This is a genomic window from Microcella alkalica (assembly GCF_014137945.1).
Lineage (GTDB): Bacteria > Actinomycetota > Actinomycetes > Actinomycetales > Microbacteriaceae > Microcella > Microcella alkalica.
On sequence record NZ_JACGWX010000003.1, the window covers coordinates 112,286 to 169,956 of the forward strand.

Annotated in this window: 49 protein-coding genes, 2 tRNA genes and 1 pseudogene (2 of these 52 running past the window's edge); 13 read left to right on the forward strand and 39 right to left on the reverse strand. The window is 71.4% G+C overall.

Going from position 1 to position 57,671, the window contains the following annotated elements; genetic code table 11:
* Positions 1–247 carry the beginning of a M48 family metalloprotease gene (locus FHX53_RS07360; RefSeq protein WP_182490713.1) on the reverse strand. Its footprint begins 638 nt before the window's first position, so the window shows 247 of its 885 coding nt (coding positions 1–247); its start codon is at positions 245–247; the stop codon falls past the left edge of the window.
* Between the two features lie 47 nt (positions 248–294).
* Positions 295–861, reverse strand: a complete 567-nt coding sequence (locus FHX53_RS07365) for a LemA family protein (protein ID WP_182490714.1) — start codon at positions 859–861, stop codon at positions 295–297.
* 174 nt (positions 862–1,035) lie between these two features.
* Between FHX53_RS07365 and FHX53_RS07370 the strand changes: the two genes are divergently transcribed.
* On the forward strand, positions 1,036–3,153 hold the full coding sequence (locus tag FHX53_RS07370) for a hypothetical protein (protein WP_182490715.1): 2,118 nt from the start codon (positions 1,036–1,038) through the stop codon (positions 3,151–3,153).
* A 35-nt stretch (positions 3,154–3,188) separates the two neighbouring features.
* On the opposite strand, the gene FHX53_RS07375 is transcribed toward FHX53_RS07370, so the two are convergent.
* The 11 genes from FHX53_RS07375 to FHX53_RS07425 all read right to left on the reverse strand — a co-directional run bounded on the left by FHX53_RS07375 (position 3,189) and on the right by FHX53_RS07425 (position 14,046).
* Positions 3,189–3,262: transfer RNA gene (locus FHX53_RS07375), tRNA-Leu, on the reverse strand.
* 51 nt (positions 3,263–3,313) lie between these two features.
* Positions 3,314–4,636, reverse strand: a complete 1,323-nt coding sequence (locus FHX53_RS07380) for an FAD-dependent oxidoreductase (protein ID WP_182490716.1) — start codon at positions 4,634–4,636, stop codon at positions 3,314–3,316.
* Positions 4,637–4,674: 38 nt separating this feature from the next.
* The gene (locus FHX53_RS07385; RefSeq protein ID WP_182490717.1) at positions 4,675–5,955 is read right to left on the reverse strand and encodes a S8 family serine peptidase; all 1,281 of its coding nucleotides are present in this window, start codon (positions 5,953–5,955) and stop codon (positions 4,675–4,677) included.
* Positions 5,928–6,446 (reverse strand): DUF501 domain-containing protein, encoded by a 519-nt coding sequence (locus FHX53_RS07390; protein ID WP_182490718.1) that lies wholly within the window; start codon positions 6,444–6,446, stop codon positions 5,928–5,930. Before FHX53_RS07390 ends, FHX53_RS07385 begins: the two co-directional genes overlap by 28 nt.
* Positions 6,443–6,958 (reverse strand): FtsB family cell division protein, encoded by a 516-nt coding sequence (locus FHX53_RS07395; protein ID WP_182490719.1) that lies wholly within the window; start codon positions 6,956–6,958, stop codon positions 6,443–6,445. The genes FHX53_RS07390 and FHX53_RS07395 overlap by 4 nt, the downstream gene beginning before the upstream one ends.
* A 78-nt stretch (positions 6,959–7,036) precedes the next feature.
* On the reverse strand, positions 7,037–8,317 hold the full coding sequence (eno, locus tag FHX53_RS07400) for a phosphopyruvate hydratase (protein ID WP_182490720.1): 1,281 nt from the start codon (positions 8,315–8,317) through the stop codon (positions 7,037–7,039).
* A 95-nt stretch (positions 8,318–8,412) separates the two neighbouring features.
* The gene (gene hisS, locus FHX53_RS07405) at positions 8,413–9,744 is read right to left on the reverse strand and encodes a histidine--tRNA ligase (protein WP_182490721.1); all 1,332 of its coding nucleotides are present in this window, start codon (positions 9,742–9,744) and stop codon (positions 8,413–8,415) included.
* Positions 9,745–9,808: 64 nt separating this feature from the next.
* Positions 9,809–10,894 (reverse strand): ABC transporter permease, encoded by a 1,086-nt coding sequence (locus tag FHX53_RS07410; RefSeq protein ID WP_343050896.1) that lies wholly within the window; start codon positions 10,892–10,894, stop codon positions 9,809–9,811.
* Positions 10,891–11,814 carry an ABC transporter ATP-binding protein gene (locus tag FHX53_RS07415; protein ID WP_182490722.1) on the reverse strand — a complete coding sequence of 308 codons (924 nt, stop codon included), beginning with the start codon at positions 11,812–11,814 and terminating at the stop codon, positions 10,891–10,893. The genes FHX53_RS07410 and FHX53_RS07415 overlap by 4 nt, the downstream gene beginning before the upstream one ends.
* Positions 11,815–11,861: 47 nt before the next feature.
* Positions 11,862–12,602, reverse strand: a complete 741-nt coding sequence (locus FHX53_RS07420; RefSeq protein ID WP_182490723.1) for a nucleoside triphosphate pyrophosphohydrolase — start codon at positions 12,600–12,602, stop codon at positions 11,862–11,864.
* Positions 12,603–12,633: 31 nt separating this feature from the next.
* On the reverse strand, positions 12,634–14,046 hold the full coding sequence (locus FHX53_RS07425) for an MDR family MFS transporter (RefSeq protein ID WP_246335583.1): 1,413 nt from the start codon (positions 14,044–14,046) through the stop codon (positions 12,634–12,636).
* Positions 14,047–14,260: 214 nt separating this feature from the next.
* On the opposite strand from FHX53_RS07425, the gene FHX53_RS14040 reads away from it, so the two are divergent.
* Positions 14,261–15,166: a CPBP family glutamic-type intramembrane protease gene (locus FHX53_RS14040; protein WP_182490724.1), complete on the forward strand. Its 906-nt coding sequence runs from the start codon at positions 14,261–14,263 to the stop codon at positions 15,164–15,166.
* Here the strand turns inward: FHX53_RS14040 and mfd are convergent.
* From mfd to FHX53_RS07450, 4 genes are all read right to left on the reverse strand, one after another.
* Positions 15,127–18,666 (reverse strand): transcription-repair coupling factor, encoded by a 3,540-nt coding sequence (mfd, locus tag FHX53_RS07435; RefSeq protein WP_182490725.1) that lies wholly within the window; start codon positions 18,664–18,666, stop codon positions 15,127–15,129. The two genes, FHX53_RS14040 and mfd, sit on opposite strands and share 40 nt — an antisense overlap.
* 224 nt (positions 18,667–18,890) lie before the next feature.
* The gene (gene pth, locus FHX53_RS07440; RefSeq protein ID WP_182490726.1) at positions 18,891–19,478 is read right to left on the reverse strand and encodes an aminoacyl-tRNA hydrolase; all 588 of its coding nucleotides are present in this window, start codon (positions 19,476–19,478) and stop codon (positions 18,891–18,893) included.
* Positions 19,479–19,519: 41 nt separating this feature from the next.
* Positions 19,520–20,158 (reverse strand): 50S ribosomal protein L25/general stress protein Ctc, encoded by a 639-nt coding sequence (locus tag FHX53_RS07445; protein WP_182490727.1) that lies wholly within the window; start codon positions 20,156–20,158, stop codon positions 19,520–19,522.
* Between the two features lie 150 nt (positions 20,159–20,308).
* Positions 20,309–20,824 (reverse strand): gluconokinase, encoded by a 516-nt coding sequence (locus FHX53_RS07450; protein WP_182490728.1) that lies wholly within the window; start codon positions 20,822–20,824, stop codon positions 20,309–20,311.
* 125 nt (positions 20,825–20,949) lie between these two features.
* Between FHX53_RS07450 and gndA the strand changes: the two genes are divergently transcribed.
* Positions 20,950–22,398 (forward strand): NADP-dependent phosphogluconate dehydrogenase, encoded by a 1,449-nt coding sequence (gene gndA, locus FHX53_RS07455; protein WP_182490729.1) that lies wholly within the window; start codon positions 20,950–20,952, stop codon positions 22,396–22,398.
* A 521-nt stretch (positions 22,399–22,919) separates the two neighbouring features.
* On the opposite strand, the gene FHX53_RS07460 is transcribed toward gndA, so the two are convergent.
* The 11 genes from FHX53_RS07460 to FHX53_RS07510 form a co-directional block, all read right to left on the reverse strand.
* Complete coding sequence (locus tag FHX53_RS07460) at positions 22,920–23,507, reverse strand: gluconokinase (protein WP_343050897.1); 588 nt, start codon at positions 23,505–23,507, stop codon at positions 22,920–22,922.
* Positions 23,504–24,736 (reverse strand): D-mannonate dehydratase ManD, encoded by a 1,233-nt coding sequence (gene manD, locus FHX53_RS07465; protein WP_182490730.1) that lies wholly within the window; start codon positions 24,734–24,736, stop codon positions 23,504–23,506. Before manD ends, FHX53_RS07460 begins: the two co-directional genes overlap by 4 nt.
* Positions 24,737–24,875: 139 nt before the next feature.
* On the reverse strand, positions 24,876–26,270 hold the full coding sequence (locus tag FHX53_RS14045; protein ID WP_182490731.1) for a mannitol dehydrogenase family protein: 1,395 nt from the start codon (positions 26,268–26,270) through the stop codon (positions 24,876–24,878).
* Positions 26,267–27,706, reverse strand: coding sequence for a glucuronate isomerase (gene uxaC, locus FHX53_RS07475; protein WP_182490732.1), 1,440 nt, complete (start codon positions 27,704–27,706; stop codon positions 26,267–26,269). The genes FHX53_RS14045 and uxaC overlap by 4 nt, the downstream gene beginning before the upstream one ends.
* 8 nt (positions 27,707–27,714) lie before the next feature.
* Positions 27,715–28,761 (reverse strand): substrate-binding domain-containing protein, encoded by a 1,047-nt coding sequence (locus tag FHX53_RS07480; protein ID WP_182490733.1) that lies wholly within the window; start codon positions 28,759–28,761, stop codon positions 27,715–27,717.
* A gap of 23 nt (positions 28,762–28,784) precedes the next feature.
* Positions 28,785–29,714, reverse strand: coding sequence for an ATP-binding cassette domain-containing protein (locus FHX53_RS07485; RefSeq protein ID WP_182490734.1), 930 nt, complete (start codon positions 29,712–29,714; stop codon positions 28,785–28,787).
* Positions 29,711–31,507 carry a dipeptide/oligopeptide/nickel ABC transporter permease/ATP-binding protein gene (locus FHX53_RS07490; protein ID WP_182490735.1) on the reverse strand — a complete coding sequence of 599 codons (1,797 nt, stop codon included), beginning with the start codon at positions 31,505–31,507 and terminating at the stop codon, positions 29,711–29,713. The genes FHX53_RS07485 and FHX53_RS07490 overlap by 4 nt, the downstream gene beginning before the upstream one ends.
* Positions 31,504–32,445, reverse strand: coding sequence for an ABC transporter permease subunit (locus FHX53_RS07495; protein ID WP_182490736.1), 942 nt, complete (start codon positions 32,443–32,445; stop codon positions 31,504–31,506). Before FHX53_RS07495 ends, FHX53_RS07490 begins: the two co-directional genes overlap by 4 nt.
* Positions 32,446–32,538: 93 nt before the next feature.
* Positions 32,539–34,098, reverse strand: a complete 1,560-nt coding sequence (locus FHX53_RS07500) for an ABC transporter substrate-binding protein (RefSeq protein ID WP_182490737.1) — start codon at positions 34,096–34,098, stop codon at positions 32,539–32,541.
* A 251-nt stretch (positions 34,099–34,349) separates the two neighbouring features.
* Positions 34,350–36,413, reverse strand: a complete 2,064-nt coding sequence (locus tag FHX53_RS07505; RefSeq protein ID WP_182490738.1) for a CoA transferase — start codon at positions 36,411–36,413, stop codon at positions 34,350–34,352.
* A gap of 54 nt (positions 36,414–36,467) precedes the next feature.
* Positions 36,468–37,892, reverse strand: a complete 1,425-nt coding sequence (locus tag FHX53_RS07510; RefSeq protein ID WP_343050899.1) for an APC family permease — start codon at positions 37,890–37,892, stop codon at positions 36,468–36,470.
* 261 nt (positions 37,893–38,153) lie between these two features.
* On the opposite strand from FHX53_RS07510, the gene FHX53_RS07515 reads away from it, so the two are divergent.
* Together FHX53_RS07515 and FHX53_RS07520 are read left to right on the forward strand one after the other, a co-directional pair.
* On the forward strand, positions 38,154–38,528 hold the full coding sequence (locus tag FHX53_RS07515) for a hypothetical protein (RefSeq protein ID WP_182490739.1): 375 nt from the start codon (positions 38,154–38,156) through the stop codon (positions 38,526–38,528).
* Between the two features lie 278 nt (positions 38,529–38,806).
* Entirely contained in the window at positions 38,807–40,168 is a 1,362-nt protein-coding gene (locus FHX53_RS07520) for a transaminase (RefSeq protein WP_182490740.1), read from the forward strand.
* A gap of 153 nt (positions 40,169–40,321) precedes the next feature.
* Here FHX53_RS07520 and FHX53_RS07525 read toward each other — a convergent pair whose 3' ends face one another.
* The 6 genes from FHX53_RS07525 to FHX53_RS07550 all read right to left on the reverse strand — a co-directional run bounded on the left by FHX53_RS07525 (position 40,322) and on the right by FHX53_RS07550 (position 47,531).
* Positions 40,322–41,299, reverse strand: coding sequence for a ribose-phosphate diphosphokinase (locus FHX53_RS07525; protein ID WP_182490741.1), 978 nt, complete (start codon positions 41,297–41,299; stop codon positions 40,322–40,324).
* A 73-nt stretch (positions 41,300–41,372) separates the two neighbouring features.
* Positions 41,373–42,800, reverse strand: coding sequence for a bifunctional UDP-N-acetylglucosamine diphosphorylase/glucosamine-1-phosphate N-acetyltransferase GlmU (glmU, locus tag FHX53_RS07530; protein ID WP_182490742.1), 1,428 nt, complete (start codon positions 42,798–42,800; stop codon positions 41,373–41,375).
* A complete protein-coding gene (locus FHX53_RS07535) occupies positions 42,797–43,198 on the reverse strand; it encodes an SRPBCC family protein (RefSeq protein ID WP_182490743.1) in 402 nt (133 codons plus the stop codon). The genes glmU and FHX53_RS07535 overlap by 4 nt, the downstream gene beginning before the upstream one ends.
* Before the next feature lie 36 nt (positions 43,199–43,234).
* A complete protein-coding gene (locus FHX53_RS07540; RefSeq protein ID WP_343050900.1) occupies positions 43,235–44,656 on the reverse strand; it encodes an L-serine ammonia-lyase in 1,422 nt (473 codons plus the stop codon).
* A 204-nt stretch (positions 44,657–44,860) separates the two neighbouring features.
* Entirely contained in the window at positions 44,861–45,724 is an 864-nt protein-coding gene (locus FHX53_RS07545) for a sugar phosphate isomerase/epimerase family protein (RefSeq protein WP_246335562.1), read from the reverse strand.
* Between the two features lie 70 nt (positions 45,725–45,794).
* Entirely contained in the window at positions 45,795–47,531 is a 1,737-nt protein-coding gene (locus FHX53_RS07550) for a glycoside hydrolase family 3 protein (RefSeq protein ID WP_182490744.1), read from the reverse strand.
* A gap of 122 nt (positions 47,532–47,653) precedes the next feature.
* Between FHX53_RS07550 and FHX53_RS07555 the strand changes: the two genes are divergently transcribed.
* The 4 genes and pseudogenes from FHX53_RS07555 to FHX53_RS14165 all read left to right on the forward strand — a co-directional run.
* Positions 47,654–48,502 carry a sugar phosphate isomerase/epimerase family protein gene (locus tag FHX53_RS07555; RefSeq protein ID WP_343050902.1) on the forward strand — a complete coding sequence of 283 codons (849 nt, stop codon included), beginning with the start codon at positions 47,654–47,656 and terminating at the stop codon, positions 48,500–48,502.
* Between the two features lie 5 nt (positions 48,503–48,507).
* Positions 48,508–49,569, forward strand: coding sequence for a Gfo/Idh/MocA family protein (locus tag FHX53_RS07560; RefSeq protein WP_246335563.1), 1,062 nt, complete (start codon positions 48,508–48,510; stop codon positions 49,567–49,569).
* A gap of 45 nt (positions 49,570–49,614) precedes the next feature.
* Positions 49,615–50,781, forward strand: coding sequence for a Gfo/Idh/MocA family protein (locus tag FHX53_RS07565; protein ID WP_182490747.1), 1,167 nt, complete (start codon positions 49,615–49,617; stop codon positions 50,779–50,781).
* Between the two features lie 210 nt (positions 50,782–50,991).
* A pseudogene (locus FHX53_RS14165) lies at positions 50,992–51,300 on the forward strand (transposase); the annotation flags it as partial.
* Here FHX53_RS14165 and FHX53_RS07575 read toward each other — a convergent pair.
* A tRNA-Gln gene (locus FHX53_RS07575) sits at positions 51,270–51,341 on the reverse strand. The pseudogene FHX53_RS14165 and the gene FHX53_RS07575 overlap by 31 nt on opposite strands.
* Positions 51,342–51,487: 146 nt before the next feature.
* Between FHX53_RS07575 and FHX53_RS07580 the strand changes: the two genes are divergently transcribed.
* Positions 51,488–51,991: a MarR family winged helix-turn-helix transcriptional regulator gene (locus tag FHX53_RS07580; protein WP_182490748.1), complete on the forward strand. Its 504-nt coding sequence runs from the start codon at positions 51,488–51,490 to the stop codon at positions 51,989–51,991.
* A 26-nt stretch (positions 51,992–52,017) separates the two neighbouring features.
* On the opposite strand, the gene FHX53_RS07585 is transcribed toward FHX53_RS07580, so the two are convergent.
* Positions 52,018–52,419 carry a hypothetical protein gene (locus tag FHX53_RS07585; RefSeq protein ID WP_182490749.1) on the reverse strand — a complete coding sequence of 134 codons (402 nt, stop codon included), beginning with the start codon at positions 52,417–52,419 and terminating at the stop codon, positions 52,018–52,020.
* Positions 52,420–52,490: 71 nt separating this feature from the next.
* Positions 52,491–53,276, reverse strand: coding sequence for an SDR family NAD(P)-dependent oxidoreductase (locus FHX53_RS07590; RefSeq protein WP_182490750.1), 786 nt, complete (start codon positions 53,274–53,276; stop codon positions 52,491–52,493).
* Positions 53,277–53,396: 120 nt separating this feature from the next.
* Between FHX53_RS07590 and fgd the strand changes: the two genes are divergently transcribed.
* Together fgd and FHX53_RS07600 are read left to right on the forward strand one after the other, a co-directional pair.
* The gene (gene fgd / locus FHX53_RS07595; protein WP_182490751.1) at positions 53,397–54,428 is read left to right on the forward strand and encodes a glucose-6-phosphate dehydrogenase (coenzyme-F420); all 1,032 of its coding nucleotides are present in this window, start codon (positions 53,397–53,399) and stop codon (positions 54,426–54,428) included.
* Between the two features lie 5 nt (positions 54,429–54,433).
* Positions 54,434–54,865 carry a hypothetical protein gene (locus FHX53_RS07600; RefSeq protein WP_182490752.1) on the forward strand — a complete coding sequence of 144 codons (432 nt, stop codon included), beginning with the start codon at positions 54,434–54,436 and terminating at the stop codon, positions 54,863–54,865.
* A gap of 143 nt (positions 54,866–55,008) precedes the next feature.
* Here FHX53_RS07600 and ykgO read toward each other — a convergent pair whose 3' ends face one another.
* On the reverse strand, positions 55,009–55,131 hold the full coding sequence (ykgO, locus tag FHX53_RS07605; RefSeq protein ID WP_056226526.1) for a type B 50S ribosomal protein L36: 123 nt from the start codon (positions 55,129–55,131) through the stop codon (positions 55,009–55,011).
* A 68-nt stretch (positions 55,132–55,199) separates the two neighbouring features.
* Here ykgO and FHX53_RS07610 point away from each other — a divergent pair, with 68 nt between their 5' ends.
* Positions 55,200–56,288, forward strand: a complete 1,089-nt coding sequence (locus tag FHX53_RS07610) for a GTP-binding protein (protein ID WP_182490753.1) — start codon at positions 55,200–55,202, stop codon at positions 56,286–56,288.
* 136 nt (positions 56,289–56,424) lie between these two features.
* On the opposite strand, the gene FHX53_RS07615 is transcribed toward FHX53_RS07610, so the two are convergent.
* Positions 56,425–57,671, reverse strand: the 3' portion of a protein-coding gene (locus FHX53_RS07615; protein ID WP_182490754.1) for an ATP-binding cassette domain-containing protein. 619 nt of this gene lie beyond the right edge of the window; 1,247 of the gene's 1,866 nt are visible here — the last part of the coding sequence; its start codon lies beyond the right edge, outside the window — the gene reads right to left on this strand; it ends in the stop codon at positions 56,425–56,427.

The window sequence follows — 57,671 nt, forward strand, 5'->3', positions numbered from 1 at the left end:
TGCGGTACAGCCGCGGGTTGTCGGCCTTCTCGATGGGGCGGGCGCCGGCCATCGCGAGCGCCTGCTTGCCTGCGGCGAAGTACTGGAAGAGCGTGTACGCCGCAGCGCCGATGAGGGTGCCGAAGAAGATCGTGTACCCGCCGCCGTACAGGTAGTCGGCGACGAACCCGAGCAGGCCGATGAGCACGATGAACACCATGATGATGACGATGGTGTTGCGCTTGTTCGCGGCGATCGCGCGATACACGTCAGCCCTCCTCGGGCGGGGTCGGGGTCAGGATGCTCGGCAGGGGGTCAGAACTGAACGCGCGGCGGCTCGGCGATCGCCGCGGCGTCGGAGACCTCGAAGAAGTCGCGCTCGCTGAAGCCCAGCTGGCGTGCGAACAGGGTGTTCGGGAACTGCTTGATCTTGACGTTGAGCTCGCGCACGCCACCGTTGTAGAAGCGGCGGGCCGCCTGGACCTTGTCCTCCGTGTCGACGAGCTCGCCCTGGAGCTGCAGGAAGTTCTGGCTCGCCTGCAGCTGGGGGTACGCCTCGGCGACGGCGAAGATGCTCTTGAGCGCCTGCTGCATGTGGTTCTCGGCGACGGCCGCATCGGCTGGGCCCTGCGCGCTGAGCGTCTCGGCGCGGGCGCGGGTCACGCTCTCGAACACCTGCTTCTCGTGCGCGGCGTAGCCCTTGACCGCCTCGATGAGGTTCGGCAGGAGGTCGGCTCGGCGCTTGAGCTGCACCGTGATGTCGCTCCAGGCCTCGTCCACGCGGACGTTGAGGGTGACGAGCGAGTTGTACGTGGCCCACAGGTAGATGCCGACGATGACGGCGAGCAGGACGACGACGCCGACGAGGATGAGGATTTCCATGGGGCACAGCTTAGAGCCGCCGCTGGTGCGCCGACAGGTCGCGCGCCGCGCCCAGCCTATGGATTCGCCCCGATGGCGACGATCGCTCAGTACGCACCTGAGAGAATGATCGAAAGGCGGAGGGCAGTACCTCCCCCCCACGACGACCGAGCACCATCGGCCCGAGGAGGCGGCATGCGCGCGCACGCACCCCGCCCCGCGCGGCGCGGCGGGGCGGGGCGCGCTCTCGTCGTCGCCCTCGCCGCGATCGCGGTGGCCGCCTCGATCGCCGTGCCCGCACCGCCCGCCGCCGCCGCGGCATCCTTCACCTCGCCGTCGAGCGGATTCGTCGGAGACGACCGCGTCACCGTCTCCGGCACGAAGGATGCCCGCAGCAGCGTGCGCGTCGCGGTCGTCGACGGTCCTGTGGTCTGCGTCGTCGCCGACCGCTCTGCGACGTGGAGCTGCGAGGGCGTCGATCTGCCCGACGGCGTCATCGAGCTCTCGGGAGTAGAGACGCTCGAGGACGGCTCGACCCGACGCTTCGGACCGCTTTCGCTGCGCGTGCTCGGCCCGCCGCGCATCGACGGCGCAGGCGGAGAGCTGCTCACGGCCGGGCGGTTCACGGGGATCGCCGCCCCCGGTGCGGCGATCGAGGTGCGCACGATCGGACCGCGGGGATCCGTCACCCACGGGTGCCCCTCCGCGCTCTCCGACGGATACTGGTCGTGCATCATCACGGTGCCGAGCGGCGAGTACCGCACGAGTGCGCGCCAGTCGCTCGCCGAGATCGGCCCGGAGCGCTCGGACTGGTCGGCCCCCACGCTCGCGACCGTCGACCGCGACGTGCCGTCGGCGCCCACGATCGACTTCCCTCGGACCGGCACGCGCACGGCCAGCGCCATCATCCGAGCGGAGGGGACGGGAGAGCCGGGAGCCACGCTGCAGCTATACGTCGACGGCGAGCTCGTCTGCCGTACGACCGTCGATCGCGGCGAGCAGTGGGCCTGCGAGGCGCGGCTGACGGCTCCCGGAACCCGGGAGCTGCGGGCCCTGCAGCGCGATCCGGCGGGGAACTTCAGCTCGGCGAGTGCGGGTGTCCGCGTCGAGTGGGCCGTGCCGGGCGGAACGACGCCGCCCGTGGAGGAGCCCGAGCCCGACGCGAACGCGGCGCCCGGGGCGCCTGCTGAGCCGGGTGACCCGTCGGCCGCTCCCGCGCCGGGCGGCCCCGACGAGCCGGGCGGTGTGGCCGACGGTGATCGCGGCGCTCCCCCCGAAGAGCCGGAAGGGGGCGCGGACGCCGACGGCGGTGCGGCGGCGACGCCCCCCGCCGCACCGCGCGCCCCGGGCTCGTCGAGCGACGAGCCCTCATCCCACTGGGGAACGCCGACCGGTTTCGGCGGAACGCTCCCGACCGCCGCGCAGGTCATCGAGCGGGGCGGGCTCGCGATCGCGCCGCTCATCGCTCTCGGGTACCTCCTGCTCGTCGCTCTGCCGCTGCGCTGGTTCGCCACGCGAGCGGCGCCGCGCATCCGGCTCGCGATGCCTCGGCTCACGGGCCGCAATCGCGGGGTCGTGCTGAGCGAGGACGAACCGGTGGTCTCCCCCGCCGTGACCGCCGTGGCGGTGTTCGCCGGAGCCGCCGTCGTCGCCGCGGTGGGCGGCGGGCTGGACCTCGAGGTGCGCTACCTGCGGCTCACCGCCGCGATCGGGCTCGGGCTGCTCGTGCTCGCCGCGATCGGGGTGATGCTGCCGGCGGGGATCGTCCGGCGCGCGGCGCGAGCGCCCGTGGTGACGCAGCTGCTGCCGGGGATACTCCTCGCGGCGATCGCGGCGGCGCTCCTCTCGCGCATCGCCGAGCTGCGGCCGGCCATCCTCATCGGCGTGCTCGTCACGGCAAGCGTCGTGGGCGTCGCCCGGTTCAGGGTGCGCGTCGGGCTCGCCGTCGGGCAGCTGGTCGCCGTCGCCGCGCTCGCCCTCGCCGGGTGGACGGTGCACGACCTCCTCACTCCGAGCGTCGGATTCTGGGTGACCTTCGCCGCCGAGACCGCCGCGACCGTGGCTCTCGGCGGTCTGGGGTCGCTGCTGCTCATGCTGCTGCCCGTGGGCTCGTTCCCCGGCCGCGCGGTCTTCCAGATCTCGCGCACGACGTGGGCCCTCGCATCGCTCGCCGTCGCGACGGTTGCGGGCGCGATCCTCGCCTCGGGAGCGACCTTCCCGATCATCGGGCTCGGACTCGCTGCCGTGGGCATCGGCGCGGTGCTCGTGGGCACCACCCTCTGGGTGCGGTGGGTCGAGCCCGCGATCGCGTGACGCTCGCCTGCGGGCGGCCGACGACGACCGACGCGTGCCCCGGCTGGGGTTCGAACCCAGACTGTGCCGATTTTAAGTCGGCTGCCTCTGCCGGTTGGGCTACCGGGGCGCACCGATCAGCCTAGGCCGAGCATCCGCCCCCGCCGCGTCAGCGCCCCGCCTACGCCTTGGGGCGAGACGCGAACGCCTGGAAGTACTCCTGCGGCTCCTCGCGCGCGGCGAGCGTGACGTTGTCGCGACCGAGCAGGAGGTTCCAGAGCCAGCCGCTGAACACGCGGATCTTGCGCTCGAACATCGGGATCGCGAGGCCGTGGTAGCCGCGGTGGGCGATCCAGGCCGGGAAGCCCTTGATCGCGATCCTGCCCGACTGGAAGACGCCATGGCCGAGCCCGAGACCTGCAACCGCGCCGAGGTTCTTGTGCACGTAGTCCTGCGGCTCCTCGCCGCGCATGACCGCGACGATGTTCTTCGCGAGGCGCTTGCCCTGACGCACGGCGTGCTGGGCGTTGGGCACGCAGAAGCCGCCGACGCCGCCGCCGGTGAGATCGGGCACGGCCGCGACGTCGCCGGCCGTCCATGCGCCCTCGACGACGGCGCCGCTCTCGTCGATGACGCGGAGATCGGCCTGCGCGCGGATGCGGCCGCGCTCCTCGACGGGGAGGTCGGTCGAGCGCACGACGGGGTTCGCCATGACGCCGGCCGTCCAGATGATGAGGTCGCTCTGGAAGCTCTCGCCGGTCGAGAGCTCGATGACGCCGTCGACCGCGCTCGTGAGCTGCGTGTCGAGGTGCACGATCGCGTCGCGCTCGGCGAGGTTCTTGAGCACCCACTGGCTCGTCTCGAGCGACACCTCGGGCATGATTCGGCCCATCGCCTCGATGAGGTGGAAGTGCGTGTCGTCGATCGCGAGCTGCGGGTGCTCCTTCAGCAGCGCGCTCGCGAGGCTTCGCAGCTCAGCGAAGGTCTCGATGCCAGCGAAACCGCCGCCGACGACGACGACGGTGAGCAGGCGGTCGCGCTCAGGACCGGCGGGCAGGAGCGCGGCGCGGGCGAAGTTGTCGATGAGGCGGTCGCGCACGGCGACGGCCTCCTCGATCGCCTTCATGCCGATCGCCTCGTCGGCGACGCCGGGGATCGGGAAGGTGCGCGAGACGGAGCCGGCGGTGACGACGATGTGGTCGTATTCCAGCTGCCAGGCATCCCCGACCTCGGGCGTGATCGTCGCGGTGCGGGCGGCGTGGTCGATACCCGTGACCTTCGCCGTGATGATGCGCGTCCTGTTCAGGTGGCGGCGCAGCGAGACCACCGCGTGGCGCGGCTCGATCTGGCCCGCGGCGACCTCGGGGAGGAACGGCTGGTACGTCATGTACGGGAGCGGGTCGATGACCACGACCTCCGCCTCGCCCGGGCGCAACCACTTCTGAAGCTTCAGAGCGGTGTAGAAGCCGGCGTAACCGCCACCTACGATCAGGATTCTGGGCACGGGGGAACGATCTCCTTGTGGTGAGGGACCCGGACAATCTACCCCGCGCGCGAGCGCCTGCCGAATCGCGCGGCACCGATCGAGACGGCCGCGATCACGAGGAGCGAGCCGCCGAGCACGGCCGCCCCGACTGTTGCGAGGGGGGCGATGGCCGCCACGACGGGGCGCACTGCCTCACCGATCCTAGCGAGTCCGGGATGCCCGGCGCGCCCGACCGCCTCGCGCGCGTTCTCGACGCGCACGCTCCGCACCTCGGCATCGGCTCGCCGGTTGAGGGCGATCCACTCCGCGAGGCTGCCGAGCGGGTTCTCGGCGACGGGAGGAAGGTCGGCACGAACGGCGGCGGCCGCATCCACGAGCCCGTAACCGTACAGCGGGTCGGGCACGGTCGCGGTGACGGGCCGCGCGGTGCCGATGAGGCGTGCGACGACGTCGACGGCGGTCGCCTCGGGGTGGGCGGAGCGGATGAGGGCGGCGATGCCGGCGACGATGGGCGCCGCGCCGCTGGTGCCCTGCCAGATCACGTGCCCTCCGCCGGGGACGGCGCCGACGAGCTGCTCGCTCGGCGCCATGACGGCGATCGAGATGCCCTGCGCGCTCGCAGTGTCGCTCGCGAGGCCGCGCCGGTCGACTCCCCCGACGGCGAGCACGCCGGGAATCGTGGCGGGAGCGCCGACCTGCTCGGTGCCGCTGACGCGGTTGCCCGCCGCCGCGACGACGACGACGTCGTTGGCCTCGGCGTACCCGAAGGAGTCGTCCCAGCTCTCGGGCCACGAGAGGGTGTTGCGCGTGAGCGAGAGCGAGATGACATCGGCCCCGGAGTCGACGGCCCACCGTACGGCCTCGGCGACCTGCGCGTCGCCGTCGCGCTGCTCGGGTCCGAACGCGAGCGAGGCGCTGATGAGGCTCGCCTCGGGGGCTGCGCCGATGACTCCGTCGCCGGGGCCGCTCCCCCGCCCGGCCGCGAGCGAGGCGACCATCGTGCCGTGGTCGGGGGCGTCCGAGCCGACGGGCCGCGTGCCGTCGGGAGAGCCGACGCCGGAGAGGTCGATGCCGTCGACGACGGCTCCGCGCAGATCGGGATGCGTCGCATCCACCCCCGAGTCGATGATCGCGATCGTGACGCCCGCCCCCCGGGTCACCTCCCACGCCGCGCGGATCCCGTACTCGTCCAGCCAGTACTGCCGGTCGCGGACGGAGTCAGTGGCGCGGATGCCCGGCGCCGCGACGGCGGGGGACGCGGGCACCGCGAGCGCCGCGCCGACGATCGCGGCGAGGATGAGACCGCCGGCTACGAGCCGCGCTGGTCGGGGGCGCACGCGCACACCTCGGGACTCCAGTCGCACTCGGCGAGAGCCCGGTCGCCGATCGGGTTGATGCCGGGGCCGACCGAGAGGCTGTGTCCGATGAGGGCGTGAAGGCACTTCACGCGCGTGGGCATGCCGCCCGCGCTGATGCCGGCGATCTCGTCGACGTCGCCGAAGTGCGCACGATCGGCGAGATAGGTCTCGTGGGCGTGCGCGTACGCCGCGGCGAGCTCGGGGTCGTCGCCGAGCTCGGCCTGATAGTCGGCCATGACGCCGCTCGCCTCGAGGCGCGAGGCGGAGGCGGTCGCCGCGGGGTGCGTCAGGTAGTACAGGGTCGGGAAGGGGGTGCCGCTCTCGAGCCGCGGAGCGGTCGCGACGACCGTCGGAGCACCGCACACGCAGCGGGCGGGGATGCCGATGACGTCACGCGCGGCCCGGCCCAGCTGCGCGGAGACGATGCGGACATCCCGCTCGCTCGCGGGGTCGAAGGGCGGGCGGCTCACGGCGCGGGCTCCGTCGCGGGCGCCGGCGCCTCGGGGCCGACGAGCTCGACGGCCGGGAGGTCCGTCAGGGCCGCGGTGAGCGCCGAGGCGAGGACGGCGCGGGACCAGTCGATGCGGGTGCGCTGGATCTCGTCGCTCACCGGCTGCTCGGCGTCGACCTCGATCGTCGCGCCGTCGTCGATGACGAGGAAGCTGATGTCGCCGGGCTTCACGTAGAGGAGGCGGTCGCGGGCCTGCGACTCAATGTATGCGGGGTCGGACCAGCGGTCGATCTCGGAGGAGAGGCCCTCGACGGCGCGCTCCTGCTCGGCGACGCGCGCCTCGAGCTCGGCGATCTCCTGCTGCTGCTCGACGAGGATGCGCAGCGACGGGGCGAGGACGACGAGGGCGCCGACGATGAGGAGGAGCACCGTGACGGTGAAGCCCGAGACCTGCAGATCGCGGAACCACGGGGTCGACGCGGGGGCGCTCGCGGGCAGCTCGACGGGGAGGTGTCGTGAGCGGCCGGCCATGGTTCCAGCCTACGCGAGGGGCCCGCCGCCTCCGGGAGGGAGGGCGGCGGGCCCCGGGGCGTTCACACTGTGAACGGACTAGCCGCGGAACCGCGGGAAGGCGGAGCGGCCGGCGTAGACAGCCGCGTCGCCGAGCTCCTCCTCGATGCGCAGCAGCTGGTTGTACTTCGCGACGCGCTCGCTGCGGGCGGGGGCGCCCGTCTTGATCTGGCCGCAGTTGGTGGCGACGGCGAGGTCGGCGATCGTGGTGTCCTCCGTCTCGCCCGAGCGGTGCGAGAGCACCGCCGTGTAGCCGCTGCGCTGCGCGAGCGAGACCGCGTCGAGCGTCTCGGTGAGCGAGCCGATCTGGTTGACCTTCACGAGCAGCGAGTTCGCCGTTCCGCGCGCGATGCCATCGGCGAGGCGCGTGGGGTTCGTCACGAACAGGTCGTCGCCGACGATCTGCACAGCGCTGCCGACCTCGGTCGTGAGCGCGGCCCAGCCGTCCCAGTCGTCCTCCGACATCGGGTCCTCGATGGTGACGAGCGGGTAGTTCTTCACGAGGTCGGCCCAGAACGCGGCGAGCTCGGTCGCGGAGCGCTGCGAGCCCTCGAAGTGGTACGCGCCGTCGCGGTGGAACTCGGTCGCGGCGACGTCGAGGCCGAGCGCGATGTCGGTGCCGGGCGTGAAGCCGGCCTTCTCGATCGCGGCGAGCAGGAAGTCGAGCGCGGCGGTCGTGCCGGCGAGGTCGGGAGCGAAACCGCCCTCGTCGCCGAGGCCCGTGGCGAAGCCGCCGGCCTTGAGCTCGCCCTTGAGGGCGTGATAGGTCTCGGCGCCCCAGCGGAGGGCCTCGGTGAAGCTCTCGGCGCCGATCGGCAGGATCATGAACTCCTGCACGTCGACCCCGGTGTCGGCGTGCGCGCCGCCGTTGATGACGTTCATCATCGGCACGGGCAGCACGTGAGCGTTCGGTCCGCCGAGGTAGCGGAAGAGGGGCAGGTCGGCCGAGTCGGCTGCGGCCTTCGCGACGGCGAGCGAGACGCCGAGGATGGCGTTCGCGCCGAGCTTCGACTTGTTCTCGGTGCCGTCGACGGCGCGGAGCTCGCCGTCGATGAGGCGCTGGTCGCTCGCCTCGAGGCCCTCGATGGCCGGGCCGAGCACGTCGATGACGGCGTCGACGGCCTTGCGCACGCCCTTGCCCAGGTAGCGGGCCTTGTCGCCGTCGCGCAGCTCGTAGGCCTCGAACGCTCCGGTCGACGCGCCCGAGGGCACGGCCGCGCGCGAGACGGTGCCGTCGTCGAGCAGGACCTCGACCTCGACGGTCGGGTTGCCTCGCGAGTCGAGGATTTCACGGGCTCCAACGGCCTCGATAGCTGCCACGAATGGGTCTCCTAACCAGTGGGGGGTGCGGACGCGACGGTGGTGGTCGTCCGCAGGGAATCCTACTCGCCGCCGGGAACGCGGCTCGGGCGGCGTCAGGCGCTGGGCTCGAGGGTGCGCCAGTCGAGAGCCGAGGCATCCGGCCCCGTGCTCGCGCTCACCGTCGCGAAGCGGGCGAAGCCGTCGGAGGCGAGCTGGTCGAGGGCCGTCTTCATGTTCTTCGGGCGTTTCACGAGCCGCACGCGCGCACCCTCGGCGACGAGCATCTTCTTGAGCGCCATGAGGTCGGCGGCCGCCACGTCGCGGTCGTAGACGAGGGCCGCATCGCCGTCGCCGTCGCCGTCGGGCAGCTCGACGAGGTCGATGAGGCGCTCGAAGCCGAGCGAGAATCCGGTCGCGGGCACCTCGCTGCCCAGGAAGCGGCCGATCATGCCGTCGTAGCGGCCGCCGCCGCCGAGCGAGTAGCCGAGCCCGGGGTGCGACACCTCGAAGATCGGGCCCGTGTAGTAGCCCATGCCGCGCACGAGGAAGGGGTCGAAGACGAGCGGCACGGCGTGCCCGACCCCTGCGGCGATCGCGGCGAGGTCGGTCAGGGCGGCCTCGTCGACGCCGGCCGGCAGGAGCGAGGCGATGCTCTCGGCCGTGAGCGCGCCGCCCGCGGCGGGCGCGTCGTCGCCGAGCACTGCATCGGGGGATGCAGCTTCCGCCCCGAACGAGGCCAGTGCCGGAACCGCTGCGAGGGCCTCGATCGCGGCCTCGGCGTGCCCGCGGTCGCGCAGCTCGGCGAGAACTCCCGTGGTGCCCATCTTGTCGAGCTTGTCGAGGGTGATGAGCACCTCGGCGTGCAGCTCGGGGGCGAAGCCGAGCACGGTGAGCATGCTCGTGAGCAGGCGCCGGTCGTTGATGCGGATGCTGCAGCCGGGGATTCCGAGCGCGTCGAGCGCGCTCGACGTCGCGGCGATGAGCTCGATCTCGGCGATGACTCCCGGCTCGCCGATGATGTCGATGTCGCACTGGACGAACTGGCGGAACCGGCCCTTCTGGGGGCGCTCCGCGCGCCAGACGGGGGCGATCTGGATCGCACGGAAGACGCCGGGCAGCTGAGCGCGGTTGCTCGCGTAGAAACGTGCGAGCGGCACCGTGAGGTCGAACCGGAGGCCGAGGTCGGCGAGGTCGACGGCGGTCGCGGCGGAGCGCAGGTCATCCGTCGTCAGTGCCCTCCTCATGACCGCGAAGGCGAGCTTCTCGTTGTCGCCGCCGAGACCGGCGTGCAGCCGCGAGGCGTCCTCCATGACGGGGGTCTCGATCTCGTCGAAGCCGTGCGCGCGGTACACGCCGCGGATGCGGGCGAGCACGTGCTCGCGGCGGGCCTTGTCACCGGGGAGGAAGTCGCGCATCCCGCGGGGCGGGGTCACCGGGCTGGCCATGACTCGATTCTGTCAGAGGGCCGGCGGGGCGGCTTCCGGGGCGGGCGGATGCTCCGCCGCGGCGTCAGGCGACGCGCGAGCCCTTCGGCAGGCGCTTCGACGGCGTGCGCGTCCGAGCGGTCGCGCCCCACAGGGCGAGCGCCGCGAGGATCACGTGGATGAGCAGCCCGACGAACCAGCTCGGCACCGTCGAGGCGTAGATCTCCTCCGGCGTCGGATAGTCGTTCGACCCCTTGAAGCCGTTGCGGGCCTGCTCGCACTCGTCGTAGGTCGACTCGGTCTCCGGCGGGATCTGCGCCTGACGGATGCCGAGGCCGATGCCGCCGAAGAGGTCCTCCGGGTAGCCGTCGCGGTCGAAGGTCGTCGGCGACGCGTCGGCGAGCACGATGTACGGGTTCGCCGCGAGGAACCACCACACGCGGTCGAAGCGCGGCGCCTGGTAGGTGCTGACCTGCGGCTCGAGGCAGCGGATCTCCTCCGGCAGCCCGGTCTCTGGGTCGATCTCGCCCGAGTAGTCGAGCCCGATGTAGACGTTGCGCACCTCGGTCTGGTTGACGAGCCCGCCGAGCCCGAAGGCGATGAGGGTGCCGATGCTCAGCGCCGCGACGATGAGGTAGGTCGTGACGACCGAGAACAGGGCGCGCGTCTGCAGTCCAGAGAGCCCGACGCCGATCGCGGCGACGACCCCGAGCTCGAGGACGAGCACGCCGAGCGAGCTCATCATCGTCGTGACGGGCACGCCACCGATGATGACTGCGAGCACGATGAACGGCAGGCTCGCGGCGAGGAAGGTGAGCGCGATGGTCCACGCGGCGAGGAACTTCCCGAGGACGATCTGGCTCGCGCTCACGAGCGTGACCTGCGTCGTGGCGAGGGTTCCGGCGTCGCGCTCGGCGTTGATCGCGCCTCCCGACACCGCCGGCGTCACGAGGGTGCCGACGAGGAGGACGAAGAAGACGATGCTCGAGTAGATGGCCGCGTTATCCAGACTCCCCTCACCGAACCGGGTGAGGGAGAACCACAGCAGCAGGGTGACGATCCCGACAAGCACGAACACCACCGCCAGGAGCACGATCCAGGCGACCGAGCGCACCCTCTGGCGCAGCTCGAGGCTCGCGATCGTGCCGAGTCCGGTGATCCAGGCGCTCACGAGCGACCCCCCTTCGCGAGGTCGAGGAAGGTGTGCTCGAGGTCGCCGACCGCGGGGCCGAAGGCGCTGATCCCGACGCCGTGAGCGGTGAGGCGGGTCAGCAGGGATGCCGCCTCCGCCTCGCCCGTGACGGGGACGAGCACGCCGAGGTGGTCAGAGCCCGATGTGGGGATTCCCAGCTCAGCGAGCGCCGCGGTGAGGGCCGCAGGGTCGAGCGCGCGGATGCGCCAGTCGCGCACCGTCGCGCGGCTCGCCTCGACGCTCGCGCGCGATGCCGTGACGCCACCGTCGATGTACACGGCCTCGTCGGCCATCTCGTCGAGTTCGGCGAGAACATGGCTCGAGACGAGGATGGCCGCGCCCTCCCCCGCGAGCCGCCGCACGAGCACTCGGAGGTCGATGCGCGCGGCCGGGTCGAGTCCCGACGCCGGCTCGTCGAGCAGCAGCACGCCCGGGCGGTGCACGAGGGCGCGAGCGAGGCTCAGTCGCTGCTTCTGCCCGCGGCTCAGCACGCGCGTAGGCTGGTCGGCGAGCGGCTGCAGACCCACCAGATCGATGAGCTCGGATGCGCGGACGCGGGCCTGCGCGGCATCGATCTCGTACAGGCGCGCGGTGGTCTCGAGGGTCTGGCGCACTGTCAGCGTTGCCCACGATCCGAGCACGTCGGGCATCCAGCCCATGACGCGCCGCACGGCGCGCGGGTCGGCGACGGGGTCGTGGCCATCGATGCGGATCGAGCCGCGGTCGGGCTCGAGGAGCGTCGCGAGCATGAGCAGGAGCGTCGTCTTGCCCGAGCCGTTCGGGCCGATGAGGGCCGTGACCGAGCCCGCTCGCGCCTCGAAGGAGACATCGCGCACGGCGTGCACGTCGCCGAAGCTGCGTGCCACGCCCTCGACCGCGATCGCGGCGTGGGTGGTCATGAGGCTGAGTCAAGCACTCGCGGCACCGGGTGTCGAGGGCGACTCGCCTATCGCGACGATTCCTCGACGGGTGCAGGTTTCGCTTCGGCGGCGCGGATGGCCGCCTCGAGATGGCGCGTCGCTGTGCGGAGCGCGCGCTCGGCATCCCACCCCCGCTCGCGCGCGACCGCCACCAGGTGGAGGAGCTCCTCGCCGAGGGCCTGCTCGTCGGCGAGGTCGGGAGCGCCGCGTCTGTCGCCGCCGGCGTCGGGCGCCGGCGTGACGCCGACCCCCTTGCTCAGCACCTTGTCGGCGCGCACGAGGGCCGGGAGCCCGGCGGGGAGCCCGTCGAGGACGCTCGTGCGGGCGGGCTTCTCCGCGGCCTTCCACGTCTCCCAGTTGGCGGAGACCTCGTCGGCGGTGTCGGCCACGACGTCGGCGAAGACGTGCGGATGGCGCCCGACCATTTTGCGCATGCTGCGGGCGGCGACATCCTCGATCGTGAACGGGTCGGCGGGGTCGGCCGCGGCGATGTCGGCGTGGAAGAGGACCTGGTACATCACGTCGCCGAGCTCCTCGAGCAGGTCGTCGCGCGTGCCGTGCTCGATCGCGTCGACGAGTTCGTGCGCCTCCTCGATGAGGTACTTCGTCAGGCTCTCGTGCGTCTGCTCGGCATCCCACGCGCATCCGCCCGGAGCGCGCAGCCGCGCCATGACGCCGATGAGCGCGTCGAGCGCGGGGTGCGCCTCGACGGGGGTGCCGGCGGGGGCGGTCGTGGGCCCGTGCGAGTCGGGAGTCGTCGAGCTCATGCCGTCATCCTGGCATCGTCGGGCGCGGCGCTCAGGCGGGCGCTGGCGCGTCGGCTCCCGCGCGGTCGGGCGCCGCGTGCGCCTCCTCGCCGCGCGGTGCGGGTGTGCGGGGCATGGTGGATGCCGCGACCAGGGTCACGACTGCGGCGACGAGCGTCGCGGCGAAGACGGCAGCCGAGGCCGCGATGATCGCCTCCGAGCTCACCCCGTCGTCGACCGGGATGCCCTCGCGGCCGATGATGTCGTTGGCGATCGCTCCGAAGATGGCGACGCCGACCGCGCTGCCGATCGATCGGGCGAACAGGTTGGTGCCGGTGACGACCCCGCGCTCGTTCCACGGAACGCTCGACTGCGCGGCGATGAGCGAGGGCGTCGCGACGAGGCCCATGCCGAGTCCGCTGATGAAGCACGCGAGCGCGACGAGCGCGACCGACGGCGTGGCGGCGAGCGCCGCGAGCAGCGCAGGGCCCGCGATCACGAGCACCATGCCGATGAGCACCGTGCGCTTGAACCCGAGCGTGAGGTACAGCCGCCCCGACTGCGCGGCCGAGATCGGCCAGCCGATCGTGAGGGCGCCGAGGGCGAGCCCGGCGACGAGCGGCGAGACGCCGATCGAGCCCTCGAGGTAGGTCGGCACGTACGAGGTGAGCCCGAACAGCACCGCGCCGATGCCGGTCGACACGAGCGTCGTCGTCAGCAGAAGCCGCCTCGAGAACACCCACATCGGCAGGATCGGCTCGGCCGCGCGCCGCTCCGCGAGCCCGAACGCGATGAGCAGAGCTCCGCCGCCGCCGAACGCGACCGCGCTCTGCCACGACAGCCAGGGCCACGCCTGGCCGCCCTCGAGCACTCCGACGAGCAGCAGCGCGAGCGCCCCCGTGAGCAACACAGCGCCGAGGTAGTCGACGCGGTGAGCGCGGCGCTCGACGTTCTCGTGGAAGTGCCGGATGAGCATCCACCCCGCCAGGATGCACAGCGGGACGTTGACGAAGAAGATCCAGCGCCACGCGTCGAGCTCGGCGAACAGGCCGCCCAGCACGGGCCCGAGAACGGCGGATGCCCCCCACACGCTCGCGATGTAGCCCTGCACCGTGGCGCGCTCGGCGACGGAGTAGATGTCGCCGGCGATCGTGATCGACATCGGGCCGACCGCGCCGGCGCCGAGCCCCTGCACGGCGCGGAAGGCGATGAGCGCGGGCATGCTCCAGGCGAGTCCGCACAGGATCGACCCGATGAGGAACAGGCCGATGCCGGTGAGGATGACCGGCTTGCGCCCGAAAACGTCGCTGAGCTTGGCGTAGATCGGCACGGAGACGGCCTGGGCGAGCAGGTAGATCGAGAACAGCCACGGGAACTGCTCGAACCCGCCGAGCTCTTCCACGAGCGTCGGCACGGCCGTCGCGAGAATGGTCGCGTCGATCGCGACGAGGGCCGTGGTGACCATGAGCGAGAGCAGGATCGGGCCGCGCGAGGAGCGGAGTCCGACGTCGGCAGTTCCCAGGGTTCGCTCCTTCGTGCGGGGCTGATGCGGCGATCTCAGGACCGCGATGAGCGGCCGCTTCATGCTGGCACCGCTGTCTGGGAGGCGACCGCTCGCGAGCCGACCATCCGCCAGCCACCCTCCGGCCCCGGTCATGCGCCCCTGCGAGGATGTCCGGGTGCTCACTCCCGACGACCCGCTCAGCCGCGGCATCGCCGCCGCGGTCGCGCTCGGGCTCGTCGCGCTGCTGGTGTGGCGCGCGGTCCGCAAGGATCGCCGCGAGTACTCCCGCTTCCGCCGCTTCCGCTCGACGGCGAAGCGCCAGGGGATGATGCGCCACTGGCTGATCGAGTCGATGCTGCTGTTCGGCGGCTCGGCGCTCGTGCTGGCGGTGGTCGTGCATCCGCTCACGGGGTCGGTGCTCGAGGCGGCCCGCTCGGTCGGCTGGGTCGCGGCGGTCGCCGGCTGGTTCCAGGGCCCGGTCGGGATGCTCGCCCTCGCGCTCGCCGTCGCCCTCGCCGTGGCGCTCACGGTCGTGGGCGTGCGCTCCGCTCGACGCGAGGGCGGGGTCGTGATGATCGGCGACATCGCCGCCCTGCTGCCCCGCAACCGGACCGAGCTCGGCTGGGCGTCGGCGCTCGCGGTCAACGCCGGGCTCGTGGAGGAGCTGCTCTTCCGGCTGTGCCTGCCGGCACTGCTGTTCGTCGTGACGGGTGAGCCGCTCAGTGCGTTCGGGCTCGCGGTGCTCCTGTTCGCGGCATTGCACGCGTACCAGGGGGTGCCTGGCCTCTTGGCCACGCTCGTGGTGGGGCTCCTGCTGACCGCCTCGTACGTGCTGAGCGGCAGCATCGTGGTCGCGATCGTGCTGCACGCGCTGCTCGACCTGCGCACGCTCGTGCTCGTGCCGGTCGCCGTGTACGACGTGCACCGGGTGCCGGGGTCGCGGCGGTTCCCGCCGGCCCTCGCGGCGCTGTCGCTGGGCGAGCCTGAGGAGGAGCCGACCAGAGCGCCCGCGTCAGCCCTGGGGCCGAGCCCCGCCCCCGCTCACGACGACGCGGCCGACGGCGCGAGCTCGACCGCGTAGAGGTTCGTGAGCGCCGAGCCGACCCAGGTGATGAGGTCGTCGTCGCTCGCATCCTTCAGCAGCGGCATCGTGGCGACCTTCTGCTGACCGAAGTACTTCGACCCCGGGTACATGCGCTGCAGGCGTAGCTGGCGGGAATCGGGCAGCTCCTTGCCGACGATGCGCAGGTTCGAGCCCATGACGACGACGTCGCTGAGTCCCAGCGCCTGGGCCTGGCGGCGCAGGCGCGAGACGGCGAGGAGCGCGAGCACCGGCTTCGGCGGGTCGCCGTAGCGGTCGGTGAGCTCGTCGAGCACCGCATCCAGCGCCTCATCCGGGCTCGCGGGGCCCGCCGCCGCCGAGAGCTTCTGGTACGCCTCGAGGCGCAGGCGCTCGCTCTCGATGAACTCCTCGGGGATGTGCGCGTCGACCGGCAGCTCGAGCCGCAGCTCGGTCTGCTCGTCTGCCGCGTCGCCGCGGAAGGCGCTCACGGCCTCGCCGATCATGCGCAGGTAGAGGTCGAAGCCGACGCCCGCGATGTGGCCGGCCTGCTCGGCGCCGAGGAGGTTGCCGGCGCCGCGGATCTCGAGATCCTTCATCGCGATCTGCATGCCGCCGCCGAGGTCGGTGTTCGCGGCGAGGGTCTGCAGGCGGTCGTGGGCGGTCTCAGTGAGCGGCTTGAGCTCGTCGTACAGGAAGTACGCGTACGCGCGCTCTCGCCCGCGGCCGACGCGGCCGCGCAGCTGGTGCATCTGCGACAGGCCGTACTTGTCGGCCCGGTCGAGGATGAGCGTGTTGGCGTTGGCCACGTCGAGGCCCGTCTCGATGATCGTGGTGGAGACGAGCACGTCGAAGCGGCGCTCCCAGAAGTCGACCATGACCTGCTCGAGGCTCGACTCGCTCATCTGCCCGTGCGCGACGGCGATGCGCGCCTCGGGGACGAGCTCGGCGAGGTGCGCGGCGACGCGGTTGATGCTCGAGACGCGGTTGTGCACGTAGAACACCTGCCCCTCGCGCAGCAGCTCGCGGTGGATCGCGGCGGCGACCTGCTTGTCGCTGTACGGCCCGACGAAGGTCAGGATGGGATGGCGGTCCTCCGGCGGCGTCGCGAGCGTCGACATCTCGCGGATCCCCGTGACGGCCATCTCGAGCGTGCGAGGGATCGGCGTGGCCGACATCGCGAGCACGTCGACATTCGTCTTGAGCTTCTTGAGGGCGTCCTTGTGCTCGACGCCGAAGCGCTGCTCCTCGTCGATGATGACGAGGCCGAGGTCCTTGAAGGTGACGCCCTGGCTGAGGATGCGGTGGGTTCCGAGGACGACGTCGACCGTGCCGCGGGCGAGCCCCTCGATCGTGTCCTTCGCCTCCCTGTCGCTCTGGAACCGGCTGAGCGCGCGCACGTGCACCGGGAACCCGGCGAAGCGGTCGGCGAACGTCTCCATGTGCTGCTTCACGAGAAGCGTCGTCGGCACGATCATCGCCACTTGCTTGCCGCCCTGCACGGCCTTGAACGCGGCGCGCACGGCGACCTCGGTCTTCCCGTAGCCGACGTCGCCGGCGAGCAGGCGGTCCATCGGGATGGGCGACTCCATGTCGCGCTTGACCTCGTCGATGGTCGTGAGCTGATCGGGGGTCTCGGCGTACGGAAAGGCCTCCTCGAGCTCGCGCTGCCACGGGGTGTCGGGCGGGAAGGCGAAGCCGCGGCTCGACATGCGCGCCGAGTAGAGCTTGACGAGCTCGACGGCGATGTCGCGCACGGCCTTGCGCGCCTTGCCTTTCGCCGCGGCCCAGTCGCTGCCGCCCATCTTGCTGAGCGCGGGGGCCTCCCCGCCGACGTAACGGGTGAGCAGGTCGAGCTGGTCGGTCGGCACGTAGAGCTTGTCGCCCGGGTAGCCGCGCTTGGAGGGCGCGTACTCGATCAGCAGGAACTCGCGCGTGCTCTTCACCGCGCTGCGCCCGCCGCCCGTCGACACCTCGCGCTGGACGAGCTCCAGGAAGCGGCCGATGCCGTGCGTGGCGTGCACGACGAAGTCGCCGGTCTTCAGCTGCAGCGGGTCGACGACGTTCTTGCGGCGGCTCGCGAGCTTCTTCGGCTGGCGCGAGTCGTAGCCGACGGCGCGGCCGTAGAACTCGGTCTCGCTCAGGAGGCCGATCTTGAGCTCGGGCAGCTCGAAGCCGTGCTCGACGCTGCCGCGCACGAGGTGCACGACCCCCGGCTCGAGCGGGTCGGGCAGTTCGTCGACGATGCGCGCGGCGACCTGCTGCTCGGCGAGGACGTCGCTCGCCCGCTCGAGCAGACCGGCGCCGCCCGCGACGACGACCATGGCCCAGCCGTCGCGAACGCGGTCGACGACGTGGTCGACGGCTCCCCCGGGGATTCCGGCGAAGCTCGGCGGCTCGCTCGCGTCGACGCGCAGGACGTCCGGGTCGTCGGCGTCGAACGCGCTGATCGTGTACCAGGCGCGATCACCGGATGCTGCGCGCAGGCCGGTCACGGTGAGGAAGTCGCCCGCGTCGAGGTCGATGGGCGCCTCGGCTCCGGCCGTGGCCGCGTGCCACGCCGCCGACAGGAACTCGCGGTTCGTCTCGACGAGAGTCGTCGCGCGGCTCGCGACGCGCTCGGGGCTCAGGACGGCGACCGCCGCGCCGACCGGCAGGTAGTGCGTGAGAGGGACGAGCTCGTCTACGAGCGCGGGCGCGAGGCTCTCCATGCCCTCGACGGGGATCCCCTCGCCGATCTTCGCGAGCATCTGCCCCAGGCTCGGGAACTCGTTCTGCATCTCGCGCGCCCGCTGCTTGACGCTCTCGGTCAAGAGGAGCTCGCGGGTCGGCGGCAGCTCGACGCTCTCGAGCTCGGTCGGCAGCGACCGCTGGTCGGCGACCGAGAACTCGCGCAGCTGCTCGACCTCGTCGCCGAAGAACTCGACGCGCGCGGGGTGCTCGGCGACCGCGGGGAAGACGTCGAGGATGCCGCCGCGCACCGCGAACTCGCCGCGGCGGGTGACCATGTCGACGCGCGCGTAGGCGAGGTCGATGAGCCGATCGACCGTCGGCGCCAGGTCGAGCCCGCGTGCGCCCCTGGCGAGGACGACGGGCTCGATGCTCGTGAGACCCGTGGGCAGGGGCTGCAGCGCCGCGCGCACGGAGGCGACGACGATGAGGTGGCCGGTCGGGGCATCCGCCCACTGCGCGAGCGCCCGCAGGGTGCGGATGCGGCGCCCGACGGTCTCGGCGCTCGGGCTCAGGCGCTCGTGGGGCAGGGTCTCCCACGCCGGCAGATCGAGGATCGTCGCGTCGGGCAGCAGGCAGCGCAGCGCGTCGATGAGCCCTTCGGACTCGCGGCCCGTCGCGGTGATCGCGAGCAGGCACTGCGGGGCGTCACGAGCGGTAAGGATGCTCGCCACGAGCGGAGCGCGCAGGCCCTCGACGACCGAGAAATCGGTGGAGCGCCTCGCCGCCTCGAGCGCCCCCTGGAGCGTGCGGGCGCGCGACAGGGCCGGGATCAACCGCTCGAGACTCACCGGAGAGAGTGTACGCGCGAGCGGCTGGGGGTCGCGCGGGCGGGCGCCCGCCCCGCGCGATGGCACCAGTTCGGTGACAAGGCGGCACATCGATGTCGCGCCCTGACACCGAAGTGGCGCCACAGCGCCCACGACGCGCTCGGCGGGGGCGGGGCGGACGGGGCGGGCGGCGGACGGGGCGGGCGGCTGGCGGGGCGGGCGGCGGGCGGGGCGGGCGGCTGGGATCAGGGGCGCGGGCCGTGGAACCTCTGCTGCGCCGCGAGCAGTCCGTGCTCGACGAGCAGTTCGACCGCGTCGGCCGCATCGCTCAGGAGGAACGGCAGGCGCGCTTTCTCGGCGGACGGGAAGTCCTTGAGGACGTAGTCGGCGGCATCCTGCCTGCCGGGCGGGCGGCCGATGCCGATGCGGACGCGCGGGAACTCCTGCGTACCGAGCGCCTTGATGATGTCGCGCACACCGTTCTGGCCGCCGTGGCCGCCGTCGGCCTTGAGCTTGATCGACTCGAACGGCAGGTCCAGGTCGTCGTGGAGGACGACGACGCGCTCGGGCGGGATGCCGAAGTACTTGGCGGCGCTGGAGACGGGGCCGCCGGATGCGTTCATGTAGCTCAGCGGCTTGACGAGCACGAGCTTCCGGCCGCCGGCGCGCAAGCGAACCTCCGCGAGCATCGTCGTCGACCTGTGGCGCGAGAACCTTCCGCCGAGCCGCGAAGCGAGCTCGTCGAGCGCCATCTGGCCGACGTTGTGCCGATTGCCGGCGTAGCCGGGCCCGGGGTTCCCGAGCCCGGCTACGAGCCAGACGTTCTCGGCCACAGCCTGAGGTGCCTGACGCCTCGTGAATCCGAAGATGATGCCTACTCGGCGGCCTCGGCGGAGTCGCCCTCGGCGCCCTCGCTTGCCTCAGCGCCCTCGGCTGCCTCATCGGCGGAGCCGTCGGCGTCGGAGGTCGTGTCGAGCTGCGGGGTCGACACGACGACGACGAGCGCCTCCGGGTCGGTGACGAGGGTCGTGCCCTTGGGCAGCTCGACCTGGCCCGCGTGGATCTGCGTGCCCTCCTCGAGGCCCTCGATCGAGACGACGAAGTTCTCGGGGATGTGCGTGGCCTCGGCCTCGACCGTGAGGGTCGTGTGCTCGAGCATCGCGATGGTGCCGGCGAAGCTCTCGCCCTCGAGGTGCACGGGCACGTCGACGATGACCTTCTCGCCCTTGCGGACGACGATGAGGTCGATGTGCTCGATGAGCTGGCGCACCGGGTCCTTCTGGACGTCCTTGACGAGCGCGAGCTGCTCGTCGCCCTCGATGTCGAGCGTGAGCACGACGTTCTTCTTTCGGAGCAGCAGCGCCGTCTCGTGACCGGGGAGGGTGACGTGGCGGGGCTCGGTGCCGTGGCCGTAGATGACGGCGGGGATCTTGTTCGTCGCGCGGATCTTGCGGGCGGCGCCCTTGCCGAAGCTCGAGCGCACCTCCGCTGCGAGGTGGGTGTTCTCGGACATGCCGGACTCCTTGTGATCAGTGGGCCGTTGAGACCCGGTCGTGTGTGTCGACTCGAACGCGTTCACGCGTGAGGAAAGACCTGGTGCCTCGCCCACCGCGTCGATAACGAAGGGCACTCGCCCTTCCTCGCCGAAGTTCAGTGGGCCAGTCTACGCGACATCGGGCGGGGCCGGCACCGCGAGCAGGTCGGCGACCTCCTGAGCCAGCTGCGGGATGCTCCTCTCGCCGTCGAGCATCGTGACGAGCTCACCAGGGGCGGGGCTCTCGAGGGTCGCCAGCTGCGAGTCGAGGAGGGTCGCGGGCATGTAGTGGCCCTCGCGCGTGGAGAGCCGCTGCTCGAGCACGGGCCGCGGCACGTCGAGGAGGGCGAAGAGCGTGCCGGGGGCGAGCTCGCGCAGTCGGGCGCGGTAGGAGCGCTTGAGGGCGCTGCAGGCCATGACGCAGGGGCGGTGGTCGCGCAGGGCCTCGCCGACGGCATCCAGCCAGGGGGCGCGATCGGCGTCGTCGAGCGGATGCCCCGCCGCCATCTTGGCCACGTTCGACGCCGGGTGGAGGTCGTCGGCGTCGAGGAACACGACGCCCGCGCGAGCCGCGGCGTCGCGGCCGACCACCGTCTTGCCGGCGGCCGAGACGCCCATGAGGACGAGGGAGGGGCGATCGGGCATGATCCCACCGTAGGCGGGTGCCCCCGCGCCGGGGGCGGAGTGTTCAGGGAATAGGCTGGAGGCGGTCGTGCCACCACCTCTCTGACCGCGGCGCCGCGCGCCCCCACCCCCCTCAGGAGCACCACGTGACCCAGCCCCAGGCCAACATCGGAGTCGTCGGACTCGCCGTGATGGGCTCGAACCTCGCCCGCAACCTCGCCAGCCGCGAGGGCAACACGGTGGCGATCTTCAACCGTTCGTACGAGAAGACCGAGACGCTCATCACCGACCACCCCGAGGCCGGGTTCATCGCCACGAGCACGTACGACGAGTTCGCGGCGGCGCTGCAGAAGCCCCGCACGGCGATCATCATGGTGCAGGCTGGCCGCGGCACCGACGCGGTCATCGACGCGCTCACGAAGGTCTTCGAGCCGGGCGACATCATCGTCGACGGCGGCAACGCGCTCTTCACCGACACCATCCGTCGCGAGGCGGCCGTGCGCGCGACGGGCATCAACTTCGTCGGCGCCGGCATCTCCGGCGGCGAGGAGGGCGCACTCAACGGCCCGTCGATCATGCCGGGCGGCTCGACCGAGGCGTGGCAGACGCTCGGCCCCATCCTGCGCTCGATCGCGGCGGTCGCCGACGGCGAGCCGTGCGTCACCCACGTCGGCACCGACGGCGCCGGGCACTTCGTCAAGATGATCCACAACGGCATCGAGTACGCCGACATGCAGCTCATCGCCGAGGCGTACGACCTGCTCCGCCGCGTCGGCGGGCTCGAGCCGGCCGAGATCGCCGAGATCTTCGCCGAGTGGAACCGCGGCGAGCTCGAGAGCTACCTCATCGAGATCACCGCCGAAGTGCTGAAGCAGGTGGATGCGACGACCGGCAAGCCGCTCGTCGACGTCATCCTCGACCAGGCCGGTGCCAAGGGCACCGGCGCGTGGACGGTGCAGTCCGCGCTCGACCTCGGCGTTCCCGTGTCGGGCATCGCGGAGGCCGTCTTCGCCCGCTCGCTCTCGTCGAAGCCCGCGCAGCGCGCCGCGGCGCGCGAACTGCCGGGCGCCGTCGACGCGTGGGAGGTCACCGACCGCGCGGCGTTCGTCGAAGACGTGCGCCGCGCCCTCTACGCCTCGAAGATCATCGCCTACAGCCAGGGCTTCGACGCGATCGTCGCGGGCGCCGAGCAGTACTCGTGGGACATCAGGAAGGGCGAGATCGCGAAGATCTGGCGCGCGGGCTGCATCATCCGCGCGCAGTTCCTCAACCGCATCACCGAGGCCTACGCGGAGAACCCCGAGCTCGTCGCACTCGTCACCGCGCCGTACTTCGCCGACGCGGTCGGAGGCGCGCTGCCCGCCTGGCGGCGCATCGTCTCGGGCGCCGCGCTCGCGGGCATCCCGACCCCGACGTTCGCCTCCTCGCTCTCGTACTACGACGGGCTGCGGGCCGACCGCCTGTCGGCCGCGCTCGTGCAGGGCCAGCGCGACTTCTTCGGCGCGCACACGTACAAGCGCGTCGACCAGGAGGGCACGTTCCACACCCTGTGGAGCGGCGACCGCTCGGAGATCTCGGCGGCCGACGCGCACTAGGCGCTTGGCTCAGGCGGCGCGGCGTCCCGGCCGCCTCGCTCGTTGCGAAGGCCCGAGTCTCCAATTGGGGAGCGCAGGCCTTCGTCGTCGGCGGGTGCGGCTGCGGCTGCGTCGGCGGCTGCGGCTGCGGCTGCGGCTGCGAGTGTGGCGCGGGTGCCGCGGGTGCCCGGGGGCCGCGGGTGCCTGGGGGCCCGGGGGCCGCGGGGGCTCGGCTGGGCGCACGATGCGCAACCCAGGAACGCTGCGCAGACACCCCTGCCAGCCCGGGCTACTCTCCGGCGTTCAGCGCGGCCATTCCTGAGTTGCGCAGACTCTTCACTCGTCCGCCGGGCCGCGGATCGTCGTCGGCTCCCACCTGCCAAATGCAGGAACGCCGGGTCGGATGAGCGGCGAGTCGCGACGACACACCGTAAGGAGGCGCCATGCTTCCTGCATTTGGCAGCTCAACAACCGAATGGGGCGGCTCGGTCGCCGTGGGACGCTGCTAAGGGATGCGTCAGGCAGGAGCGAGCGGGCGGGCATCAGCCCGGGGCGAGCCGGCGGGCGTCAGCGCGGACGGGCGCACGCGAGGCGGGCGCTAGCGCGGCGAGCGCCGTGACGGTCTCGTCGACGATGCGGTCGATCGTCGGTGTGACGTCGATCGTCAGGCCGACCTCGTCATCCCCAAGCGGCTCGAGCGTCGCGAGCTGCGAGTCGAGCAGACTCGAGGGCATGAAGTGGTCGCTGCGTCCCGCCATGCGCGCCTCGAGCACGCCGCGGGGCGCGGTCAGGTGCACGAACACGGTGTCGGGGCTCCAGTGGCGCAGCACGAAGCGGTACGCGCTCGTGAGAGCCGAGCAGGCCATGACGACCCCGTCTCCGGATGCTGCGCCCGCGGCGAGCGCCCGACCGACCCTGTCGAGCCACGGCCACCGGTCGACGTCGGTGAGAGGCACACCCGCCGTCATCTTGGCGACGTTCTCGTCCGGGTGCAGATCGTCGGCGTCACGGAACTCGAGGGCGAGTCGCTCAGCCAGAGCGCGGCCGACGCTCGTCTTGCCCGCGGCCGAGACGCCCATCACGACGATGACGGGGCGTCCCGGCCGGAGCGGTGCCGACGGAGTCGTCACCAGTCGTGGACGGTGCCGTCGGCGAGGCGGTTGTAGGGGAGGTACGCCTGCACGTAGGGGTAGCTGCCGGCCTCGTCGACATCGAGCTCGACGCCGAGCCCGGGCTTGTCTCCCGGGTGGAGGAATCCGTCCTTCCAGGTGAAGGACTGCTGGAAGACCTGATCGGTCTTCGCGCCGTGCTTCATGTACTCCTGGATCCCGAAGTTGTGGATCGACAGGCCGAGGTGCATCGCGGCGGCCATGCCGACGGGTGAGATGTCCGTCGGCCCGTGCATGCCCGACTTGATCTGGTACTGCGACGCGTACTCCAGCACCTTCTTGAGGTGGGAGATGCCGCCCGTGTGCGTGACCGCGCTTCGCACGTAGTCGATGAGCTGCTCGCGGATGATCTGCTGGTAATCCCACACGGTGTTGAAAATCTCGCCGATCGCGAGGGGCGTGGTGGTGTGCTGTCGAACCAGTCGGAGCGCCTCTGGATTCTCGGCCGGCGTGCAGTCCTCGAGCCAGAACAGGTCGTACGGCTCGAGCGACTTGCCGAGCTGCGCAGCCTGGATGGGCGTCATGCGGTGGTGCCCGTCGTGCAGCAGAGGCAGCTCCGGGCCGAACTCGTTGCGCACGGCCTCGAATACGGTCGGGAGGTGGCGCAGGTAGCTGCGAGTGTCCCAGTCCTCCTCCTTCGGCAGAGCGCCTCGCACGGCGGGCTCATGGTCGTAACGAACACCGACCGCGTGCGTTGCGTTGGACGCGATTCCGTAGATCGACTTCAGGCCGGGGACTCCCGTCTGGACCCGGATCGCTCGATAGCCCTGCTCCTGGTGGTCGCGCACGCTGTCGAACAGCTCAGAGATCGTCTTCCCCGACGCATGCCCGTAGGCGAGAAGCCCATTGCGGCTCGCGCCCCCGAGGAGTTGGTAGACGGGCAGCCCAGCGACCTTGCCCTTGATGTCCCAGAGCGCCATGTCCACTGCGGCGATAGCCGCCATTGTGACCGGCCCGCGGCGCCAGTAGGCGCTTCGGTAGAGGAACTGCCACGTGTCTTCGATCTTGGCGGGGTCGCGGTTGATCAGCAGAGGCACGATGTGCTCGCTGAGGTAGGCCACGACGGCGAGCTCACGGCCGTTGAGCGTGGCGTCGCCGAGCCCGGTCACGCCGTCGCTCGTCGTGATCTTGAGCGTCACGAAGTTCCGGTCAGGACTTGTGACGATGACTTCTGCCTTGTCGATGATCATGTGCGGTCTTTCATGGTCGGGCTGGAATCGGCGGGGTTCCGCCGGAGCGATGCGGTCAGTGAATCATGATCAGGCCGTTTTGGCAAGCGGTTGCCAAACGGGGCGCGTGCTGGCTCACGTCGTGCGCAGGGCTCCACCGTCAGCCGGAGACGGCCGCGCGTCGAGAAGCCTCGACGACGGCGAGCGCGGCGGAGTCGTCAGCGAGCTCGGGGTCGAGGAACCCGAGGAGAGCGCGCGACGAGTCGCGCGCGGCAGCGGCGGCGGCGACCTCCTCCTCAGCCGGGTCGGGCGGCAGCGTGTCGAGCGCGGCCGCATCCATCCACGCCGCGATCGCACTCGCCGCACCCTCGCCCGAGCGCCCGGCGGCGAGCTCGGCCCGCAGCACGGGAACAGCTCGCACGCGCAGCTTCATCGAGCCGTCGCGGCCGATCTGCGCGAGGCGGTGCTCGATGCGCGGGTTCTCGAAGCGCTCGAGCAGCGCGGCGCGATAGGCGGGCACGTCGAGGTCGGCGGGCAGGTGGGCCTCCGCCTCATCCCAGAACCGCTCGACGGATGCCCGGCACGCGGCATCGGCGATGGCCTCGTGCACCGTCTCGTGCCCGCGGGCCGGGCCGGCATAGGCCAGCAGGCTGTGGGCGCCGTTGAGTAGCCAGAGCTTGCGTCGCTCGAAGGGGCGGATGTCGTCGACGATGCGGGCGCCCGCCTGCTCCCACGCCGGGCGACCGGAGGGGAAGCCGCCACTGAGCACCCAGTCGGAGAACGGCTCGGTGACGACGGGCGCGCGGTCGTCCCAGCCCGAGAGCTCGGCCACTGTGGCGATGTCGGCGTCGCGCGTCGCGGGCGTGATGCGGTCGACCGACGTCGATACGAAGCTCACCACATCGGTGACATATCGCGTGAGATCGTCGCTCACGGCGTCGGCCATGTCGAGCAGCGCCTGGCGCACGAGCTCGCCGTTCGACGGCATGTTGTCGCACGGCACGATCGCGAGCCCGGGGCCTCCCGCACGGCGGCGCAGCTCGAGGCCGACGAGGATTCGTCCGAGGGCGGAGACGGGCACCGATCCAGCCGGGCGGGCACCGCCAGCGACCCTGCGCGCGAGCACGAGGTCGGAGGCGATGACGGGGTCGGCGAGTTCGATTGTGCCGTCGCCGCCGAAACGGTAGCCGGCCTCCGTGACTGTGAGCGTGACGATCGCGGTCGCGGGCGCGGCGATCGCGGACAGCACCTGGTCGGGCGTCGAGCCGTCCACGGCGCGCACGATGCTGCGCATGACCGAGACGGAGTCGCCGCCGGCGCCGCGGACGACGAGCGAGTACAGGCCGTCCTGCGCCGCGAGCGGGGCGGCCGCGCCAGCGCTTCGGCCGGTGAAGGCCGCGATGCCCCACGCGCGCTCGACGTCGACTGCGTCGGTATAGGACGCCTGGTGCGCACGGTGGAAAGCGCCGAGGCCGAGGTGCACGATTCGCTCCGGGGCCGGGTCGGTCGCGACCCCGCTCGCGGCGAGAGCGCTGCGCGTGAGCGGAATGGTCACAGCTTGAACACCTCCCGGGGCTGGGCGTCGGTGATCTCCACGATGATGCGCTCGGCGTCGGCCATCGTCAGGCGGCCCTCGATCACGAGGCGCGCGAGGAAGGCCGAGTCGACGCGCCGCGACATGTCGTGACGTGCGGGGATCGACAGGAACGCACGGGTGTCGTCGATGAAGCCCGAGCCGCGCGAGAAGCCCGCCGTCTCGGTGACCGCAGCGCGCACCCGCAGGGCCGCGTCAGGGGCATCCAGGAACCACCACGGAGCGCCCACGTAGAGCGCCGGGTAGAAGCCCGCGAGCGGAGCCAGCTCGCGCGAGTACACGGTCTCGTCGATGCTGAAGGCGACGATGTGCACGTCGGGGCGCAGGCCGATCTCATCGAGCAGTGGCCGCAGGTTCGCGGTGTACTCGACGGCGATCGGGATGTCGTGACCTGAGTCGGGGCCGAAGCGGTCGAAGGTCGCCGAGGAGTGGTTTCGGTGCACTCCGGGGTGGATCGTCATGACGAGGCCGTCGTCGGCGCTCATGCGGCCCATCTCGAGGAGCATGGCTCCGCGGAAGAGGCGGGCGCCTTGCGCGTCCAGCCGACCGGCGAGAGCATCGCGGTGGAGGGCGGCGAACTCGTCGCGGTCGAGCGCGACGGTGAAGGGCTCGCGCACGCCGTGGTCGGCCGAGACGGCGCCGTTCGCGATGAAGTGGGCACGGCGCTCGCGCAGCGAGGCGAGGTAGCCCTGCGGGTCGTCGGCGCTGCGGCCCGTCGCGGCGGCGAGGCGCTCGAGGCGCTCGCGGAAGCCCGCGGCCTCGGGGTCGAGGTATGCGTCGGGCCGGAAGGTGGGCAGGATGCGCGCCGACACCGCCGGGTCGGTAGCGAGAGCGCGGTGCACCTCGAGGTCGTCGAGCGGGTCGTCCGTCGTCGCGAGCACCTCGATGCGGAACTGGTCGAGCAGAGCGCGCGGCCGGAAGTCGGCGTCGGCGATGCGTGAGGCGATGCGGTCGTAGAACGCGTCGGCCGACGCGGGCGACAACTCGTCGGTGAGCCCGAAGAGCGAGGCCCACTCGTGGCGGAGCCAGTAGCCCGAGGCGGTGCCCGCGAAGAGATGCCAGCGGTCGGCGAAGGCGATCCAGGCCGCGCGCGGGTCGGCGGGGCCGCCCGCTCCGACGCCGAAGAGCGCGAGGTCGGCGCCGTCGGCGTGCAGGAGGCGCGTGACGTAGTGGTCGAAGGTCAGGAACAGCGAGGTCGGGTCGGCGAACGCGGCATCATCGAGAAGGATGCGCGGGTCGACGTGACCGTGCGGCGAGATGATCGGCAGCTCGGCGACGCGCTCGTGCAGCGCGCGGGCGCGGTCGCGCGTGTCCGGGTCGGCGGGGAAGAGCCGGTCGGGGTCGAGGACCGTCAACCGATTGCCATCAGGGGCGTGAAGAGGGGACGTGTTCGTCATGGGGAGGCCTAGTTCTGCGCGGCGAGCGTCGCGACGGAATCGCGCACGACGAGCTCGGTGGTGAGGGGCGTCTCGTCGAGGTCGGCGACGTCCTCGCCGAGGACGGTCAGCACGGCGTGCACGGCGCGGTGGCCGGCGTCGGCGAGCGGCATGCGGATGGTGGTGAGCGGCGGCGTCGTGAAGTCGCTGCCGAAGATGTCGTCGAAGCCGATGATGCTCAGATCGCCGGGGATCGACATGCCGCGCTTCTGAGCTTCGCGCAGCAGACCGATCGCCATGAGGTCGTTGTACGCGATGACGGCGGTCGCCTTGCTCGCGAGAACTTCCGGCAACGAGGCAGGGCCCCCCGCGAGGGTTGGGCTGGCCGGGCCCAGTTGAACGACTTCGATGCCCTCCCGATCGGCCGCGGCACCGATCGCCTCGGCGCGTCGCTGACCGATCCACGAGGTCTCGGGGCCGGCGAGGTAGGCGATGCGCCGGTGACCCGCCCGTGCGAGGTGCTCCACGGCCTGCCCGATGCCGATCGAGATGTCGGGCACGATGCAGTCGACGCCCTCGACGAATCGGTTGATGAGCACGAGCGGCTTCTGTGCGGCCAGGTCTTGGATCTGCGGATCGCCGAGCCGCGTCGTCGCGAGTACGAGGCCGTCGACGGACGGGAGCACGCGCTCGGCCGCGGCTGCCTCTCGCTCACCCGACTCCTGCGACTCGGCGATGATCAGCGTGTAGCCGAGCTGCGCCGCGGCCTTCTCGGCGCCGCGGATGATGCCGAAGAGCACGGGGTTCGTGATGTCGGCGACGATGAAGCCGAGCGTCATGGTGCGGCCGGTCGGAAGTGCCCGAGCGAACGGGTTCACGCGGTAGTTGAGCTCGTCGGCGGCTTCGCGAATGCGCTGCTCGGTCTTGATGTTGATGCGACCGGGCTGGTTGAGAGCGCGAGAGACAGTGGAGGGGTTCACGCCGGCGAGCTTGGCGATGTCGTAGATCGTCGCTGCGGGCGCGCGCGAGGCGCGGCGACGCGCTGGCGACCGCGCCGCGCTCTCCTCCGTGCTCACCGCGTTCCCTCTCGGATGATCGATCATCGAACCCGGTCTCCTACGCTAATGCCCTCGGCGCCGTCGTCAGGTGCAGCGACGACCGCGCCGACGATCGCACCGGCTTGCGCGTCCTGCTCTCGCTGCTCGGCGAGCAGTCGCAGCCGGTTCGCCCGGCGCTCCTCCTGCCGCACAGGGTCGGGCACGGGCGAGGCGAGCAGCAGGCGCTGCGTGTACGGGTGGTCGGGTGTGCGAGTGACGTGCTCGGCCGGGCCCTGCTCGACGATCTCACCGCGGTACATCACGGCCACGTCGTGGCTGATGTGCCGGACGACGTCGAGGTCGTGCGAGACGAACAGGTACGAGACCCCGGTGTCCTGCTGGATCTCGAGGAAGAGGTCGAGCACGCGCGCCTGCGTCGTGAGATCGAGCGCGCTGACGGGCTCGTCGCACACGATCAGTCGGGGCGAGAGTGCGAGGGCGCGCGCGATGGCCACGCGCTGGCGCTGACCGCCGCTGAACTCGCGCGGCAGGCGGTGCACGGCGTCCTGCGGCAGCCCTACGCGATCGAGAAGCTCGCGGATGCGCGCCTTCGCTTCGCGCGGAGCGACGCCCTGAACGGCCAAAGGCTCCGCGAGGATCTCGCCGACCTCGAGCGCCGGGTTGAGCGACGTGTACGGGTCCTGGAAGACGACCTGGATGTCTCGGCTCAGCGCCCGGCGCTGGCGACGCGAGGCGTGCGTGATGTCCTGCCCGTCGAACGTGATCGCGCCGCCCGTGACCGGAGCGAGACCGAGCATCGCGCGACCGAGGGTCGTCTTGCCCGAGCCCGACTCGCCTACGAGGCCGAGGGTCTTCCCCTGTTCGATCGCGATCGACACGCCGTGGAGGGCGCGGAACGGCTTGGCGCGGAACCCCTTGCCGGGGTACTCGACGACGACATCGGTGGCGGTGAGAATCGGCGTCCCGTTCATGCGGTGCCTCCTGCGGCGGCGTCGACGGTGAGCTTGGTCATCGGCTGCTTGTCCTCGAGCATCGAGGCCAGGAGCGTCTGCGTGTACGGGTGCTTGGGATGGCGGAGGATGTCGAGCACCTCACCCTCCTCGACGACGCGGCCGCTCTGCATCACGACGACGCGGTCGGCGAGGTCGGCGACGACGCCGAAGTTGTGCGTCACGATGATCACGCCGACGCCGAGCTGACGCTGCATCGTTCGCAGCAGGTCGAGCACCTCGGCCTGCACCGTGACGTCGAGCGCCGTAGTGGGCTCGTCCGCGATCACGAGGTCGGGCTCGCAGCTGATCGCACCGGCGATGAGCACACGCTGCGCCATTCCGCCGGAGACCTCGTGCGGGTACGCGTCGAACGTGCGCTGCGGGTTCGGGATGCCGACCTTGGCGAGCAGCTCGAGCGCGCGGGCCCTCGCTTCCGCCTTCGAGATTCCGAGCACGACGGTCATCGGTCGCACGAGCTGCGAGCCGATCGTGAATGCGGGGTCGAGGTTGGACATCGGCTCCTGCGGGATGTACGAGATGCGACGCCCGCGCAGTGCCCCGAGGCGCTCGGCCGACACGGTATCGTCACCGGGGGCGACCGTGTACGTGCCGTCGAACTGGATGCTCCCCCCGACGATCCGCGCGGTGTCGGGCAGCAGGCCGAGGATCGAGAAGGCGGTCTGCGACTTGCCGGAGCCCGACTCGCCGACGATGCTCAGCACCTCGCCGCGGTCGATATGGAACGAGACGTCGTCGACGACCGTTTTGATCGAGCCGTCCGCCTGCGGGTAGCCGACCGCGAGGTGCGAGACCTTGAGCAGGTGCTGCTCGGTGCCAGCCTCGACGGCCGGGAGGGCAGCCGAGCGGGACGGCTTCTTCTCGCCTGCGGGGCGGCGCTTGGCCGTGATCTTCTGGCCGTCCTCGAGCGCGTCGCGGACAGCGTTGCCGAGCAGGACGAGCGAGGCGATCGTGAGCATGATGGCGAGTGTCGGCCAGACCAGCAGCAGCGGGTTGAGATACACGTTCCGGAAGCCGTCGCTGAGCATGATTCCCCACGTCGCCTGGGCCGGGTCGCCCAGGCCGAGGAAATCAAGACCGGACTGGATGGCGATCGCCACGCCGGCGACGATCGACGTCTGGATGATGATCGGAGCACGGACGACCGACATGATGTGCCGGGCGATGATGCGCAGGTCGGAGAGGCCCGAGACGCGAGCGGCGTCGACGTAGAGCTCGTTGCGCACCGACTGCACGACCGTGCGCGTGAGGCGGAAGTAGCCGGGGCTCAGCAGGATGCCGAAGACGATCATGGCGAGCCAGACCGAGGGACCGAGAGCGGCACGCACCGAGAGCAGGACCATGATGCCGGGGAGGCTCAGGATCATGTTCGCGAACCAGCTCGCGGTCGAGTCGAACCAGCCGCCGTAGTAGCCGGCGATGAGGCCGGTCGGGAGGCCGATGAGGATCGCCACGCTCGCGCACAGGAGCGCCGAGGCGAGCGTCAGCTGGCCGCCGTAGAGCAGACGACTGAGTACGTCGCGACCGCCGCTGTCGGTACCGAGGATGTACTCGCCGCCGGGAGCGGCGAGCGTGTTCGTGATGTCGGAGAAGTTCTGGTCGTACGGCGCGAGCACCTGGGCGAAGGCGGCAGCCGCCCCGATGATCACGAGCGCCACGATGGCGGTGAGACCCAGCGGATTGCGCACGATGCGGCCGAAGACGGTGCTGCGGACGACGACGCCGGACTGACCGGCGGGAGTGGGCTCGGTCATGAGACACGCACCTTGGGATTGAGCCAGCCGTTGACGAGGTCGACGAGCAGGTTGACGACGATGACGATAATGACGGTGAAGAGCACGACGCCCATCACGACGGGGATGTCGCCCGCGGAGGTCGCGGTGACGGCCAGGCTGCCGATGCCGGGCAGGGCGAAGATCTGCTCGACGATGACGGCGCCGCCGAGCATCCCGATGAACTGAAGGCTCAGGATCGTGAGCCCTGCGGGAGCCGCGCTGCGCAGGACGTGCCGGAAGAGGATCTCGCGCTCGGCGATGCCACGGCTGCGCAGCGTGCGCACGTAGTCGCGCTCGAGCTGCTTGATGATCGCGCTGCGCAGCTGCTGGGCGCTCGAGGCGACGGCGTTGATCGCGAGGGCGATGACGGGCAGCAGGAGCGAGGTGAACCAGGCCGCGGCCCCCGCCCCCGGAGAGATCGTGCTCACGGGCGGAACGAGACGAAGCTGCACAGCGAAGAGGGTGACGAAGAGCACGGCGAGAACGAACCCCGGGGCCGCGTAGCCGATGACGGCGCCGACCTGGACCGCGCGGTCCATCCAGCCGCGCTTGACGGCGGCGAGCATGCCGATCAGCGTCGAGACGATCGCGGTGAGGAGGATGGCGACCGCGACGAGGGTGAGCGTGATGGGGAGCCTGTTCGCGATCGCGACGGCGACCGGCTCGGAGGTGAACCAGGAGCGGCCGAAGTCGCCGCTCAGCGCGCTCATGAACCAGTCGGCGAAGCGCGAGAGGAAGGGCTGGTCGAGGCCGAGCTGCTGCTCCTTCAGGGCCACCTGCTCTTCGGTCGCCTGATCGCCGACCAGGTTGCGTGCGATGTTGGCGCTCGAGAAGAAGAGGATCGAGTAGGTGAGGATGCTGATGGCGATCAGCAGCACCACACCGGCGCCGAGGCGTCTCAGGGTGAACGAGACCACGAGTGCTCCGTTGGATTCGAGGGCGAGAACTGAGGTGAGGAGCCGCGGGGGCGGGGCGTGCCCGCCCCCGCGGCTCCGTCTATCGGGGTCTGGTTACTTCTGGACCGGCGAGTAGTTGTAGATCGACGGCACGGCCTGCTGCGTCTGCGGCACCGAGGTGATCGTGTTCGGGTCGTAGAAGTAGATCTGGTCGAGGCGGTACAGTGGGGCGAACCATGCCTCCTCGGTGACGTACTCATTGATCTTCTTCGCGGCGTCGTCCGACTCGGCGCCGGAGATGCGCACCTCGTCGATGAGCTCCTGGAGCTCGGGCGTCATCGAGTCGAAGGCGTTGTAAGTCGCCTCCGTCGAGATCAGCTGGTTGATCGCCACCCACGGCTCCCCCTGGAAGAGGAAGAAGTATGCGGCGGGGAACTTGCCACCGGCGATATCGGCGACGATGTTCTGCGGCGGGACGCTCTCGGCGACAAGCGTGATGCCCACATCGGCGAACTGCTGCGTCAGCAGCGGCACGATCGACTCAAGACCGGGGAAGGTCGGAATGGTCAGTTCGAAGCCGTCGCCGTAGCCGGCCTCGTCGAGGAGCTCGCGCGCCTTCTCGGGGTCGTACGGGTAGCGCTCGTCGAGCTCGTCGATGTACGCGCCGCTCTCGGGGCCGAAGACCTGGTGGGTGACGGTGCCCGCGCCGAGCTGAACCTGCTCGAGCATGGTCTCGCGGTCGAGCGCGTAGTTGATCGCCTGGCGGACGCGCACATCGGCGAGCGCCGGGGCGAGCGTGCCGTCGCGGTCGAGCAGCATCAGACCGGTCCAGTCGACCTGGTTGGCGCTGAGAGTCTTGCCGGCCGCCTCGACCTGACCCGCGGTGCGGGCGTCGACGATCGTCGCATCGATCTGACCCGAGACGAGCGCGTTGACGCGCGCGGTCACATCGACGAGAACCTTCATCTCGACGCGGTTGAACTTGACGAGCTCCGGGTTCCAGTAGCTCTCGTTCGCCGTGAAGACGTACTGCGAGCCAGGAACCGAGCCCGCGGCCTCCATGACGTAGGGGCCGCTGCCGACGGGGAGGGTCGCAATGCCCTCGGTGGCGATGGCGGCGGGGCTGCCCATGAGCCCTGCGGCCTGGCTGAGGTAGTACTCGAGTGCAGGGTTCGGCTGAGTGAGCTCGAGGACGACGGTGTCGGCGTCGACGACCTCGACGGCCTCGACGTCGGCGAGCTGCGCCGCCTGGCGGCCGTTGCCGGCCTTGAAGTTCTCGACGTTGACCTTGACTGCCTCGGCGTCGAAGGCCTCGCCGTCGCTGAACGTGACGTCGTCACGCAGCTCGAGCGTGAGCTCGGTGAGGTCCTCGTTGTACGACCACTCGGTCGCGAGCATCGGGCTGAGCGTCCCGTCGGGCTCGCGCATGATGAGCGTGTCGTAGACCGCCTGGTAGGGCTGGAGGAGGTGTCCGACGTGGGCCTGCGAGGGATCCCACGAGAGGGGCTCCTGCAGGATGCCGAGGCGCAGGGTCTCGCCGCGGACGAACTCGCCCGGCTCGTCGGTGCTGCCCGAGGGCGAGGGCTCGGCGCTGGCGCACGCCGTGAGGAGGAGGCCGGCGGCGAGAGTCAGAGCGACTCCGGCAGCGCGTCGAGGAGTGATACCAAACGTCATTGTCGGTCAGCCTTTGCTGTGTGATGGGTCAGGGCGGATGCTACGGGGGTCGGTCCCCGGCCGGTGGTCGCGGCCACCGCGTTTCCCGGCCGGGAACCGCGCGTCACGGGAACGGTCCGCGATCGCTTGAAGTGACTGTAAGCCCGCAGTTCGCGATTTGTCAACCGGTTGCCAAGCTATATGACAACCGATTGCCAACGATGTGGCCCGTTTGCGGGCGGGGTACTGCCAGAAGCCCGACGATCAACTCGTCAGCGAGCCCGGTGGCCCCCGGCTCGACCGCGGCGCGCGTAGCGCGGGTCGACCGCGCGCGATCGCGCCGACGCGCGCCCGAGGAACGGGCGGGTGAGCGCGAGCAGCACCGGCAGCGCGAGCTGCACGAGCGCGGCGCCGGAGACGGCGAGGGCGAGCGCGAGACCGCTGCCGAGGTTCCAGGCATCCTCGCCGGAGGCCGGCAGAGACCCCGTGTAGACGAGCGTCGCGCCGATCGTGTGCGCGACGAGTCCGAGCGCGCTCGTGACGGCGAGCGTCGGCCCGACCGCGAGGCGGCGCGACAGGGTGATCCACCCGACGGCGAGAACGACGGCCTGAGCCGCGGAGCCGACCGCCCAGCCCGGGTTCGTCCACCAGCGGGCGCCGATGTCGGGCTGCGCGAGCAGGGCTGCACCGAGGGTCTCCATGAGGCCTTGGCTCGCCCACACGAGCGCTCCGCTCAGGATGGCCCAGACGATGGCGCGCGTCGGCTGCATGATCACGGGGCGGGGCGCGCGGGGCGCGACCCGCTCGGTCTCGGCCTCGTCGTGCCGCTCATCGACGAGCCAGTGCGGCTCGTCCGCGCCGAGGTGGCGCGGCGGGTGGAGGGTGTGCAGGCGGACTCCCCCGACCTCGAGCGGCGAGGCGAGCACGTCGGCGAGCCCCCACGGGGTGTCGAGCGGCGTCGAGGGCACGCGCGGCTCAGGGCGCCGCTCCGCGGGGCCGACCGCGTCGCGCAGCCGCTCGAGCTCGAGCGCCGTGCGGGCGAGCGACACGCGACTGCGCGACCCCTCCCCCGTGCGGCGTGCGTGCGCGACAGCGCGCAGCGAGGCGGTCGCCGCGAGCCACCCGGTGGCGTGATCGAGGGCCTGGACGGGAAGAGCGATCGGGGCGTCGGATGCGCGTCCCGCATCCCCCTCTGGCGGCGCGGGGGCCGCGACGCTCGCGCTCGCGGGGTCGGCGATGCCGGTGGCGAGCTGGACGAGCGAGTCGAACCCGCGCCGGCCCGCCCACGGTCCCGAGTAGCCCCACGCGTCGAGCTGCACCTCGACGAGCCCGGGGCGGATCGCGCGCAGCGTCTCGTCGTCGAGCCCGAGCCCGGCGAGCGCTCCCGGCCGGTAGCCGTGCACGAGCACGTCGGACTCGGCGACGAGCGCGACGAGCTCGCTGCGGCCCTCGAGGGTGTGCGCGTCGACGCGGGCGCAGCGCTTGCCGAGCGTCATGTCGGGCTCGACGGCAGGTTCGGCCCACCCGGGCGGGTCGATGCGCAGCACGTCGGCGCCGAGCATCGCGAGCGCGCGCGTCGCGACGGGGCCGGCGAGCACGCGCGTCAGGTCGAGCACGCGCACGCCGAGGAGCGGCCGCTCGGGCGTGCCGATCGGGAACGGCTGGTCGGGCCGGGCAGGACCCATCGTCTCGACGGCGATGAGCGGTTCTTCCGACACGGCGAGGCCCTGGGGATGCTCGGCCCACTCCGCGACGGATCGCACGCGCGCGGCCGCCCCGCCCGCCTCCACGACCGCGGTCTCGAGGGCGTCGCAGCCGAACGGGGCGACCGCGCGGGCCACGGTCTCACGGTCGAGGGCGAAGGCGGGGTCGGGGTCGGCGTCATCGGTACCGGACAGGTCGGCGGGCGCGGTGGCGGGAGCGAGCCCGAGCACGCCGAGGGCGGCGGCGCGGTGGCGGGGCGCGTTCATGTGAAGGCGTATCCAGCCGTCGGCCGCGCGGTAGTCGCCGGTCAGCGCATCCCACGGGCTCGGCTGCTCGACCCTCGGGCGCACGGCGGCGCGGAACCACGCGCCCGCGAGCGCCGCGTCGACCGTCACCGGGCCGTCGTGCTCGACGAGGTCGGCGAGCGCGAGCGCGGTCGTCGCGACGGCCGCCGCCGCGAACGCGCCGACGGGGTAGGCGCCGCCCAGGTGCGGCGCATCGCGGAACGTCACGGCGCCGGAGACGCCCGCACTCGCGGCGAGCGCCGCGGCGGCGAGTTCGAGAGCTCGGGAGTCGGCGGTCGGGGTGCCGTGCGGGTCGCCGGGTGCGCGAGTAGTCGCGTGTCGGGTCACCCGCTCAGTCTGCCCCAGTCGCCGCGCGGCCGAGCAGGCCCGTCGAGCGGACGGTCAGGCGCCGGCGCTCGGCCGCGCCCGCGCCCGCAGCGCGACCGTTCGCGCGCCCAGCCCGATTGCGAGGATGCCCGCCGTGCCGATGAGCGACGCCGCCGGCAACGAGACGACGAGCACGAGGCACCCCGCGAGCCCGGCGCCGGCGACGAGTCGCGGCTGCCACCGCTCGGCCGCCGGCTGCCGGAGCGCCGAGAGATGCGCGATCGCGTAGTAGACGAGCACGGCGGCGCTCGAGGCGGCGACGAGCTGCGCGGGCTGCAGCAGCAGCGCGATGCCGATCGCGATGAGGGCGATGAGCGCCTCCGAGACGACGGGCGCGCCCGTGCGGGTCGAGATGCGCACGAGCGGCCCGGGCAGGTCGCGCTCGCGCGCCATCGCGAGGCTCGTGCGGCTGAGCCCGGCGAGGATGCCCGCGAGGGATCCGAGGCACGCGAGCGCCGCGAGCAGCGCGATCGGCAGCGCCCAGCGCGGGTCGATCGCATCGGCGAGCGGGGAGGTGCTCGCGGCGAGCGCCTCGACCCCGAGCCGGTCGACGAGCACGAGCGCGAGGGCCGCGTAGAGCGCGAGCACGACGGCGAGGGCGATGAGGATCGCGCGGGGCAGCGTGCGCCGCGGCTCCCGCACCTCTTCGCCGAGGGTCGCCATGCGCGCGTATCCGGCGAAGGCGAAGAAGAGCAGGGCAGCGGCCTGGAGGATTCCCGCCGGGCCCACCGGCGCGGGCGGGGCGACCGTGACGGGGGCGAGCTCGAGAGCGGCATCCGCCGGGTCGATCGCGACGCTCACCGCGCCCTCCCCCTGCCCCGGGAGGCCGCCCAGATTCTCGACCCAGCCGATCGTCGGTGGGCCCGCGACGGCGACGGCGGTGAACCACGCCGCGAGTCCGGCGAGGACGATGCTCACGATCGTGATGGCGACGCGCGCGGTCGTGCGGACTCCCGACATGTTGAGCGCCGCGAAGATCGCGATGAGCGCGGCTGCGAGCAGGCGCGTCTGGAGTGCATCGAGCCCGAGCGCGGTGCCCAGGTAGGCGGCGGCGACGGACGCGATCGCCGCGGCGGAGGCGGTCTTGCCGACGACGAATAGCCAGCCGGCGCTGAACCCGATCCACGGGCCGGCGTAGTGGCGACCGAAGGCGTACGCGCCGCCCGAGGTGGGGTGAGCCATGGCGAGCTGCGCCGAACTGAACGCGTTGAGCGTCGCGACGAGGGCCGCGATGAGCAGCGCGAGCAGCAGGAGCTCGCCGGTCGCGGCCGCCGCGGGGGCCCACACGTAGAACGCTCCCGCCCCGATCATCGACGCGAGCCCGATGCCGATCGCGCCGCCGAGCCCGACGCTGCGCGAGAGGGCGGGGCGGCCCGCCGTCGGGCCGTTGCCGCGCGCGCGCCCGCGCTCGTCCGGCGGCGGGTCGGCGTCGGAGGTCACGCGCGCAGAGTATCGGGCGAGGGTGACGCGCGAGCGATACTCCCGCGTTCGTCGTTCAGGCCTCGCGGCGGACGCCGGCCCGGCAGGCACCCAGCGCTGGATACCAAGTGCAGGATGAGCCGCTCGACTCTGCGGCGTGTCGCCGCGACACGCCGTGCCGACGGGGCCCGCTTCCTGCACTTGGTGAAACCGCCAGCCGCGGCGCCGCCCGCCGATGCCCCGCACACCCCGCCCCCGACCCCGCGTGCGAGACTGGCCGTGATGGATGACGACCCCCGCGAGCTCCGAGAGGCCGACTGGCCCGACGACGGAGACGGCACCGACGGCCGCTCCCCCGCGTGGGAGCGCCGCGCCCGCGTCATGCGCATCATCAGCATCGTCGCCCTCCTCTCGCTCGTCGTGCCGGGCGCCCTCGCGACGTGGGCGCTCGCCCAGTCGACCGCGGCCACCGCGTGCCGCCTCGCCGTCGACGCCCTCGCGGATGTCCGGACTCCCACTCGCGTCGCCTTCGAGCTCACCAGTCTCGAGACCGCGGGCTGGAACTGCTACGCCCTCGCCCCCACCGGCGAGGTGCGCGTGGCGGTGCTCGGGGTGATCCCGGGGGCGCCCGACCTGCGGCCGCGCAGCGGCAGCTGAACCGGCGCCGCGACCTCCCGGTCGGCGCAGCCGGCGCGGCTTGAGCCGAGCATCCGCCCTCGCTCTTTCGCGAATCGGCGTCCCCTTGCGATGATGGGAGCGTTCCGCGCTCGCAACGGCCGCCCCCTCGGGTGCGGCCCGACCCGTCGAGGAGCGGTGGTTGCTTTCATCGCTTCCGGTCACCTCATGCGATTCACCGCGCGGAACCGGTGCGCCCTGCCCGCGGAGACTCCGAGACCGGCGGCGCTCGCACCGTCGACGAAACGAATGAGGACCCCATGATCACGATCGATCGCACCCGCCTGGCCGAGATGTACGCCCGTGAGCAGGAGGCGTTCACCGCCGCCCGCCCGAAGTCGAAGGCCGCCTACGAGCGCGCCGAGCACCTCTTCGGCCGCGTGCCCATGACGTGGATGAACAAGAAGGCCGGCGGCTTCCCGATCTACCTCGACCGCGCGCACGGCAATCGCGTGTGGGACATCGACGGGCACGAGTACATCGACTTCGCGCTCGGCGACACCGGGTCGATGGCCGGGCACTCGAACCCCATCGTCGTCGAGGCGGTCACGCGACGCATGGGCGAGCTCGGCGGCCTGACGACGATGCTGCCGACGGAGGACGCCGAGTGGGTCGGCGCCGAGCTCTCGCGCCGCTTCACGATGGACCGCTGGAGCTTCTCACTGACGGCGACGGATGCGAATCGCTGGGCGATTCGTCTCGTGCGCGCGATCACCGGGAAGCCCAAGCTCGTCTTCCACTCGTACTGCTACCACGGATCGGTCGACGAGTCGCTCGTCGTCGTCGGGCCCGACGGCGAGAGCATGGCGCGCCCCGGCAACGTCGGCGCCCCCGTGCCCGTGACGGAGACCTCGCGCGCCGCCGAGTACAACGACCTGCCGGGCCTCGAGCGCGCCCTCGCGCACGGCGACGTCGCCGCGGTGCTCATCGAGCCCGCGCTCACCAACATCGGCATCGTGCTGCCCGAGCCCGGCTACCTCGAGGGCGTGCGCGAGCTCACCCGCAAGTACGACGCGCTGCTCATCATCGACGAGACGCACACCTTCTCGGCCGGGCCCGGGGGAATGACGACCGCCTACGACATCGAGCCTGACCTCGTCGTCATCGGCAAGGCGATCGGCGGGGGCATCCCGACGGGGGCCTACGGCCTATCCGCCGAGTTCGCCGAGCGCGCCCTTGCCCGCACCGACCTCGACCTCGTCGACATGGGCGGCGTCGGCGGAACCCTCGCCGGCAACCCGGTCTCGGTCGCGGCCATGCGCGCGACGCTCGAGCACGTGCTGACCGACGAGGCCTTCGCGCACATGATCGACACGGCGACGTACTTCACCGACGGGGTCAACGCGCTCTTCGACCGCTACGAGCTGCCGTGGGCGATCAACCAGCTCGGCGCGCGGGCCGAGTACCGCTTCGCGCGGCCCTACCCGCTCAACGGGACGCAGGCGGCGGAGGCCGCCGACGGCGAGCTCGAGGACATGATCCACCTGTACCTCGCCAACCGCGGCATCATGCTCACGCCGTTCCACAACATGGCGCTCATGGCGCCCATGACGAGCCGGGCAGACGTGGATGCGCACCACGCGGCGTTCGAGGAGTGCATCCGCGAGCTCGTGGCCGCGTAGCGCGCCGCGGCTCACGCCGAGTCGGTGTCGGCTCAGCGCCGAATGAGTCGAAAAGTCGCAGTTGAGCCCAGAATTTCGGGCTTGACTGCGACTTTCGGGCTCAACCACGGGCAGCACGGGCAGCGCGGGCAGCGGGGCGAGCTGCGACCCGGGTTACGCGGCCCCGTCGAACATGCTCGTGACAGACCCGTCGTCGAACACCTCGTGGATGGCCCGCGCGAGCAGCGGGGCGATCGGCAGGACGGTCAGGCGATCCCAGCGCTTGTCCTCCGGGATGGGCAGCGTGTCGGTCACGACGACCTGGTCGATCGCCTCCGCCTGCAGGATGTCGAAGGCGGGGTCGGAGAAGATCGCGTGGGTCGCGGCGACGACGACGCCGGTGGCGCCGTTCTTCTTGAGCGCCTCGGCGGCCTTCACGATCGTGCGGCCCGTGTCGATCATGTCGTCGACGAGGAGGCACACCTTGCCCGAGACGTCGCCGACGATCTCGTGGACCGAGACCTGGTTGGGCACGAGCGGGTCGCGGCGCTTGTGGATGATCGCGAGGGGCGCCCCGAGCTTGTCGCTCCAGATGTCGGCGACGCGCACGCGGCCCATGTCGGGCGAGACGACCGCGAGGGTCGAGGGGTCGAGCTTGGCGCGGAAGTGCTCGAGCAGCACGGGCATCGCGAACAGGTGGTCGACGGGCCCGTCGAAGAAGCCCTGGATCTGCGCGGCGTGCAGGTCGACGCTCATGATGCGGTCGGCGCCGGCGGCCTTGAACAGGTCGGCGATGAGGCGGGCCGAGATCGGCTCGCGGCCGCGCCCCTTCTTGTCCTGACGCGAGTACGGGTAGAAGGGCGCGACGACGGTGATGCGCTTGGCCGAGGCGCGCTTGAGGGCGTCGACCATGATGAGCTGCTCCATGAGCGCCTCGTTGATGGGGCGCGCGTGCGACTGGATGACGAAGGCGTCGCAGCCGCGGACGCTCTCGTCGAAGCGCGCATAGATCTCGCCGTTGGCGAAGGTGCGCGCGTCGGTGGGCAGGACCTCGGTCTCGAGCTCGGCCGCGACCTGCTCGGCGAGCTCGGGGTAGGCGCGCCCCGAGATGATGACGAGGCGCTTCTGGCCGGTGATCTTGATGCTGGCCACGAGTCCTCGGATTCTGCCGCCGCGGCGACGTTGCGATCGGTGTCGTTCTGCTGGAGCGCCGTGGGTGAGGGTGCTACTCGTCCGCTGCCGCGGCAGCCGCTTCGGCCGCCGCGGTGCCCGGCCGGTTCTTCTCCACCCAGCCGGCGAGGTTCCGCTGCGGAGCGACGTTCACAGCGAGCTCGCCCGGCCCGACATCCTTGCGGATGACCGTTCCGGCACCGGAGTACGCTCCGTCCCCAATCCTAACGGGGGCGACGAAGACGTTGTGCGAGCCGGTTCGAACGTGCGAACCCACCGCCGTCCTGTGCTTGTCGACCCCGTCGTAGTTCGCCGTGATGGTGCCCGCGCCGATGTTCGAGCCTTCGCCGACGGTCGTGTCGCCGATGTACGACAGGTGCGGCACCTTGCTGCCGGCGCCGAGCGTCGTGTTCTTCGTCTCGACGAACGTGCCGATCTTGCCCTTCTCGCCCACGACGGTGCCGGGGCGCAGGTAGGCGAAGGGCCCGACGGATGCTCCGGCCCCGATCACCGCGAGCGTCGCGTCGGTGCGGCTGACGCGCGCATCCGCCCCGACCTCGGTGTCGGTGAGCGTCGAGTCGGGGCCGACGACCGCTCCGGCCGCGATCGTCGTCGCGCCCTTCAGCTGCGTGCCGGGCAGCACCTCGCTGTCGGCCGCGAGCGCGACGGTGCGGTCGATCCACACCGAAGCGGGGTCGCTGATCGTGACGCCCGCGAGCTGCCAGCCGCGCACGATCATCTGGTTGAGACGCAGCGCCGCGTCGGCGAGCTGCACGCGGTCGTTGACGCCGGCGACGAGCCACGACTGGCCGGCGGGGAGCGCCGCGACGCCCTGCCCGTCGCCGCGCAGCAGGCCGATGACGTCGGTGAGGTACTTCTCCTGCGCCGCATTGTCGGTCGACACGAGCGCGAGCGATGAGCGGAGCGGGGCGACGCTGAAGACGTAGGTGCCCGAGTTGACTTCGGTGATGGCGCGCTCGTCGTCGGTGGCGTCCTTCTGCTCGACGATGCGGTCGAGGTCGCCGGTGGTCGAGCGCACGATGCGGCCGTACCCGGTGGCGTCGTCGAGCACGGCGCTCAGCACGGTCGCGGCCGCGGCGCGGCTCCGGTGCTCGGCGATGAGCTGGGCGAGCGTGTCGGCGTCGAGCAGGGGCACGTCGCCTGAGACGACGAGCACGTCGCCCGCGAAGTCGGCGGGCAGGGCATCCAGCGCCGCTTCGACGGCCCGGCCGGTTCCGGGGATCTCGTCCTGGTCGGCGATGAGCGCGTCGGCGTCGAGCTCGCTGATCGCGGCGGCGACCGTGTCGCGCTCGTGCCGCACGACGGCGACGACGTGGGCCGGGTCGAGCGCGCGGGCCGTCGCGAGCACGTGCCCGATGAGCGGAACGCCCGCGAGCCGGTGCAGCACCTTCGGCGTGCGCGACTTCATGCGGGTGCCCTGGCCGGCGGCGAGGACGATGACGGCGAGCTGCGGATCGGTCATCCGGCCATTCTTTCGCACAGCTCGCGCAGGGATCGCAGGTCGGCCGCGACGGCGGCCGCGTCGGCGTCGAATTCGGCGTCGGACATCCCGTCGCGCTGGAAGAGCGTGAAGACGACCTCGCTGCCGCCGTCGTTCGGCAGCACGCGCATCGCGTTGGTGACGACGGTGCCGTCGGGCATCGTGACGTCGTGATCGAGGATGCCCCGCTCGAGGTCGGTGCGGAACTCGACCCGCACCTCGCCCATCGGAGAGGTCGCGATCCACGCATCGCCCTCGCGGCGGATGCCGTCGGCGAGCCCCGCTGCCCACTCGGGCAGACTCAGCGGGTCGCGGGCGATGGCCATGACGACGGAGGGCGGACGGTCGATCGACTCGCTGATGTGCCGGGCTGTGAACATGGGGTCAGTCTGTCGGTCGACGGCGGAACGGTGCGATCAGCACTCCACGTAATTCACAGCGAGGCCGCCCTCGCTCGTCTCCTTGTACTTGCGCGACATGTCGTCACCCGTCTGGCGCATGGTCGCGACGACGGTGTCGAAGCTGATGAGGTGCGTGCCGTCGCCGTGCATGGCCATGCGCGCGGCTGCGACGGCCTTGCCCGCGCCGATCGCGTTGCGCTCGATGCACGGTAGCTGCACCAGCCCTGCGACGGGGTCGCACGTGAGGCCGAGCGAGTGCTCCATGGCGATCTCGGCGGCGTTCTCGATCTGCTCGTTGCTGCCGCCGAGCAGGTGAGTGAAGCCGGCGGCGGCCATCGAGGCGGCGGAGCCGACCTCGCCCTGGCAGCCGGCCTCGGCGCCCGAGATGCTCGCGTTGTTCTTGATGAGGGCGCCCATGGCTCCCGCGACGAGCAGGAAGTCCTCGGCGGCGGCATCCCGATCGGTGATCGGGAGAACGTCGAGCGCGTACCGCAGCACGGCCGGGATGATGCCCGCCGCCCCGTTCGTCGGAGCGGTGACGACGCGGCCGCCCGCGGCGTTCTCCTCGTTGACGGCGATCGCGTAAGCCTGCAGCCACTCGAGGGTGCAGTCGCGCGTGTGGGCCGCGTCGATGTCGCGCAGCTGGCCGGCCATGGCGGCGGCGCGGCGCGGCACGTTGAGGCCGCCGGGCAGGGTGCCGCGGGTCTCGAGCCCGGCGTCGATGCATGCGTTCATGGCGTGCCAGATGCGGCGCAGGGCGGTGCTCGACTCGTCGGGGGTGCGCAGCGCCTCCTCGTTGGCCCGCGCGAGCTGTGCGATCGTGAGGCCGTTCGCGCGGCACAGGCGCAGGAGCTCGGCGGCGGTGTCGTGCGGGTACGGGACTCGCGGGGTCGCGTCGTGCGCGTCGCCGGCGCGCGCGGAGGCGGGCGCGCTCTCCTGCTCGACGAAGCCTCCGCCGATCGAGTAGTAGGTCTCCTCCGCGACGACCGCGCCGGTGCTGTCGCGGGCGATGAGAGTGAGGGCGTTCGGATGCCGCGGCTTGAGCTCGCGCGGCGCGAAGATCAGCCAGCCCGCGTCGATCTCGATGTCGTGGCGGCCGTCGAGCATGAGGCGCCCCTCGGTGTCGGCGCGCTCGCGGACGGCGACGACGTCGTCGCGCACGACGTGCTCGACCTCGTGACCGGCGAGCCCGGCGAGCACGGCGTCGGGGGTTCCGTGGCCGACGCCCGTGGAGCCGAGCGAGCCGAAGAGCGTGCACTCGACGCTGCTCACCGTGGTGAGCTCGGCGTCGCTGAGCGCGCTCACGAACGCCTTCGCGGCGCGGAGCGGGCCGACCGTGTGCGAGCTCGAGGGGCCGATGCCGACGCGGAACAGGTCGTGCACCGAGATGAACTCGCGCTCGGCGAGCGGCAGGCTGACCGCGACGGGGATGCTCACGGGGGCTCCGATCGGTGGGGCCGGGTCACGGCCGAGGGGTGGAGCGACCCGTTCTGCTCGCGCTGCGCGGGTCGGCGGCGCGCGCGACGCCCCTCGTGCGGGCGTCGTCGAGCCGCGTCTCTATTGTGGCCCCGATCGTTCGGGGGCGCACGGCCCCGCGCAGGTGCGCACCGGGGCGCATCGCCGGGCGGCCGCGAGTTGTGATTAGAACAGCTCGGCGAACCCCATAGCGACGAGGTTATCGTACGAGGTCTGCAGGCACTCGAGCGGTGTGCGACCGTACTGGTCGTCCTGCTCGACGAGCAGGTAGCGAGCGCCGATCTGGATGCTCGTCTCGACGATCGACGGGAAGTCGAGGTTGCCCTCGCCGACCTCGGCGAACTGCACGACGCTGTTGAACGCGGTCATGAAGGCCGGGAAGTCGCCCGCGGCGAGCGCCTCGAACGCCGTCGGCGGCAGCGCGGCGATGCGGTAGTCCTTGAGGTGCACCATGGCGACACGGTCGCTGTACTTTAGCAGGTCGCGCACCGGGTCGTGGCCACCGCGCTGCACCCAGTGCACGTCGATCTCGAGGCCCATGAGCGGCGCCCGGTCGGCGATGATGTCGAGCAGGTAGCGCCCGTCGTACTTCATGTACTCGATGTGGTGGTTGTGGTAGTAGAGCGAGATGCCGTGCTCGGCGAGCTTCGCGGCGGCCTCGTTGCTCGCGTCGCAGAAGGCGACCACCTTGTCGAGCGAGGCCATCGCGTCGAAGGGCAGCATGCCGATGCGCACCATGTCGGTGCCGAGCGCCTTCGCGTCGGCGACGATCTTGTCGAGGTCGTTCTGCAGCGAGTCGCCGCCCGTCGGGCCGGGGGTGAGCGAGGCCGAGATCGCGGCGATCTCGATGCCGAGCTCGTCGCGCGCGCGGGCCAGCTCGGCGACGTTCTCGGCGGTCATCGGCACCTGCGAGATCTCGACCGCGCGGTAGCCGATCTCGCGCACTTTCTTCAGCGTCTCGAAGGGTCCATTCGCGGCGAACTCGTCCTTGAGCATCATTGCCTGCACGCCGATTCTGGCCATGGTCATCCTGCTTTCGTAGATGGGGTGGAGAGGGGCCGAGCGGCGCCGTGGTGTCGCGCCGATCGAGGTGCGAGGGCTACAGGTTCGTGCCGAAGGTGCCGCACCACACGTTGTCGTTGAACGTGCCGAGGAACGGCGAGGCGCCCGTGATCTTCTGCACGGCCGCGTGAATGGACTCGCGGCTCGGGTTGTGGGCGTGCACGACGGTCTTCACCATCGGCACGTCGATGAGGTGGTTGGGCTGGTTGAGCGAGATGAAGACGGTCGGCACCTCGGTCACGTACCAGGGGATCTCGGCCGCCATCGGCGTCGACCATTTGATGCGGATGCTCGCCTCCTGCGCGAAGCCCGCGACGTTCGCCACGATGACCGCGGCGTCGAACCGCTCGGCGTAGTGCCCGTTGGCCTCGTCGGCGAGCACGGTGTGGAAGTACACGCCCTCCTCGCCCTCGGCGATGCGCTGCTTCGCGTTCTTGAACACGTGCACCTCGAAGCCGGCCCTCTCAAGCTCGTCCTGCGCGATCGCGAGGTAGCCGTTCGGGTCGACACCGGTGAAGTCGGCATCGCCCGAGACGCCGTAGAGGCGAATGCGCTTGTGCGTCTCGGGGCGCAGCGGCAGAGTGCTCTGCGTGTCCTTCACGAGCGTGACGGTCTTGTCGGCGATCTCGGCGGCGACGGCGTGGTGCGCCTCGCTGCCGATGACGGTGAGCGCCTCGGGCGGCGGCACGAGCTCGTGCCGCGGAGTACGGTGCAGGCCGAGCGAGGCCTTGAGGCCGAGGATGCGCTCGAGCGCCTCCTGCAGGCGCTCCTCGGTGATGACACCAGAGCGGTAGCCCTCGAGCATGTACTGGAAGTCCTCGTCGGCGTTGCGGAAGAACAGGAACATGTCGCAGCCGGCGGCGATCGCCGCGGGCACGAGGTCGCGGCGCTTCATCGCCTGCGTCATGCCGACCATCATCGACGCGTCGGTGAGGATCACGCCGTTGAAGCCGAGCTCGCCGCGCAGCAGGTCCTGCAGCAGCTCGGGAGCGAGGCTCGCGGGCAGAATCTGCTCATCGCGAATGCCCGGGCGGAACCTGCGCGACAGTGCCGGAGCCCCGATGTGCCCGACCATGATGGACTGCACGCCGTGGCCGATCATCTCGCGGAACACGCGCCCGAACGACGCCTCCCACTCCTCCACCGTCTGCGTGTTGTAGGTCATGACGACGTGCTGGTCGCGCTCATCGACGCCGTCGCCGGGGAAGTGCTTGATCGCCGCGACGGTGTTCGACTCGCTGAGGCCGTCGAAGTACTCCTTGGCCCGCTCGATGACGACGTCGGGGGCGCTGCCGAAAGCTCGGGTGCTGATGACCGTGTTGCGCCAGTTGTAGTGGATATCCACGATCGGCGCGAAGGCCCAGTTGCAGCCCATCGCGGCGGTCTCGACACCGGCGACGCGCCCCATCGCGCGAGCGACGCTCTTATCGGGGGTCGAGCCGGCCTGCAGATGCGTGCTCACGAGCGTGCCGTCGTCGGCGCTGCCGAAACCGCCCATCTCGGGGTTCGAGGCGACGAGCAGCGGCACCTTCGAGCGGTTCTGCGCGTACCGGATGTGCTCCTGCACGGTCGCCGAATCGGCGCCCATGTAGCGGATGCCCCCCACGTGATACCCGTCGAGGATCCCGTCGAGGTACTCCGGGTCGAAGCGGGTGTTGAGGTTGATGAAGAGCTGGCCGATCTTCTCCTCGATCGTGAGGGATTCGATCGTCTCGTGCACCCAGCGAACGCCTTCGTCGTCGAGATGGAAGGGCTGCGCCGCAAGGTTCACCATGCGACCATGTCACACCTTTTCGCCCGTCTTGTCAATCGGTTGCCAAGCGGCTATCGTGAAGCCGCCGACGCGAGCGCGCTCGGCCGCTCCCAACGACGCGATTCGACGAAGGCGTGACCCACGTGGCCTCTCAGCACCCTGTCTCCTGGACCCTCTCGGGCTTCGGCGACGAGATCGATCCGGACCCGGCCGTGCAGGTCGCCGTGCTCAAGGCGCTCGGCGCCCAGCACATCGAAGTGCGCAGCGCGTGGGGCACGAACGTCGTCGACCTCGATAACGACCAACTCGGGAAGCTGCGCGCGCTCCTCGTCGACCAGCAGATGAGTGTCTCGGCCGTTGCCTCCCCCATCGGCAAGGTCGACGTCACGCTCGACGCCGAGCTCGAGGTCGCCCGCCTGCGCCGCATAATCCGCGTCGCCGACGTGCTGCAGGCGCCGTACATCCGCATCTTCTCGTTCTTCCGGGGCGAGGGCGTCGCAGTCGAGAGCATCCGTGATGACGTCATGGTGCGCATGCGCCTGCTCGCCGAGGAGGCCGAGAAGGCCGGCGTCGTGCTCGTGCACGAGAACGAGAAGGGCGTCTACGGCGACGTGCCCGAGCGCGTGCTCGACATCGTCGAGTCGGTCGGCTCGAGCGCCCTGCGCCTCGCGTGGGACAACGCGAACTTCGTGCAGGTCGGCGTGCGCCCCTTCGATGAGGGATACGCGATGCTGCGCCCGCACCTGGAGTACCTGCAGGTGAAAGACGCCGTCGCCGCGACCGGTGCAGTCGTGCCCGCGGGCCACGGCGACGGCCAGCTGCTCGAGACCCTCACGGCCCTGCGCGACGACGGATACACGGGCTTCGCCTCGCTCGAGCCGCACCTCGCGAGCGCCCACGAACTCGGCGGCTTCTCGGGCCCGACCGCCTTCGGCGAGGCCGCTCGCGCGTTCGCCGACCTGCTGCGCGAGCTCGGCGTCGACACCCGATGAGCTGCTTGACCGCGGCGTCCGGGGAGACGGGTGCGCGCCGCCCGCTCCGCGTCGCGGTCATCGGCTGCGGCGACATCTCGGCGCTGCACTTCGACGCGCTCACCGGCCTCGACGGCGTCGCGCTCGTCGCCGTGTGCGACACCGACCCCGGGCGCCTCGCGGCCACGGTCGCCGAGCAGGGAGTGCCCGGGTTCGCCTCGGTCGCCGAGCTGCTCGACGCGGCATCGACGGACGCGATGCCGCTCGACGCGGTGCACGTCACGACTCCGCACCAGGAGCACGCGAGCGTCGCGATCGCGGCGCTCGAGCGGGGCATCCACGTCCTGCTCGAGAAGCCGCTGGCGCATTCGAGGGCGGATGCTGCGCTCCTGCTCGCGGCCGCCGAGGCCAGCACCGCCACCCTCGGGGTGTGCTTCCAGAACCGGTACAACACGCCCGTGCAGGCTGCGAAGGCCATCCTCGACTCGGGCGAGCTCGGCGCGATCCGCGGCATCGCGGCGACCGTGCTCTGGCACCGCGCGCCCGGCTACTACCGCGACCGCCCGTGGCGCGGGCAGTGGGCGACGGGCGGCGGCGGGCTGCTCATGAACCAGGCGATCCACACGCTCGACCTCGTGCAGTGGTTCGGCGGGCCGGTCGTTCAGGCTCAGGGCCACGCGACCACGCGCGCGCTCGCCGACGTCATCGAGGTGGAGGACACCGCCGAGGTCGCGCTCGTGCACGAGAACGGTGCGCGCAGCGTGCTCTACGCGACGCTCGCCCACTCGACGAACCTGCCCGTGACGATCGACGTCGAGCTCGAGCGCGGCTCGCTCAGCATCCGCGGTGCGCTCACCGTGACGCGCGCCGACGGCTCGACGGAGGTCGTCGAGGAGCGGGGCGCCGCCGAGGGCGCGCGCTCGTACTGGGGCGTGTCGCACGAGCTGCTCATCGCCGACTTCTATCGCGGCCTCGAGTCGAGCATCCCCTTCTGGATCGACGGCCGTGAGGCGCTGACGAGCCTCGAGATCATCCAGAAGGTCTACGACCAGACCTACCCGGAGCGCGGCGCGCTCCCCTCGCGCTGACCCATCCGCTGACACCACCACCGGCAATCTGAAGGAACAGGACACATGGCAGAGACAGTTCGACTCGGCATCATCGGCCTCGGCGCCCAGGGCGGCATGTACGCCAAGTTCATCGCGGACGGCCTCGTGCCGAGCATGACCGTCGCGGCGATCGCCGACACCGACGAGGCCGTGCGCACGAAGGCCGCGGGCCTCTACCCCGGGGCGGCGATCTTCGACGACTACATCGCGATGCTCTCCAGCGGCACCGTCGACGCGATCATCACGTGCGTGCCGCACTTCCTGCACCCCGAGATGGCGATCGAGGCGCTCAACCGCGACATCCACGTGCTCGTCGAGAAGCCGGCCGGCGTCTACACGAAGCAGGTCTCCGAGCTGAATCGCGTCGCCGCGAGCAAGCCCGAGCTGACCTTCGGCATCATGTTCAACCAGCGCAACAACCCGCTCTACATCCGCCTGAAGGAGATCGTCGACGCCGGCGAGATCGGCGAGATCCGCCGCTCGAACTGGATCATCACCAACTGGTGGCGCCCGCAGGGCTACTACGACCAGAGCGCGTGGCGTGCGACGTGGGGCGGCGAGGGCGGCGGCGTGCTCGTCAACCAGGCTCCGCATCAGCTCGACCTGTGGCAGTGGATATGCGGCGTGCCGCAGTCGGTCTACTCGAAGGTCGCCTACGGCTTCCGCCGCGACATCGCCGTCGAGGACGAGGTGACCGCGGTCGCCGACTACGGCAACGGCGTCACGGGCGTGTTCGTCACGGCGACGCACGACATCGTGGGCACCGACCGCTTCGAGATCCTCGGCGACCAGGGCAAGATCGTCGTCGAGAACAGCAAGACGGCGACGGTCACGCGCCTGAAGAAGCCCGAGCGCGAGCTCAGCGACTCGATGACCATGGACGACGTCATGAAGCTCTTCATGGGCCAGCTCAACGCCGCCGACCTCTACGAGACCGAGGTCATCGAGTTCGACTCCCCATGGGGCCTGCAGCACTCGGGCGTGCTCGAGAACTTCGCGCAGAACATCCTCACCGGCACGCCGCTCCTCGCCCCCGGCTCCGACGGAATGAAGGGCGTCCGCCTCGCCAACGCCATCCACCTGTCGAGCTGGACGGGCGCCGAGGTCTCGCTCGACTTCGACGAGGACGAATTCCTGGGGATGCTCAACGAGCGCATCCGCGGCGAGGGCAGGTTCGCCGAGCGCGCGTAGTCGGAGTTGCACGGCGGCCCCGGTTGCTCCCTCGCGGGGACGGCCGGGGCCGTTTGCGTGTGTGCCATGCGTGGCACATACGCCACCTGGCGCGACCCGCCGCGGAGACTGCGTCGATGATGACGGCTACAGCTCGATCGGTCTTCCGGGCTCGCGGTCGGCGGTACCGAAATGCTGGCCTCCCCTGGGGTGGTGTAGTTCTCGGCTGACGACCTGCTTGCCTTCACCGGGTTCCCGCAGAAGCACTGGCGGCAGATCTGGTCCACCAACCCCCTCGAGCGGGTGAACAAGGAGATCAAGCGCCGCACCGACGTTGTCGGTGTGTTCCTGAATCCTGCCGCGCTGCTTCGACTGGCTGGCGCCGTGCTGGTCGAGCACCACGACGAGTGGGAAGCCGGGTCGAGAAACCCCACCGTTCACCGGGACGTGGCCGCCACTTCTCGAGGTTTCCATTACTCGGCGCGCCCGGTTACCAGAATCGCTCCAAGCTCCGCCTCCAGGATTCGAACCTGGGCCTAACAGCTCCAAAGGCTGTCGTGCTGCCGTTACACCAAGGCGGATCGCGCCACACGGGCGCGGGGCAAGTCTGCCAGACGAGCCCGTGCGACCCGCGGGCGGCGGGCGCGCGCCGAGCATCCGGCGCCGTCGGCAGGCGACCGAGACGCGACGCGACCGGCGCACATGAGGTGCCCGCGATAATGAACGCATGACCGCCCCCGCTGATGACGTCGACCGCATCGTCGACGCGTGGCAGCGCGAGCGGCCCGACCTCGACTTCTCTCCGCTGCACGTGCTGTCGCGGCTCGGCCGCGTCGCCAAGCACCTGGATCGGGCGCGGAAGGCGGCGTTCGCGGCATCCGCGCTCGAGAGCTGGGAGTTCGACGTGCTCGCGGCCCTGCGCCGCGCCGGCTCCCCCTACGAGCTCAGCCCCACCTCGCTGCTGCGCCAGACCCTCGTCTCGAGCGGAACCATGACCAACCGCATCGACCGGCTGACCGCGCGCGGTCTCGTCGAACGGCGGACGGACCCGAACGACGGCCGCGGCATCCTGGTGCGGATGACCGAGTCGGGCCGCGAGCGCGTCGACCACGCGATCGCCGAACTCGTCGTCGCCGAGCGCGAGCTGCTCAGCGGCCTCACCCGCGCCGACCAGGAGCGGCTCGCGAGCCTGCTGCGGACGCTCGGGGCCGACTTCGAAGGGACGATCTAGAACCTTCAGCGTTGGCCGATGCCTGCCTACCCGACCAGCGGCAGCACGAACGACAGCACGACCGCGATCACTCCGACCGCCGTCAGGATGCCGCCGAGCGCCAGCAGCGCGCGCCCGTCGTGGGCCGGCGAGTCGAGGCGGGCGTTCTCGGGGCGGGAGGGGTGCACCCAGACGGTGCGGGCATCCCCCACCGCCGGAATCGGCCCCGTGAGGGGCGAGACGGTCTCGTGCACGTCGCCTCCGTCGCCGAACCAGCGCAGCTTCGCGTCGCGCTCGTCGACGTTCGTGATGACCGCCTTCGCCGAGCGGTAGCGGCTCGACCACGCCCGGCGCGACAGCCCGATGATGAGCAGCACGATGCCGCTCGGCAGCAGCAGCCACGACACGGCCTCGGCGACGATCGCGATGGCGTCGAGGGGGTCGGTCATGTGCTCATCGTAGGGCCGAACCCCGGCGACGCGGGCCGGTTGACGTGCCGGGCGACCGTTCAGCGGCGCGCTCACCGCGGAGCCATGCGCACCGCGCCGTCGAGCCTGATCACCTCGCCGTTGAGCATCGGGTTCTCGACGATGTGCTGCACGAGCGCGGCGTACTCCTCGGGCTTGCCGAGACGGTGCGGGTGCAGGGTCTGCTCCTCGAGCGAGGCGAGCGCCTCCTCGGGCAGCATCTCGGCCATCGGCGTGCGGAACAGGCTCGGCGCGATCGCCATGACCCGGATGCGGTGCTCGGCCAGGTCGCGCGCGAGCGGCAGCGTGAGGCCCACGATCGCACCCTTCGACGCCGAGTAGGCGGCCTGACCGACCTGCCCGTCGAACGCGGCGACCGAGGCGGTCATGACGATGACGCCGCGCTCCTCGTCGACCTCCGCGCCGGCGACGCCGTCGACCGCGCCCGTCTCGACCATGCGCGCCGCAGCGAGACTCACGACCGTGAACGTTCCGGTGAGGTTGATGTCGACCACCTGCCGGAACACGTCGAGCGGAAACGGCCCCTTGCGCCCCACGACGCGCGCCCCGCGCACGATACCCGCGCACGCCACGACGACGTCGAGCCGCCCGAGCTCGCTCGCCGCATCGATCGCGGCCTGCACCTGATCGGCGTCGGTCACGTCGGTCGGCACGAAGACGGCGCGGTCGCCCCACTCGTCGGCGAGCGCGGCTCCCGGTGACTGGGGCAGGTCGGCGATGACGACCGAGCTGCCCGCGGCGAGCATCCGCTCAGCCGTCGCCCGGCCCAGCCCCGAAGCGCCACCGGTGATGAGAGCGGTGCGGCCGGTGATGTGCATGGATGTCCTCCGAGAGCTCTTCCGAGCGCCGACGACGATGACGGCGCGGCTTCCATGCCTACCACGGGGGTGCGCCGCGTAGGGTTCTTCTGCACCCGCCGCCGTCGACTGGAGTCACGCATGAGCACCGTCCCGTTCCGCATCGGCTACAAGGCCTCGAGCGAGCAGTTCGCTCCGCGCGAGCTGCTCGACTACGGCGTGCTCGCCGAGCAGGCCGGCTTCGAGTCGGTCTTCATCAGCGACCACCTGCAGCCGTGGAAGCACACCGACGGCCACGCCCCCGCCGCGATCGCCTGGCTCGGAGCCCTCGGCGCGAAGACCGAGCGCATCGTCATGGGCACCTCGGTGCTGACGCCGACGTTCCGGCACCACCCGGCGATGGTCGCGCAGGCGTTCGGCACGCTCGGGCAGCTGTTCCCGGGCCGCGTTATCCTCGGCGTCGGCACGGGCGAGTCGCTCAACGAGGCCCCGCTCGGCTTCGTGTGGCCCGACATCAAGGAGCGCTTCGCCCGCCTCAAGGAGGCCGTGCAGCTCATCGAGCGCCTCTGGGAGGAGGAGCGCGTGACCCACGAGGGCCCTCACTACCGCACCGACAACGTCACGATCTACGACCGGCCCGAGGTGAAGGTGCCGATCTACATCGGCGCATCCGGCCCGGCCGCGACGCGCCTAGCGGGCCGCATCGCCGACGGCTACATCACGACCTCCGGCAAGCCGCGCGAGCTCTACACCGAGAACCTCCTCCCCGCCTTCCGCGAGGGGCTCGAGAAGGGGTCGCGGCTTCCCGGCAGCGTCGACACCCTCATCGAGATGAAGGTCTCGTTCGACACCGACCGCCAGCGCGCCATGGAGGACACCCGCCACTGGGCGGCCCTCGCCCTGAGCGGGGACGAGAAGATGGGCGTCGAGGATCCGCGCGAGATGGAGCGCCTCGCCGACGCCCTGCCGCTCGAGCGCGCCGCCTCGCGATGGATCGTCTCGACCGACCCCGACGAGCACGTCGGCCGCGTCATGGAGTACGTGCGCATGGGCTTCCGACACCTGGTCTTCCACGCGCCGGGCCCCGACCAGGCACGGTTCCTCGAGCTGTACGGCTCGGAGGTCGTGCCGCGCCTGCGGGCCGCGGTCGCCGAGTTCGACGCGCAGGGGTAATCGCCGTGCCGTTCTGGAGCAAGAAGGAGTCCGGCGACCTCACCCTGCCGAAGGGCGACCGCGGCAAGGGGTCCTTCGACGACTACGCCTACGACCTGCTGCCGAAGAACCGGGATGTCACGATGCGGCTCGCCGACGCGACCCCGCATCAGGACGAGATCGCGCAGCTCGCCGACGCCGAGGCCGACTCGCTGTTCACGGCGACCCCGGCGCGCTCGCTCGATCAAGAACGAGTGGATGCTCCCATCGAGGTGCGCGTCTTCTCGGGCCGCCGCGTCTCGGGTGTCGTGGGCGTCGTGCCGCGCGGGCTCGAGAGCGTCTTCGACGAGGCGGTGCGCCGACTGGACGGCCGCGGAGACAAGCCGCGCATCCCGGTCGCCGTCGTGCAGACGAAGCAGGGCTGGCGCGTCGACCTGCTCATGGGCCGGACGAAGTAGGTCTGTTCGGCTGCCGACCCGCCGCCGCGCACGAGTGCGCCGGTTTGTGACAGTTGAGGCCGAACTTTCGGGCTCAACTGCGACAAAGCGACGCACCGGCGAGAAGCGGTGCGCGAGGCGGGTCCGGGCGCGAGGCGCGCGCCCTACCCCTGACGACCCTTGAACCGCGGGTTGAGCTTGTTGATGACGAACACCTTGCCCCGGCGGCGGACGACCTGCGCCCCCGGCTGCTTCTTGAGCGACTTGATCGATGCGCGGACCTTCATGGTCGAGCCTCCTTATTGAGAACGATTACTATTAAGTCCACCGTAGTCGACCTCGAGAGGACGCCCCCATGCAACCCGTCGATGTGATCGCCGTGGTCGGCGCCTGCGCCGCCGAGCGCGCCGCCTATGCCCAGCGGCTCGCGAGCGCGACCGGGCGCGGCATCCTCCGCGCCGCTCGACTGTCGAGCGAGGATGACCCGCTCACCGCAGCGGCGGACCTCGCGCCCGGCATGGCCACGCGCTCCGGCCTCGTCATCGAGTTGCCCGCCGAGACCGCGGCCCACGACCTGCTCGGAGCGCTCGCAACCGCTGACGCGAGCACGCGGCTCATGGGCCTCGTGTGCGTCGCCGACGCCGCACACCTGCTGCGCGATCTTCAGCGCGACGACTACATCGCGCGGCCCGCGCGCGAGCATCCGCACCCCGACGCCGATGCTGACGCCGACGCCGGTGGCGACGACGAGGCGGGGCACGGCGCACCCGGCCGCATCGAGCACACCGCGCGCGCGCAGCTCGCCGTCACGCAGCTGGAGTTCGCGTCGTCGATCGTGCTCGTCAACTGGTCGGCCCTGAGCACTCCCGAGCTCGCGACGACGATGGCGCTCGTCGCGCACCTGAGCCCGCGCGCGCGACTGCGGCTCGACCGGCGCGACCTCGACGTGCGCACGCTCCTCTTCGCGCACAGCCCCGCGCACGACGGCGCCGGCTGGGTGCGGCTGCTCAACGGGGCCTTCGACCCGCACATGACCGACCGGCGCGTGAGCGCCCTGCACTGGGAGCAGGCGCGCCCGCTGCACCCCGAGCGCCTGCAGCGCCTGCTCGACGACCGCGTCGAGCCGGGCGAGCTCGGCACGATCGTGCGCTCAGCCGGGTTCTGCCGCTTCGCGACGCGCCCCGGCATCACCGCCCTCTGGGATCACGTCGGCCGCACCATCAGCCTCGCGCCGCTCGCCCACGACGGCACGCTCTCGCCCGACGACGAGCCGCTCGCGCTCGGGCAGGACCTCGCGATCATCGGCCTCGACCTCGACCACGCCGGCCTGCGCGCCGCGTTCGACGCCGCCGCGCTGACCGACGACGAGCTGCTCGCCGGCCCCGAGACGTGGGCGGGCTTCCGCGACCCGTTCCCGGTCTGGCCGGCCGCGATGCGCGAGTAGGCGCCCGCGCCCCGGCCACGATTGAGCCGCTTCGTCGCGATTGAGCCCGAACTTTCGCACTCACTTGTGACGAACGCGCTCAATCGCGGGTCTCCGCGGTCGGGGCGGCGCGGGGGTGGGCGGGTCGCGCCCAGGCTCAGCCGAGCAGCTCGCCGAGCTCCAGCCAGCGCGTCTCGAGCGCGTCGCGCTGCTCCTCGAGCCCGCGCACCCGCTCGTGCAGCGCGCCTGCACCTGAGTAGTCGCTCGTGTCGTGCTCGGCGAGCGCGACGTGCAGGCGGTCGATCTCTCCCTGCAGCTTCGCGATGCGGCGCTCGATCGAGGCGAGCTCCTTCTCGGCGGTGCGGCGCTCGGCTCCCCCGACCTTGAGGGCCGGAGGGGCCGCCGCAGTCGAGCCACCGCCACCCGACGACGAGGCACCGGATGCCCCGCCCGCGCTCGTGACGGACGCGACCGTCGCGCGCCCGGCATCCGACACCGACCCGGCCGAGGCCGCGGCGAACCGCAGGTACTCGTCGACGCCGCCCGGCAGGTGCCGCAGGCGGCCGACGCCGTCGGAGCCCGGCAGCACCGCGAACTGCTGGTCGGTCACGCGTTCGAGCAGGTAGCGGTCGTGCGACACGACGATGAGCGTGCCCGGCCACGAGTCGAGGAGGTCCTCGATCGCGGCGAGCATGTCGGTGTCCATGTCGTTGGTCGGCTCGTCCATGATGAGCACATTCGGCTCGTCGAGCAGGATGAGCAGCAGCTGCAGGCGGCGCTTCTGGCCACCGGAGAGGTCTTTGATCGGCGTCGAGAGCTGCGCCGAGGTGAAACCGAGCCGCTCGAGCAGCTGGCCCGGGGTGAGCTCCTTGTCGCCGGCGACGTAGGACGTGCGCTTGGTCGCGATGACGGCCGAGACGCGCTCGTGCTCGACGGCGCTCAGGTCGCCGAGCTGCTGGTCGAGGGTCGCGACGACGACCGTCTTGCCTCGCTTCACGCGCCCCGTCGTCGGGGCGAGCGAGCCGTCGATGAGCTTGAGCAGCGTCGACTTGCCTGCGCCGTTGACGCCGAGGACGCCCGTGCGCTCTCCGGGCGCGATGCGCCACTCGATGTCGTGCAGGATCTCCCGATCGCCGTACGCCACCGACACGTCGAGCAGGTCGATGACGTCCTTGCCGAGGCGCGAGGTCGCCATCTGCGCGAGCTCGATCGGGTTGCGCAGCTCGGGAACGTCGGCGATGAGCGCGTTCGCCGCCTCGATGCGGAACTTCGGCTTCGCCGTGCGGGCCGGAGCGCCGCGGCGCAGCCACGCGAGCTCCTTCTTCATGAGGTTCTGCCGCTTGGACTCCATGGTCGCGGCCTGACGGTCGCGCTCCATGCGCTGCAGCACGTACGCCGCGTATC

What these genes read in the sequence shown, in the direction of transcription:
- FHX53_RS07365 (WP_182490714.1), bottom strand. Translation starts at nt 861, where the DNA reads ATGGAAATCCTCATCCTCGTCGGCGTCGTCGTCCTGCTCGCCGTCATC.
- FHX53_RS07370 (WP_182490715.1), top strand. Translation starts at nt 1,036, where the DNA reads ATGCGCGCGCACGCACCCCGCCCCGCGCGGCGCGGCGGGGCGGGGCGC.
- FHX53_RS07395 (WP_182490719.1), bottom strand. Translation starts at nt 6,958, where the DNA reads ATGGCCGGCCGCTCACGACACCTCCCCGTCGAGCTGCCCGCGAGCGCC.
- hisS (WP_182490721.1), bottom strand. Translation starts at nt 9,744, where the DNA reads ATGGCCAGCCCGGTGACCCCGCCCCGCGGGATGCGCGACTTCCTCCCC.
- FHX53_RS07415 (WP_182490722.1), bottom strand. Translation starts at nt 11,814, where the DNA reads ATGACCACCCACGCCGCGATCGCGGTCGAGGGCGTGGCACGCAGCTTC.
- FHX53_RS07420 (WP_182490723.1), bottom strand. Translation starts at nt 12,602, where the DNA reads ATGAGCTCGACGACTCCCGACTCGCACGGGCCCACGACCGCCCCCGCC.
- FHX53_RS07425 (WP_246335583.1), bottom strand. Translation starts at nt 14,046, where the DNA reads ATGGTCACCACGGCCCTCGTCGCGATCGACGCGACCATTCTCGCGACG.
- FHX53_RS07445 (WP_182490727.1), bottom strand. Translation starts at nt 20,158, where the DNA reads ATGTCCGAGAACACCCACCTCGCAGCGGAGGTGCGCTCGAGCTTCGGC.
- FHX53_RS07450 (WP_182490728.1), bottom strand. Translation starts at nt 20,824, where the DNA reads ATGCCCGATCGCCCCTCCCTCGTCCTCATGGGCGTCTCGGCCGCCGGC.
- manD (WP_182490730.1), bottom strand. Translation starts at nt 24,736, where the DNA reads ATGATCATCGACAAGGCAGAAGTCATCGTCACAAGTCCTGACCGGAAC.
- uxaC (WP_182490732.1), bottom strand. Translation starts at nt 27,706, where the DNA reads ATGACGAACACGTCCCCTCTTCACGCCCCTGATGGCAATCGGTTGACG.
- FHX53_RS07485 (WP_182490734.1), bottom strand. Translation starts at nt 29,714, where the DNA reads ATGAACGGGACGCCGATTCTCACCGCCACCGATGTCGTCGTCGAGTAC.
- FHX53_RS07490 (WP_182490735.1), bottom strand. Translation starts at nt 31,507, where the DNA reads ATGACCGAGCCCACTCCCGCCGGTCAGTCCGGCGTCGTCGTCCGCAGC.
- FHX53_RS07500 (WP_182490737.1), bottom strand. Translation starts at nt 34,098, where the DNA reads ATGACGTTTGGTATCACTCCTCGACGCGCTGCCGGAGTCGCTCTGACT.
- FHX53_RS07515 (WP_182490739.1), top strand. Translation starts at nt 38,154, where the DNA reads ATGGATGACGACCCCCGCGAGCTCCGAGAGGCCGACTGGCCCGACGAC.
- FHX53_RS07520 (WP_182490740.1), top strand. Translation starts at nt 38,807, where the DNA reads ATGATCACGATCGATCGCACCCGCCTGGCCGAGATGTACGCCCGTGAG.
- glmU (WP_182490742.1), bottom strand. Translation starts at nt 42,800, where the DNA reads ATGACCGATCCGCAGCTCGCCGTCATCGTCCTCGCCGCCGGCCAGGGC.
- FHX53_RS07535 (WP_182490743.1), bottom strand. Translation starts at nt 43,198, where the DNA reads ATGTTCACAGCCCGGCACATCAGCGAGTCGATCGACCGTCCGCCCTCC.
- FHX53_RS07545 (WP_246335562.1), bottom strand. Translation starts at nt 45,724, where the DNA reads ATGACCATGGCCAGAATCGGCGTGCAGGCAATGATGCTCAAGGACGAG.
- FHX53_RS07550 (WP_182490744.1), bottom strand. Translation starts at nt 47,531, where the DNA reads ATGGTGAACCTTGCGGCGCAGCCCTTCCATCTCGACGACGAAGGCGTT.
- FHX53_RS07565 (WP_182490747.1), top strand. Translation starts at nt 49,615, where the DNA reads ATGGCAGAGACAGTTCGACTCGGCATCATCGGCCTCGGCGCCCAGGGC.
- FHX53_RS07580 (WP_182490748.1), top strand. Translation starts at nt 51,488, where the DNA reads ATGACCGCCCCCGCTGATGACGTCGACCGCATCGTCGACGCGTGGCAG.
- FHX53_RS07585 (WP_182490749.1), bottom strand. Translation starts at nt 52,419, where the DNA reads ATGACCGACCCCCTCGACGCCATCGCGATCGTCGCCGAGGCCGTGTCG.
- FHX53_RS07590 (WP_182490750.1), bottom strand. Translation starts at nt 53,276, where the DNA reads ATGCACATCACCGGCCGCACCGCTCTCATCACCGGTGGCGCTTCGGGG.
- fgd (WP_182490751.1), top strand. Translation starts at nt 53,397, where the DNA reads ATGAGCACCGTCCCGTTCCGCATCGGCTACAAGGCCTCGAGCGAGCAG.
- ykgO (WP_056226526.1), bottom strand. Translation starts at nt 55,131, where the DNA reads ATGAAGGTCCGCGCATCGATCAAGTCGCTCAAGAAGCAGCCGGGGGCG.
- FHX53_RS07610 (WP_182490753.1), top strand. Translation starts at nt 55,200, where the DNA reads ATGCAACCCGTCGATGTGATCGCCGTGGTCGGCGCCTGCGCCGCCGAG.